This is a genomic window from Marinomonas posidonica IVIA-Po-181 (genome assembly GCF_000214215.1).
In the GTDB taxonomy this organism is placed as follows: Bacteria; Pseudomonadota; Gammaproteobacteria; order Pseudomonadales; family Marinomonadaceae; genus Marinomonas; species Marinomonas posidonica.
Genome location: NC_015559.1, coordinates 2,994,936 through 3,052,606 on the forward strand (window position 1 = coordinate 2,994,936; position 57,671 = coordinate 3,052,606).

At 44.2% G+C, this 57,671-nt stretch carries 51 protein-coding genes and 1 other RNA gene (2 of these 52 cut by a window edge); 26 read left to right on the plus strand and 26 right to left on the minus strand.

What is annotated here, in order from left to right; translation table 11 throughout:
• Both MAR181_RS13775 and pomA read right to left on the minus strand, forming a co-directional pair.
• Window positions 1-841, minus strand: the 5' portion of a protein-coding gene (locus MAR181_RS13775) for a flagellar motor protein MotB (RefSeq protein ID WP_013797207.1). Its footprint begins 149 nt before the window's first position; only the first 841 of its 990 coding nucleotides appear in the window; the start codon lies at window positions 839-841; its stop codon lies beyond the left edge, outside the window.
• Between the two features lie 27 nt (window positions 842-868).
• Entirely contained in the window at window positions 869-1,624 is a 756-nt protein-coding gene (pomA, locus tag MAR181_RS13780) for a flagellar motor protein PomA (protein WP_013797208.1), read from the minus strand.
• Window positions 1,625-1,796: 172 nt separating this feature from the next.
• Here pomA and MAR181_RS13785 point away from each other — a divergent pair, with 172 nt between their 5' ends.
• The 7 genes from MAR181_RS13785 (at window position 1,797) to MAR181_RS13815 (ending at window position 10,091) form a co-directional block, all read left to right on the plus strand.
• The gene (locus tag MAR181_RS13785) at window positions 1,797-2,039 is read left to right on the plus strand and encodes an exodeoxyribonuclease VII small subunit (RefSeq protein ID WP_013797209.1); all 243 of its coding nucleotides are present in this window, start codon (window positions 1,797-1,799) and stop codon (window positions 2,037-2,039) included.
• Window positions 2,036-2,917 carry a (2E,6E)-farnesyl diphosphate synthase gene (gene ispA / locus MAR181_RS13790; RefSeq protein WP_013797210.1) on the plus strand — a complete coding sequence of 294 codons (882 nt, stop codon included), beginning with the start codon at window positions 2,036-2,038 and terminating at the stop codon, window positions 2,915-2,917. Before MAR181_RS13785 ends, ispA begins: the two co-directional genes overlap by 4 nt.
• A 50-nt stretch (window positions 2,918-2,967) precedes the next feature.
• Entirely contained in the window at window positions 2,968-4,851 is a 1,884-nt protein-coding gene (gene dxs, locus MAR181_RS13795; protein ID WP_013797211.1) for a 1-deoxy-D-xylulose-5-phosphate synthase, read from the plus strand.
• A gap of 521 nt (window positions 4,852-5,372) precedes the next feature.
• On the plus strand, window positions 5,373-6,470 hold the full coding sequence (locus MAR181_RS13800; protein WP_245546163.1) for a putative manganese transporter: 1,098 nt from the start codon (window positions 5,373-5,375) through the stop codon (window positions 6,468-6,470).
• Window positions 6,471-6,921: 451 nt separating this feature from the next.
• A complete protein-coding gene (locus MAR181_RS13805; protein WP_013797213.1) occupies window positions 6,922-7,926 on the plus strand; it encodes an ABC transporter substrate-binding protein in 1,005 nt (334 codons plus the stop codon).
• A gap of 85 nt (window positions 7,927-8,011) precedes the next feature.
• Window positions 8,012-8,914: an ABC transporter permease gene (locus MAR181_RS13810; RefSeq protein WP_013797214.1), complete on the plus strand. Its 903-nt coding sequence runs from the start codon at window positions 8,012-8,014 to the stop codon at window positions 8,912-8,914.
• The gene (locus MAR181_RS13815) at window positions 8,904-10,091 is read left to right on the plus strand and encodes a quaternary amine ABC transporter ATP-binding protein (RefSeq protein ID WP_013797215.1); all 1,188 of its coding nucleotides are present in this window, start codon (window positions 8,904-8,906) and stop codon (window positions 10,089-10,091) included. The genes MAR181_RS13810 and MAR181_RS13815 overlap by 11 nt, the downstream gene beginning before the upstream one ends.
• Before the next feature lie 174 nt (window positions 10,092-10,265).
• On the opposite strand, the gene MAR181_RS13820 is transcribed toward MAR181_RS13815, so the two are convergent.
• From MAR181_RS13820 to prfB, 4 genes are all read right to left on the minus strand, one after another.
• Window positions 10,266-10,583, minus strand: coding sequence for a hypothetical protein (locus tag MAR181_RS13820; protein WP_013797216.1), 318 nt, complete (start codon window positions 10,581-10,583; stop codon window positions 10,266-10,268).
• 342 nt (window positions 10,584-10,925) lie between these two features.
• Window positions 10,926-11,984 carry a histidinol-phosphate transaminase gene (hisC, locus tag MAR181_RS13825; protein ID WP_013797217.1) on the minus strand — a complete coding sequence of 353 codons (1,059 nt, stop codon included), beginning with the start codon at window positions 11,982-11,984 and terminating at the stop codon, window positions 10,926-10,928.
• 110 nt (window positions 11,985-12,094) lie between these two features.
• Entirely contained in the window at window positions 12,095-13,594 is a 1,500-nt protein-coding gene (lysS, locus tag MAR181_RS13830; protein WP_013797218.1) for a lysine--tRNA ligase, read from the minus strand.
• A gap of 48 nt (window positions 13,595-13,642) precedes the next feature.
• Window positions 13,643-14,738 (minus strand): peptide chain release factor 2 gene (gene prfB / locus MAR181_RS13835; protein WP_013797219.1). Its coding sequence is split into 2 segments (ribosomal slippage): window positions 13,643-14,665 and window positions 14,667-14,738, totalling 1,095 coding nucleotides; the frame shifts between segments, so codons are not numbered across the junction.
• A 144-nt stretch (window positions 14,739-14,882) separates the two neighbouring features.
• On the opposite strand from prfB, the gene MAR181_RS13840 reads away from it, so the two are divergent.
• The 3 genes from MAR181_RS13840 (at window position 14,883) to MAR181_RS13845 (ending at window position 16,070) form a co-directional block, all read left to right on the plus strand.
• Window positions 14,883-15,182, plus strand: coding sequence for a cell division protein ZapA (locus MAR181_RS13840; protein ID WP_013797220.1), 300 nt, complete (start codon window positions 14,883-14,885; stop codon window positions 15,180-15,182).
• Between the two features lie 129 nt (window positions 15,183-15,311).
• A non-coding RNA gene (gene ssrS, locus MAR181_RS18270) (6S RNA) lies at window positions 15,312-15,489 on the plus strand.
• A gap of 5 nt (window positions 15,490-15,494) precedes the next feature.
• Complete coding sequence (locus tag MAR181_RS13845) at window positions 15,495-16,070, plus strand: 5-formyltetrahydrofolate cyclo-ligase (RefSeq protein WP_013797221.1); 576 nt, start codon at window positions 15,495-15,497, stop codon at window positions 16,068-16,070.
• A 13-nt stretch (window positions 16,071-16,083) separates the two neighbouring features.
• Here the strand turns inward: MAR181_RS13845 and traF (MAR181_RS13850) are convergent, their stop codons facing one another.
• The 8 genes from traF (MAR181_RS13850) to MAR181_RS13885 all read right to left on the minus strand — a co-directional run bounded on the left by traF (MAR181_RS13850) (window position 16,084) and on the right by MAR181_RS13885 (window position 24,719).
• A complete protein-coding gene (gene traF / locus MAR181_RS13850) occupies window positions 16,084-17,460 on the minus strand; it encodes a conjugal transfer protein TraF (RefSeq protein ID WP_144011251.1) in 1,377 nt (458 codons plus the stop codon).
• Window positions 17,461-17,534: 74 nt separating this feature from the next.
• On the minus strand, window positions 17,535-18,821 hold the full coding sequence (gene traF, locus MAR181_RS13855) for a conjugal transfer protein TraF (RefSeq protein ID WP_013797223.1): 1,287 nt from the start codon (window positions 18,819-18,821) through the stop codon (window positions 17,535-17,537).
• A gap of 325 nt (window positions 18,822-19,146) precedes the next feature.
• Window positions 19,147-19,944 (minus strand): 3-deoxy-manno-octulosonate cytidylyltransferase, encoded by a 798-nt coding sequence (gene kdsB / locus MAR181_RS13860; protein ID WP_013797224.1) that lies wholly within the window; start codon window positions 19,942-19,944, stop codon window positions 19,147-19,149.
• Window positions 19,937-20,524, minus strand: coding sequence for a KdsC family phosphatase (locus MAR181_RS13865; RefSeq protein ID WP_013797225.1), 588 nt, complete (start codon window positions 20,522-20,524; stop codon window positions 19,937-19,939). The genes kdsB and MAR181_RS13865 overlap by 8 nt, the downstream gene beginning before the upstream one ends.
• Before the next feature lie 3 nt (window positions 20,525-20,527).
• A complete protein-coding gene (gene kdsA, locus MAR181_RS13870; protein ID WP_013797226.1) occupies window positions 20,528-21,385 on the minus strand; it encodes a 3-deoxy-8-phosphooctulonate synthase in 858 nt (285 codons plus the stop codon).
• Window positions 21,386-21,421: 36 nt separating this feature from the next.
• Window positions 21,422-22,396 (minus strand): KpsF/GutQ family sugar-phosphate isomerase, encoded by a 975-nt coding sequence (locus MAR181_RS13875; RefSeq protein ID WP_013797227.1) that lies wholly within the window; start codon window positions 22,394-22,396, stop codon window positions 21,422-21,424.
• A gap of 139 nt (window positions 22,397-22,535) precedes the next feature.
• Entirely contained in the window at window positions 22,536-23,603 is a 1,068-nt protein-coding gene (locus MAR181_RS13880) for a zinc ABC transporter substrate-binding protein ZnuA (RefSeq protein ID WP_013797228.1), read from the minus strand.
• A gap of 75 nt (window positions 23,604-23,678) precedes the next feature.
• Window positions 23,679-24,719, minus strand: coding sequence for a succinylglutamate desuccinylase (locus tag MAR181_RS13885; RefSeq protein WP_013797229.1), 1,041 nt, complete (start codon window positions 24,717-24,719; stop codon window positions 23,679-23,681).
• A 682-nt stretch (window positions 24,720-25,401) separates the two neighbouring features.
• On the opposite strand from MAR181_RS13885, the gene MAR181_RS13890 reads away from it, so the two are divergent.
• The 4 genes from MAR181_RS13890 to MAR181_RS13905 all read left to right on the plus strand — a co-directional run bounded on the left by MAR181_RS13890 (window position 25,402) and on the right by MAR181_RS13905 (window position 28,421).
• Window positions 25,402-25,938 carry an NUDIX hydrolase gene (locus tag MAR181_RS13890; RefSeq protein ID WP_013797230.1) on the plus strand — a complete coding sequence of 179 codons (537 nt, stop codon included), beginning with the start codon at window positions 25,402-25,404 and terminating at the stop codon, window positions 25,936-25,938.
• Window positions 25,880-26,725, plus strand: coding sequence for a DUF2927 domain-containing protein (locus tag MAR181_RS13895; protein WP_245546164.1), 846 nt, complete (start codon window positions 25,880-25,882; stop codon window positions 26,723-26,725). The genes MAR181_RS13890 and MAR181_RS13895 overlap by 59 nt, the downstream gene beginning before the upstream one ends.
• A gap of 155 nt (window positions 26,726-26,880) precedes the next feature.
• Window positions 26,881-27,981 (plus strand): uroporphyrinogen decarboxylase, encoded by a 1,101-nt coding sequence (gene hemE, locus MAR181_RS13900; RefSeq protein ID WP_013797232.1) that lies wholly within the window; start codon window positions 26,881-26,883, stop codon window positions 27,979-27,981.
• Window positions 27,982-28,082: 101 nt separating this feature from the next.
• Complete coding sequence (locus MAR181_RS13905; RefSeq protein ID WP_013797233.1) at window positions 28,083-28,421, plus strand: P-II family nitrogen regulator; 339 nt, start codon at window positions 28,083-28,085, stop codon at window positions 28,419-28,421.
• Window positions 28,422-28,492: 71 nt separating this feature from the next.
• Here MAR181_RS13905 and MAR181_RS13910 read toward each other — a convergent pair whose 3' ends face one another.
• Window positions 28,493-29,512 (minus strand): GlxA family transcriptional regulator, encoded by a 1,020-nt coding sequence (locus MAR181_RS13910; protein ID WP_041651360.1) that lies wholly within the window; start codon window positions 29,510-29,512, stop codon window positions 28,493-28,495.
• 297 nt (window positions 29,513-29,809) lie between these two features.
• Here MAR181_RS13910 and MAR181_RS13915 point away from each other — a divergent pair, with 297 nt between their 5' ends.
• The 3 genes from MAR181_RS13915 (at window position 29,810) to sbmA (ending at window position 37,457) form a co-directional block, all read left to right on the plus strand.
• Window positions 29,810-34,627, plus strand: coding sequence for an NAD-glutamate dehydrogenase (locus MAR181_RS13915; protein WP_013797235.1), 4,818 nt, complete (start codon window positions 29,810-29,812; stop codon window positions 34,625-34,627).
• Between the two features lie 53 nt (window positions 34,628-34,680).
• Window positions 34,681-35,904, plus strand: a complete 1,224-nt coding sequence (locus MAR181_RS13920; protein WP_013797236.1) for an aspartate aminotransferase family protein — start codon at window positions 34,681-34,683, stop codon at window positions 35,902-35,904.
• A 266-nt stretch (window positions 35,905-36,170) separates the two neighbouring features.
• Window positions 36,171-37,457, plus strand: a complete 1,287-nt coding sequence (sbmA, locus tag MAR181_RS13925) for a peptide antibiotic transporter SbmA (protein ID WP_013797237.1) — start codon at window positions 36,171-36,173, stop codon at window positions 37,455-37,457.
• 91 nt (window positions 37,458-37,548) lie between these two features.
• Here the strand turns inward: sbmA and MAR181_RS13930 are convergent, their stop codons facing one another.
• The 3 genes from MAR181_RS13930 to MAR181_RS13940 all read right to left on the minus strand — a co-directional run bounded on the left by MAR181_RS13930 (window position 37,549) and on the right by MAR181_RS13940 (window position 41,829).
• The gene (locus tag MAR181_RS13930) at window positions 37,549-37,761 is read right to left on the minus strand and encodes a hypothetical protein (RefSeq protein ID WP_013797239.1); all 213 of its coding nucleotides are present in this window, start codon (window positions 37,759-37,761) and stop codon (window positions 37,549-37,551) included.
• A gap of 149 nt (window positions 37,762-37,910) precedes the next feature.
• Window positions 37,911-40,841 carry a bifunctional [glutamate--ammonia ligase]-adenylyl-L-tyrosine phosphorylase/[glutamate--ammonia-ligase] adenylyltransferase gene (gene glnE / locus MAR181_RS13935; RefSeq protein ID WP_013797240.1) on the minus strand — a complete coding sequence of 977 codons (2,931 nt, stop codon included), beginning with the start codon at window positions 40,839-40,841 and terminating at the stop codon, window positions 37,911-37,913.
• 40 nt (window positions 40,842-40,881) lie between these two features.
• Window positions 40,882-41,829 (minus strand): CYTH domain-containing protein, encoded by a 948-nt coding sequence (locus MAR181_RS13940; RefSeq protein ID WP_013797241.1) that lies wholly within the window; start codon window positions 41,827-41,829, stop codon window positions 40,882-40,884.
• A gap of 118 nt (window positions 41,830-41,947) precedes the next feature.
• On the opposite strand from MAR181_RS13940, the gene argE reads away from it, so the two are divergent.
• Both argE and argA read left to right on the plus strand, forming a co-directional pair.
• The gene (gene argE / locus MAR181_RS13945; protein ID WP_013797242.1) at window positions 41,948-43,114 is read left to right on the plus strand and encodes an acetylornithine deacetylase; all 1,167 of its coding nucleotides are present in this window, start codon (window positions 41,948-41,950) and stop codon (window positions 43,112-43,114) included.
• A complete protein-coding gene (gene argA, locus MAR181_RS13950) occupies window positions 43,114-44,436 on the plus strand; it encodes an amino-acid N-acetyltransferase (protein WP_013797243.1) in 1,323 nt (440 codons plus the stop codon). Before argE ends, argA begins: the two co-directional genes overlap by 1 nt.
• A 90-nt stretch (window positions 44,437-44,526) precedes the next feature.
• Here the strand turns inward: argA and MAR181_RS13955 are convergent, their stop codons facing one another.
• The 6 genes from MAR181_RS13955 to MAR181_RS18500 all read right to left on the minus strand — a co-directional run bounded on the left by MAR181_RS13955 (window position 44,527) and on the right by MAR181_RS18500 (window position 48,770).
• The gene (locus MAR181_RS13955; protein ID WP_013797244.1) at window positions 44,527-45,936 is read right to left on the minus strand and encodes a DegQ family serine endoprotease; all 1,410 of its coding nucleotides are present in this window, start codon (window positions 45,934-45,936) and stop codon (window positions 44,527-44,529) included.
• 61 nt (window positions 45,937-45,997) lie between these two features.
• Window positions 45,998-46,465, minus strand: a complete 468-nt coding sequence (locus MAR181_RS13960; protein ID WP_013797245.1) for a SoxR reducing system RseC family protein — start codon at window positions 46,463-46,465, stop codon at window positions 45,998-46,000.
• A complete protein-coding gene (locus MAR181_RS13965; RefSeq protein WP_013797246.1) occupies window positions 46,458-47,429 on the minus strand; it encodes a MucB/RseB C-terminal domain-containing protein in 972 nt (323 codons plus the stop codon). Before MAR181_RS13965 ends, MAR181_RS13960 begins: the two co-directional genes overlap by 8 nt.
• A 3-nt stretch (window positions 47,430-47,432) precedes the next feature.
• Window positions 47,433-48,029: a sigma-E factor negative regulatory protein gene (locus MAR181_RS13970; protein ID WP_013797247.1), complete on the minus strand. Its 597-nt coding sequence runs from the start codon at window positions 48,027-48,029 to the stop codon at window positions 47,433-47,435.
• The gene (gene rpoE / locus MAR181_RS13975) at window positions 48,026-48,643 is read right to left on the minus strand and encodes an RNA polymerase sigma factor RpoE (RefSeq protein WP_013797248.1); all 618 of its coding nucleotides are present in this window, start codon (window positions 48,641-48,643) and stop codon (window positions 48,026-48,028) included. The genes MAR181_RS13970 and rpoE overlap by 4 nt, the downstream gene beginning before the upstream one ends.
• A complete protein-coding gene (locus MAR181_RS18500; RefSeq protein ID WP_171810324.1) occupies window positions 48,627-48,770 on the minus strand; it encodes a hypothetical protein in 144 nt (47 codons plus the stop codon). The genes rpoE and MAR181_RS18500 overlap by 17 nt, the downstream gene beginning before the upstream one ends.
• A 31-nt stretch (window positions 48,771-48,801) precedes the next feature.
• On the opposite strand from MAR181_RS18500, the gene nadB reads away from it, so the two are divergent.
• On the plus strand, window positions 48,802-50,397 hold the full coding sequence (gene nadB, locus MAR181_RS13980; RefSeq protein ID WP_013797249.1) for an L-aspartate oxidase: 1,596 nt from the start codon (window positions 48,802-48,804) through the stop codon (window positions 50,395-50,397).
• Between the two features lies 1 nt (window position 50,398).
• Here the strand turns inward: nadB and MAR181_RS13985 are convergent, their stop codons facing one another.
• Together MAR181_RS13985 and MAR181_RS13990 are read right to left on the minus strand one after the other, a co-directional pair.
• A complete protein-coding gene (locus MAR181_RS13985) occupies window positions 50,399-50,833 on the minus strand; it encodes a hypothetical protein (RefSeq protein ID WP_144011252.1) in 435 nt (144 codons plus the stop codon).
• Window positions 50,811-51,080 carry an FAD assembly factor SdhE gene (locus tag MAR181_RS13990; RefSeq protein WP_013797251.1) on the minus strand — a complete coding sequence of 90 codons (270 nt, stop codon included), beginning with the start codon at window positions 51,078-51,080 and terminating at the stop codon, window positions 50,811-50,813. Before MAR181_RS13990 ends, MAR181_RS13985 begins: the two co-directional genes overlap by 23 nt.
• 356 nt (window positions 51,081-51,436) lie before the next feature.
• Here MAR181_RS13990 and MAR181_RS13995 point away from each other — a divergent pair, with 356 nt between their 5' ends.
• The 6 genes from MAR181_RS13995 to MAR181_RS14020 all read left to right on the plus strand — a co-directional run.
• Entirely contained in the window at window positions 51,437-52,756 is a 1,320-nt protein-coding gene (locus MAR181_RS13995; protein WP_013797252.1) for an ABC transporter substrate-binding protein, read from the plus strand.
• 97 nt (window positions 52,757-52,853) lie between these two features.
• A complete protein-coding gene (locus MAR181_RS14000) occupies window positions 52,854-53,714 on the plus strand; it encodes a carbohydrate ABC transporter permease (RefSeq protein ID WP_013797253.1) in 861 nt (286 codons plus the stop codon).
• Window positions 53,715-53,724: 10 nt separating this feature from the next.
• A complete protein-coding gene (locus tag MAR181_RS14005) occupies window positions 53,725-54,555 on the plus strand; it encodes a carbohydrate ABC transporter permease (RefSeq protein ID WP_013797254.1) in 831 nt (276 codons plus the stop codon).
• Between the two features lie 18 nt (window positions 54,556-54,573).
• Window positions 54,574-55,668: an ABC transporter ATP-binding protein gene (locus MAR181_RS14010; protein ID WP_013797255.1), complete on the plus strand. Its 1,095-nt coding sequence runs from the start codon at window positions 54,574-54,576 to the stop codon at window positions 55,666-55,668.
• Window position 55,669: 1 nt separating this feature from the next.
• Window positions 55,670-57,103, plus strand: coding sequence for a mannitol dehydrogenase family protein (locus MAR181_RS14015; protein WP_013797256.1), 1,434 nt, complete (start codon window positions 55,670-55,672; stop codon window positions 57,101-57,103).
• 90 nt (window positions 57,104-57,193) lie between these two features.
• Window positions 57,194-57,671, plus strand: partial view of a helix-turn-helix domain-containing protein gene (locus MAR181_RS14020; protein WP_013797257.1) — the 5' portion only. The gene runs 440 nt beyond the window's last position; the window shows 478 of its 918 coding nt (coding positions 1-478); its start codon is at window positions 57,194-57,196; its stop codon lies off the right edge, out of view.

The following is a 57,671-nucleotide window of genomic DNA, read 5'->3' on the forward strand; positions in this document are numbered from 1 at the left end:
GATTTGCCACACTGTCATTCGCAACCAAAGGCCTGGTATCTGCGAAACCGGTTACTGAGAAGCGATTCTGGCTAAGCTGCCCAGTCGCAAAAAGCTCCTCCGCTACTGAAATTGCCCGCGCTGCGGACAGCTGCCAGTTGGAACGAAATTGACGGCTTTGAATGGGTAAGTTATCTGTGTGACCTTCAACCGAAATGGTACCTTGAATCCCCACCAATACATCCCTAATCAAATCAATCACAGGGATAAAGTCATAGTTAAGTTCCGACGAACCTGACTCAAACGAGCCTTGATCTTTAATACGAATAGTGATGGTTTCTTCTTTGGTTTCGATCTCAACCGTACCCTTGGAAATTTCTTCTCTCATTACTGACGCAATCTGTTGCGCATCGCCTTCCGTCTCTTGAATTTTCTTTTCACGTTCGATGTCCGCTTGAGACTTATCAACGAAGGTTACCGGAGATGGAGAACCTGATTCTTGACGCTCTTTCAGTTCAGCCGTATCCGGCTTACAAAGCACTTCCAAGGTATTCTCAGGCGTAGTATCGACTTTTTGACGCACCTCATTAATGGGCGTCGGCTCTGGTTTCGCTGGACTGAATTCTTGGGCAATAACCGAGGTTCCCATAGGAATCGCATCGGCTTTGATTTCACGCTGAACACCAAATGCCACTTTTAATGAACCAGCAATTTGTTTGAATTTAATCACATCCATTTCTGCAAACGAAAGCAGAAGCACGAAGAAACACATCAACAAAGACATTAAGTCCGCAAAGGTCCCCATATAGGCGGGCAGGCCTTCTTCGCATTCAGGACAATCTTGTTCTTCTTGATCACTCATGTGGATAATCCGCTAACAACTTTAATTTTACTCGCGCTCAGCACGCTTACCTTCGGCAATGTAGGTTTTCAGTGCGCCATCCAAAATACGCGGATTTTGCCCTGATTGAATCGCTAACAGCGCATCCATAATCATTTGTTGACACAGCAACTCTTCATCAGCACGTGTCATCAATTTAGCCTGAATCGGTAAGCACACCATGTTGGCCAACATAGCGCCATAAAGAGTGGTTAAGAGGGCAACCGCCATAGCCGGTCCAATGGCTTTTGGATCATCCATATTGGCCAGCATCTGTACCAAACCAACAAGAGTACCAATCATGCCCATGGCCGGACCAACATCACCAAACGCCTTAAATACTTTGGCCCCTTTAGTATGTCGGTAGTAGGACTGGTTCATTTCTTTACTGAGCTGACTTTTGACCACGTTACCATCATGACCATCCACTAGCATTTGAATGCCTTTAGATAAAAAGGGATGACTCACCTCTTTACCTTCTAGCGACAGCAATCCCCCCTTTCGAGCTTCATCTGCTAAGCCATACACTTCGTCGATCAAGGTATCTAGTGGCACGCTTTTAAACATAAAGGCCTTAGCCGCGACCTTACCTGCACCTAGAAATTGTGCAAGTGGATATTGCATTAGCACCACAAAGGTTGAGCCAACCAACACAATCAAGGTTGATGCTACATCGATGAACATTCCGGCTGAACCACCAACAAAAATGGCGGCAATAACAACTGCAAAGGAACCAACTAGTCCTATTAACGTTGCGATATCCACATACGTCTCCTAACAAAAAGCGTTTTTCTCACTGAAACATCTGATGATTCTATACGAAAGACTGACCCATCATCGCAACTTCTTGCATGATTTTTGTAATTTTCATCAATTCTCACTCGAACAGTAAGCTTTTTTCTGTTAAAAAACGTAGGTTTTATCAAGAGTAACTAACATGTCACGTAAAAACAGTGTCCGTCACTTCGAAGAAAACCTTGGCGAATTAGATACCCTAGTCGCTCAACTGGAGTCTAACCAACTTTCTCTAGAAGAAGCTCTAAAAGCTTTCGAGAAAGGTGTTAAACTAAGTCAAGAATGTCAATCCGTTCTCACCCAAGCCGAACAAAAAGTTCAAATACTGCTTGAAAAGCAAGATGGTGAGCATTTAGAACCTTTTGACCCGGAATCTAATTCGTGACCCTAGACGATTTTTCACAATTTGCCCGCCGTCGAGTTGATCATTACCTCACGCAAAATTTAGATCAATATGTGCCTGCCAATCATCTTCAAGAAGCCATGGCATACAGTCTTTTCAATGGCGGTAAACGTGTCCGCCCTATGTTGACCTATGCGACAGCCAGCTTATTTGATGACATTAACGAACTCACAGACGCTTGTGCAGCTGCCATCGAATCTATTCATGCTTATTCACTCATTCACGATGACTTACCAGCAATGGATGACGATGATTTGCGTCGTGGCAAACCAACCTGCCACATTCAATACAATGAAGCCACAGCCATTCTGGCTGGTGACGCGCTCCAAACATTTGCCTTCGAACTACTAAGTCAATCACACCATACCAACGCTAGCTTGAAACTTCAATTAATTCAAGAGCTTATTCATGCATCAGGTCGTCATGGTATGGTAACAGGCCAAATGATTGACTTGACCAATGTCGGTCATGACATTAACCAACAGGCACTCCAACAAATGCATCAACATAAAACTGGCGCATTAATTCGTGCCAGTGTGCGAATGGGCGCCATCAGTGTGGGCATGTTGGACAGAAATAACCTGACGCAACTCGATCGTTATGCCAATGCCATTGGCCTAGCTTTCCAAGTACAAGATGACATCATTGACATCACCAGTGATACCAATACCCTTGGTAAGAACCAATTTTCTGACGAAGCGGCGAACAAACCGACTTATCCAAAGTTGCTTGGTCTTGAAGGTGCTCAGGAGTTTGCACAAACGCTTCACCAACAGGCAATTGATGCTATTAAGCCATTTGGTGACCCTGCGCAACCATTAGTTGAGCTTGCTAACTATATTATTGGTCGCAACCACTGATATACTTACCCGCCTTTTTAGATTAATACTATGTGACCAAACCTGTGCCCATGTTTGAAGAAATACCTACAGCGCGACCTGCTACGCCATTACTAGACCAAGTCAATACACCTGAAGACTTGCGCGCCTTTAATAAAGAGCAATTGCCTAGCCTTGTCCGCGAATTACGAGAATTTATGCTGTACAGTGTCGGTCAAACAGGCGGACACTTTGGCGCTGGATTAGGGGTTGTTGAACTCACCGTTGCCCTTCACTACATCTATAACACTCCTGAAGATCGCATTGTTTGGGATGTTGGCCACCAAGCTTATCCTCATAAAATCCTTACAGGACGACGTGAAGCCCTACTAAAAATTCGCCAAGAAGATGGCATTTCAGGTTTCCCAAAACGAGAAGAAAGTCCGTTTGATAACTTTGGTGTGGGTCATTCCAGTACTTCAATCGGCGCGGCACTAGGAATGGCCCTAGCCGCACGACAGTTTAACACTGGCCGCAAATCGGTCGCCGTAATTGGTGATGGTGCTATGTCAGCTGGTATGGCTTTTGAAGCCCTCAATCATGCAGGTCATGTTAAAGCTGATATGCTGGTCATTCTAAATGACAATGAAATGTCCATTTCCAAACCGGTTGGCGCTTTGTCGAGTTACTTTGCCAGAATTTGGGCCAGTAAAACCTATGACAGTATTCGTAAAGGCGGCCAGAAAGTCTTTTCAGGTCTACCTTCTGCATTAGAATTGGCTCGTAAAGCCGAAGAACACATGAAAGGCATGGTCTCACCAGGCATGATGTTCGAAGAGTTAGGCTTTAATTACATAGGACCAATTGATGGTCATGACATTGAGCATCTACTCACGACCATTGCCAACCTCAAAGATCGTGAAGGCCCACAATTTCTTCATGTGATCACTAAAAAAGGCAAAGGCTTTGAACCAGCAGAAGGCGATCCTATTGGCTATCACGCCATTAATAAAGTTGAGCCTGATCCAGTCCCAGCCAAACCGCAGAATAAGCAGCCTAAATATTGTAATATTTTTGGACAATGGGTATGTGACGCTGCTGAGCAAGACGCTAGATTAGCGGCCATCACACCGGCAATGAAAGAAGGCTCTGATCTTATCGAGTTTGCCGAACGTTTTCCGGATCGTTACTTTGATGTGGCCATCGCTGAACAACATGCGGTGACACTGGCCGCCGGTATGGCATGCGATGGCATCAAACCTGTGGTCGCAATTTACTCAACTTTTTTACAACGTGGTTATGACCAATTAATTCATGATGTGGCATTACAGAATCTTGATGTCTTGTTTGCCATAGATCGCGCTGGACTAGTCGGAGAAGACGGTCCTACCCACGCGGGCGTTTATGATTTGAGCTATTTACGCTGCATCCCCAATATGGTGGTAATGGCACCTTCCGATGAAGACGAATGTCGTAAGATGCTACAGACAGGCTACATTTACCAAGGCCCAGCGGCAGTTCGTTATCCTCGAGGTAATGGTCCTGGCATAACGATCGACAAAACACTTTCAAGCCTTGAGATAGGCAAATCCAGATCTTTACGAGAAGGCCACTCTGGCATTGTGATTTGCAGCTTTGGCCGACCAACCTATGATGCCCTGCAAGCTGCTGATGCACTGGATGCCAGTTTGCTCGACATGCGCTTTGTCAAACCGTTAGATGAGCAAGCCTTATTAGAAAACAAAGGCGCTAAACTGATTGTGACAGTAGAAGAAAACGCCATTATGGGTGGTGCTGGCTCTGCGGTCAGTGAATTCCTTATAGCAAATAACATTCTAGTGCCCACATTACACCTTGGTCTTCCTGACCAATATGAAGAGCATGCCAGTCATAACGCTATGCTGAAACGTGTTGGACTCGATTCACAAGGCATTTTAAGCAGCATCCAAGAAAAACTAAAAAGCCTTTACGGATAATTCATGACTTTCGTTTTTCCTCCGGCCTCTTCATAAGGCCGGATTGCTCAAGCATTTTGCATCACAAACTGACAGCTAAGCTGTGACGGCTTCGCTGCAGAACCACGAAAGATGTGATAAAAATTCATCACATCTTTCCACTTCCACTCTTCTCAGCGAAACGCTTATTTTCACCTTTACGCTGAACATCAGACCCCTTGCCATCACATGTAAACCAATAGTTTAAAACCAAATTCATAATGGTTTAAAGTATCGTTACTGCAAACTCTAGGCAAGAGGACTTGTTCGCACCTTCCCTAGCTTATGAGCTCTACTTTGCTATGCATAACTGGCCTTCAATCACAGACACCTTAAATAGTTTCGCGAAGAAATAACTTGAATTATTCTACATATGAATGATAATTATTTCTATTATCATAATTAAATAGGCCTGTGACTTGCTTTCAAATCAAATGACCCTCAATCGCGCTGCACAAGCGATACACATCAATAAGCGAGGTTTCATACCACTTGCAGTCCTAATGCTCTGGCTCATTCCCAGCCTACAAAACATGGTTACTAGCGTATTATCGGATGCTTTTTTGCAAGTCTCTGCTTTTGTCGCCGCGACGCTGGCACTGTACTACGGCTTAAGTCATCACTTAGACACCTCAGGCCTACAACGGTGGATGAGTCATAAGCGCTATAGAGAAGTGATTTTTGCTGGTGTGATGGGAGTTTTACCCGGCTGTGGTGGCGCAATTGTCATTATCACCCAGTATACACAAGGCAAAATTGGCTTCGGCGCGGTAGTTGCGGTACTAACCAGCACCATGGGAGACGCTGCTTTTTTATTAATTAGTCAACGGCCTGAAGACGCTATGATCGTCTTGCCAATTAGCATTTTGGTGGGAATAGCATCGGGATTGTTCACCTCTTGGTTTTTACCCAGCCCTCAACTTGAAACACCTCAACACACAATAGAACCAATGAAACAGCTCAAGATACCCAGTAAATTTGATATTTGGGTCAGCCGCATTAATATTGCTTTTTGGTGCCTACTGATTGTACCTGTGAGTATTGTCGCCTTGCTAATGGCTATGCAATACGATGTTAATCAGTTACTTGGATTACCAGATCAATTAATCGAGACTCTGGGCGCAATTGCAGGCTTTGCCTGTTTGCTTCTATGGGCACTGTCGGCAAAAAGTGATCGCTTTTCTGAATTAGCAAAAGAAAATGATAACATCTTGCCCAAGCACTGGATTCGCAAAGTAGCACAAGATACTCAGTTTGTTACCAGCTGGGTCGTGGTGGCTTTTCTTTGCTTTGAACTAGTGTTGCTCGCAACTGGTGACGGCTTACTTGATGCCTTACAACAATGGGGAGCCAGCAGTATTCTCATTGCTACTGCCATAGGTCTATTACCTGGTTGTGGCCCCCAAATTATGGTCACAAGTCTGTATTTACAAGGAGCGATACCTCTATCTGCACAGCTGGCAAACGCTATCAGCAATGATGGTGACGCTCTTTTTCCTGCGATTGCTCTTGCTCCAAAAGCGGCCATGCTAGCCACTCTGTATTCCACAATACCCGCCTTAATAACAGGTTACGCATACTATTGGTTAGTGGAGATATAAACTCTATCAAGGATCATATTAACCTGAACTTTGGAGCTCGTAATACGGTGGAAAATGATCATTCTCGGCTTTGTGGCCAGCCACCCCTCTTACGCCACATCCTAAAGCTTGCGGCCTTCACATTCGCTCTCATCACGCCCAAAAACCATGCCTTAAATGCCAACTCATCAAACTGATAATACAAATACCTCTCGGATTAAGAGGACAGTAAAACATCTGAAAACACCGAGACAAAACAATTTACACCTCTAATCTAGGCATGCATTTTTAAAATCAATAAGGTAGCTTTTTCGTTTAAAGAGTAATCAAACTAAGCGTTTTAGATACATTAAGTCACAACTAAAACCGCTAAACATTTGATATATAATGATTAGAGATGTAAATTAATAGTCAGTTCCCTATAAAAACAAACTAAAAAGATTGATAGAAATCATCACTAAAGGACACTATTATGAAAAGTAAATTACTGCTTTCTGTCGCCCTTACCCTAGGTGCTTCAAGCGCATTCGCAGCTCATCATGAATGCGGCAAAGTAACCATTGCTGACATGAACTGGAGCTCAGCTTCGTTGATTGCCAACATTGATAAATTCATTCTAACCAATGGCTTTGGTTGTGATGCAGAATTGGTACCTGGCGATACAATGCCAACTGGTACGTCAATGATTGAAAAAGGCCAACCAGACATCGCACCTGAACTTTGGACAAACTCTTTCAATGCCGTATTGAACCAAGGTGTTGATGAAGGTCGTTTAAAACTGGCCGGCAAATCTCTATCTGACGGAGGTGAAGAAGGCTTCTGGGTTCCAGCTTACATGGTAGAAGAAGACCCTGAACTTGCCACTATCGAAGGGGTAATCAAACACGTAAAAGAATTTCCACATCCTGAAGACAACAGCGTCTCGGGATTCTACGGTTGCCCTGCAGGCTGGGGCTGCCAGATTTCCAGTGCCAATTTATTCCGTGCAATGAAACTGGACGAAGCAGGATTTGAATTGATTGATCCAGGTTCTGGTGCGGGTCTAGCCGGCTCAATCGCCAAAGCTTATGAACGTAAAGCACCTTGGTTTGGCTACTATTGGGCGCCAACAGCCGTGCTGGGTAAGTACAAAATGGTTAAAGTAGACTTTGGTTCAGGCGTTAACAAAGACGAATTCATAAATTGCATTTCAGTAGCCGACTGTTTAGAGCCAACCGTGTCTATGTACCCACCTTCTCCGGTCTATACTATCACCACGGATAAGTTTGCTAACAAATCGCCAGAAGCTTATGACTACCTAGGCAAACGCTCTTTCACCAACGAGCAAATGAATGGCTTGCTTGCTTGGATCGAAGAAAACCAAGCGGATGGACAATATGCCGCTGAAAACTTTATGTTTGAATATGAGGATGTCTGGTCTAAATGGGTCAGCAAGGATGTTAAAAACAAACTTATGGACGCACTAGATAACTTATAAGTTTGCGGTATCACAATCACATCACGAGCAGGCCGACTCCTTGCTCGTGATTTTTTCCTATCCGATATGACCGAAAGAAAATACTATGGCTGATCAATCTTGGCTCACTGAATTTCCCGATATGAGCCGCAGAGAACTTCTGGGAATACGAAAAACACTTGATGGTGCATACCGTGATTTTTCACGCGCCTATGGTGATCAAATCGAAGCTTTCTTCGACCCTCTACTGAGTTTCCTAGTGTGGTTTGAAAACTTGCTATTAAATACACCTTGGTGGTTAGTTTTGGGGGTTTTAGCTGGCTTAGTCTATTTCATGAGCCGCTCTTGGAAACTTTGTGTTGGTGTCTCACTTTCCTTATTAGCCATTGGCTATTTTGGCATGTGGGATAACACCATGCGAACCCTCAGTATTATTACCGTTTGTACTTTCTTGGCAATCATCATAGGTATCCCGGTGGGAATTATGATGGCGCGCTCAAATCGAACGCAATCTATCATCACCCCCTTCTTAGACATAATGCAGACTATGCCAGCCTTCGTCTATTTGATTCCTGTCGTGATGCTATTGGGTATCGGCAAAATTCCCGGCGTCATTGCCGTGGTAATTTACGCTATTCCACCCGTTATCCGCTTAACCAATTTAGGCATACGCTTAGTACCGCATGAAACATTAGAAGCGGCAACAGCATATGGTGCAACGCCAAAACAACGTTTGTTTGGAGTACAGCTACCACTGGCCATGCCAACCATTATGGCCGGCATCAACCAAACCATTATGATGGCGCTCGCTATGGTCGTTATCGCTTCGATGATTGGCGTAAAAGGTCTCGGGCAGCCTGTTTTAAAATCCATCACGAATCAATATTTCACACTAGGCTTATTGAATGGGTTGGCCATTGTCGCTCTCGCCATCATGTTTGACCGCGTCTCTCAAAGCTATGCAAAACGCACACAGAAACACCTTGGAGGCGACCAAAATGGACAATAATTCAACACCACTTATTGAAATTGAATCTCTCACTCAAATTTTTGGTAACACGCCTGAAAAGGTATTGCCAAAAGTAAACAAGGGTATGTGCAAAAGTGATGTGCTCGCTGAAACGGGTCACACAGTTGGTTTACGCGACATTAATCTATCGGTTAATCGTGGTGAGATTTTTGTCATCATGGGACTATCAGGATCTGGCAAATCCACCTTAATTCGCCATTTTAACCGCTTGATCGACCCAACAGCCGGAAAGATAAAGGTGGAAGGCGACGACATTCTTACCCTAAGTCCAAAAGAATTAATTGAATTTCGTCGTCATAAAATGTCCATGGTCTTCCAACATTTTGGCTTGATGCCTCACCACTGTGTCCTCGACAATGTCGGTTATGGCCTATCGATCCAAGGGGAGAAGCCTAACGTTTGGAAAAACAAAGCCAAAGAATGGCTCGAAGTCGTAGGCCTAGAAGGCTATGAAGATCAATATCCTTCCCAATTATCTGGTGGTCAGCAACAGCGAGTCGGTTTAGCAAGAGCTCTGTGTACAGACGCTGAAATACTTTTAATGGACGAAGCTTTTTCAGCACTTGATCCACTGATCCGCTATGAAATGCAGACTCAGTTGATTGAACTGCAAGGCAAACTGCAAAAAACCATCATTTTCATCACCCATGATCTAGATGAAGCATTACGATTAGGTGATCGCATTGCTGTTCTGAAAGACGGTGAAATGGTTCAAGTCGGTACACCTGAAGACATAATTCTAAATCCAGTAGATGATTATGTAAGAGACTTTGCCAAAGACGTAAACCGCGCCAAGGCATTAAAAGTAAAACACATTATGGATAGAAGCAAAGACAGAATCATAGATTGCGATTCCGCAGAAGACCTAAGCGAGGCTTTCAACAAGCATGACACCTTAATCTGGACAAAAAACAGTCAACTACAAGGTGTAGTAAGTAAAAACCGCTTAGCGGCTTACCAAGCAGATCAAATCGATTCGCCTCTTTTACATCAAACCAGTGTAAAAAAGAAAGACTACTTACAAACCGTATTACCATTCGCGCTGTTAACAGACCATCATTTGTTGCCAGTGCTCGACAATGATAATCAAGTCATTGGCAGCCTTTCAAATAATGCCCTTGCAGAGGTATTAAGTCCAAGCTTTGACGCGGCTTGAACTTGGGGACAAGCTTTCACTAAAAAAGGCGGTATCGATTACCGCCTTTTTATTATTAGGGTCAATGAAGTTAAAAAAAAAAGCACAAGGTATTCGCATAAAGCGTTCACCATTATTGTGATTAGCTTAGATTAATACCAATTACACGATCTATTAGCATGACCAAATACATACTTACATTATGCGCTGCGTACTCTTTTGATAACCCTGTCTAGATAACCGCCAAACAATGCCTGCCAAGAGTAATACTGAATGAAAACCAACCAACAATAGATAGGCATCACCAAATCGTGTATCCGCGGCAGCTAGACTCGAGCTTAAAAAAGAGGCATTGATAATATTAATACCAAAGGTAATGGCCGATATAGTGGGGTGAGACCGAAACGCCACTGCAGCCATTAGACTGCTCAACATAGCGATAAGAATCCCACCCATTGGTAAAAAGATGGAAAGCGTCCCAGAAATCAGCGCCAAAAAAGATAAAGTACTCATAGTTATTCGTCCCTATATCTTACTTCTGCTTCTCATTATATTAATGTTCGTACTTAATATTCTTAATCAAGATCATTTAATTTGTCAGAAAAGCTTGATTATCTAACACTTAAAAATCCCTTAATTCAAACTGTTCAAAATTTATACTAGCGCTATAAATTAATATTTGCAACTTTAATTCATATATAAATCTTAAAAGCAATATACAGATACATTAAATTACTAAGTTTTCTACGTTGCCTTACATTATTTCATAAAACCTATAAACACATTAAACGAGTGATTCAATAACTATCGGGGGTAGAGGCATCCATATTTCCCTCCCACTAAACTAAAATGAATTTAGAGCGCCGTTAATACTGCCACCAATGCCTGCATTTCTTCATCGGTACCAATAGTAATACGCAAATAATTAGCAATACGTGGCTTATTGCCAAAATAGCGCACCAATATGCCCTGCTCTTTTAATCTTATATACACTTCTTCCGCTGACTTTTCTGGATGAGTTACAAAAACAAAGTTGGTTGCCGAAGGTAATAATTCATAACCCAAATTAGTGAGCGCTTTCACTGTCGCTTCCCGAGTTTTAATGGTTTTATCGCAAATATTCTTTAAATAAGCGGCATCTTCTACAGCAACGGTCGCCCCCACAAGCGCAATGCGATCGATAGGATAGGAATTAAAAGAGTTCTTCAACCTCTCCAAACCTTCAATTAAATCTGGGTGTCCAAAAGCATAGCCAACACGGATACCTGCCAAAGCTCGCGACTTAGACAAGGTTTGCACAACCAATAAATTCGGATATTGGTTGACCAAGGTCACCGCACTTTGTGCTCCGAAGTCCACATAGGCTTCGTCCACCAGCACAACAACCTCTGGATTGGACTGCAAAATGACTTCAATGTCCGCAAGAGGTAAGGCCTTTCCGGTTGGCGCATTAGGATTCGTCACAACCACACCCGATACGTCTAAGTTCTGATAATCCTCAGCGGCAATATCAAATTCCTCCGTCAAAGGAATGAGCTCAGGGGTAATGCCGTAGAGAGCAGCGTACACCTTATAAAAGCTGTAAGTGATGTCCGCAAAAGCCAAAGGCTTACCATTGCTAAAATAGCCCATGAAAGCCAACGCCAGTACTTCATCAGAGCCATTGCCGACAAACACCTGATTGGTATTCAATTGATATTGACTAGCCAAAGCCGTTTTCAGAGTCATAGCATTAGGATCAGGATACAAACGTAGACTTTCCGAGACTTCTGCCGCCATCGCTTGCAATGCTTTTGGAGAAGGCGAATAAGGGCTTTCGTTAGTATTGAGCTTGATGTATTGCTTATCTTGAGGTTGCTCGCCTGGCACATAAGGATCAAGCGATGCAATTTTATCGGTCCAAAAACGACTCATGGAATGCTCCGTGGTATTTCATCAAAAATAGAGTGTAAAAACAAAATAAGGCCTCAATTGAGGCCTTATACATACAAAACGATTTGTCAGTGACAATATCCGGCCTAGGATCAGTCCTGAGGCTTCATATGAGGGAACAAAAGCACATCGCGAATCGAAGGTGCATCTGTGAATAGCATCACCAAACGGTCGATACCAATCCCCTCACCTGCGGTTGGCGGCAAGCCGTATTCCAATGCGTTAATATAGTCGGCATCATAATGCATGGCTTCGTCGTCACCAGCATCTTTTTCAGCCACTTGACGCTTGAAGCGTTCTGCCTGGTCTTCTGGATCATTTAACTCCGAGAAGCCATTCGCAATTTCACGACCACCGACAAAGAATTCAAAGCGATCAGTAATAAAATCGTTATCGTCATTACGGCGTGCCAATGGCGATACTTCGGCTGGGTATTCTGTAATAAAGGTCGGTTGATCCAACTTATGCTCAGCAGTTTCTTCAAAGATTTCAGTCCAAAGCTTACCCAAGCCCCAAATCGGCTTAACATCAATTTTCAAGCTCTTTGCGACCGCTGTGGCTTTTTCTAAGGTGCTAAGGTCATCTTCTGTCAGTTCTGGGTTGTAATGTAAGATTGACTCCAACATCGTCATGCGAACAAACGGCGCGCCAAAGTCATATTCAGAACCTTGATAAGTAACCGTCGTGGTGTCCAGCACCTTCTCAGCAACGTCACGCAACATGGCTTCAGTCAGATCCATCAAATCTTTGTAATCCGCGTAGGCTTGGTAGAATTCGATCATAGTGAATTCTGGGTTATGTCGAGTTGATGTGCCTTCATTACGGAAGTTACGGTTGATCTCAAAAACACGTTCAAAACCACCGACAACCAAGCGCTTTAAGTAAAGCTCAGGCGCGATACGCAAATACATGCTCATGTCCATAGCATTGTGATGCGTGACGAATGGACGCGCGGTTGCTCCACCAGGAATGGTCTGCAACATAGGTGTTTCGACTTCCATGAATCGACGATCTTCTAAGAAGCGACGAATCGTAGAAATGATTTTAGAGCGAATCTGGAAAGTATCACGAGACTCTTCATTTACAATCAAGTCTACGTAACGCTGACGGTAGCGCATTTCCATATCTGACAAACCATGGTGCTTATCTGGAAGAGGGCGCAAGGATTTCGTCAATAATTGCGCTTCTTGCATATCAATGTACAAGTCACCTTTGCCAGACTTATGAACGGGCCCAGTGATTCCAATGATGTCACCTAGATCCCAAGTTTTTTGTTCGGCTAGCAGTTCAGGACTCAGCGCTTTGCGATTAATGTAAGCCTGAATCTGGCCTGACATGTCTTGTAGCAACATAAAAGCACCACGGTTACGTACGATACGCCCCGCAATGCTGACTTTGTGATCTTTCTCTTCAAGTTCCGCTTTTTCTAACTCACCAAATTCTGCTTGTAAATCCGCGGCATACGCATCACGACGAAATTGATTTGGAAAAGCATTACGTTGCTCACGAATCGCTGCTAATTTGCCACGACGCTCCGCCACAAGACGGTTATCTTCTGATTGTAAACTTGTTTCTGTATTGTCGTTTGCCATGATATTGGTATCTACTCTTTAATCTTTTCTAAAATAAGGAATGGCGCTTTACAGGCCTTGTTTTAAACTTGCGACGATAAATTGGTCTAAATTACCGTCCAACACTGCTCCTGTATTGGAGCTTTCTACGCCAGTCCGCAAATCTTTTATACGAGAAGAGTCCAGTACGTAAGAACGAATCTGACTCCCCCAGCCAATATCTGACTTGCTGTCTTCCACGGCTTGTGCTGCTTCTGTTCGCTTCATCATTTCCAATTCATATAACTTGGCACGCAGCTGTTTCATCGCAAAATCACGGTTAGCATGCTGTGAACGCTGGTTCTGACACTGAACAACGATACCACTCGGTAAGTGCGTAATACGCACCGCAGAGTCAGTTGTATTAACGTGCTGACCACCTGCTCCCGAAGAACGATACGTATCGGTACGCAAATCCGCAGGATTAATGTCAATCTCGACGTTGTCATCGATCTCAGGAGAAACAAAGACAGAAGCAAACGAGGTATGGCGACGATTGCCTGAATCAAATGGCGATTTACGCACCAAACGATGCACCCCAGTTTCGGTTCTCAACCAGCCAAAGGCATACTCACCTTCAAAACGAATGGTAGCCGATTTAATACCCGCCACTTCACCTGCTGACACTTCCACCAAGTCGACCTTAAAGCCTTTATCCTCACCCCAACGCAAATACATGCGCAATAAGATATTGGCCCAGTCTTGCGCCTCAGTACCACCAGAGCCAGACTGAATATCTAAGAAGGCACTGTTTTCGTCCATCTCTTTCGAGAACATACGACGGAATTCCAGTTTCGCCAGCAAGCCTTCCAACTCATCAAGTTCAAGCTGAACCGCTTCGACAGAGTCTTCATCGTTTTCTTCGACGGCGATATCAAGTAACTCTTTGGCATCAGCTAGACCGTTGTCCATACCGTCTAAGGTATCAACAACCGCTTCGAGTGCTGAACGCTCTTTACCTAGTTTTTGGGCATAATCTGGATCGTTCCAGACATTAGAGTCTTCCAATTCTCGGTTTACTTCTTCTAAGCGCTCTTTCTTTGAATCGTAGTCAAAGATACCCCCGAAGGGTAAGAGCACGTTCTGATAGATCTTTTATTTGCGAAAGTATCGGGTTTATTTCCATATTGGCGTCAATTTGCTATAAACAGTGTGGATAAAATTAATTCGGAATTGTAACGAATTTACTCGCAGCATAAAATGCCATTCGCTACTCAATGATGGAAAAACTGACCATTTTTTGTGGGCCTTGCTATCAAATGGAGTCTATATGGATAAGCCAACCGTTTCAGTCGCAATACTGGGGCAAACTTACAACATACATTGTCCTAAAGGACATGAAGCTGAATTGAAAGAATCAGCGGAATATTTGGATACCCAAATGCGTGAGATTAAAGCCAGCGGTAAAATCGTTGGACTAGAAAAAATTGCCGTCCTCGCGGCATTGAATATTACTCACGATATGCTTTCAGGACGAAAATTTGCTCGTTCTAACGAACAACAACTGCGAGAATTGACGTCTCAGCTAGACGCCGCACTGACACATGATACAAAACAGGCTAACGAATAAACACGCTCTTGTTCAATCTGTAGACGATTTAACAAGATGTAAGGAATAAAAACAAATTTTCTTCATACAGACAAGAAAATGAACAGGTTTCATCAGTGATTTTTAGCTGCAGTTACTCTATACTTCACTCGTTTCCTGGGTTGTACGTAGCGGCTTAACGCCCTTGAGCCTATGAGTAATACCCCGGAAAAGGCCTGTTGGTTTGGTGTGCATGTCCGTGCGTCGGAAAGCCTAAAGAGTCACAGCTTTTTCCACCTTGAACCACTGGGTTCAAGGCCAATAGTCGAAACGGCAACTTGGGAAACCCTTTTCATGACACACCCACAACTCGATCGTCAAAGCCTACGAAAAACCTTACGTCATGCCAGACGTCAGCTCTCTGAACAAGAGCAACAACAAGCAGCAGAGCAACTACTTGAACAAACACTTCACTCTCAATGGCTAGAGAATGTAGATCATGTCGCCCTGTATCTAGCTAACGATGGTGAAATATCCCCACACCTTATCAGCCAATATTGCTGGCAACACAAAATCAAAACCTACTTACCTGTTGTTAAAGGCGAGACGCTTCGCTTTGCGCTTTATGACCACACGACACAATGGCATAACAATCAATTTGGCATTGCCGAACCCATAACCGAAAAACACCATGCCCAAGGCTCTCTCGACATTGTCTTTATGCCTTTGGTTGGCTTCGATCAATATGGTGGGAGATTAGGGATGGGAGGCGGTTTCTATGATAAAAGCTTTGCTAACAAGGGCGTCAAACAAAACCCATTATTAATTGGTTTAGCACATGATTGCCAGCAAGTTGAACAGCTTCCAATAGAACCTTGGGATGTTCCGTTGCAAGCCATACTCAGCCCAAGTCAGATTATTCAATTCTGATTAATCACACTGTCTAAAACGCAAAACCATAAGCAAGAGACAGGTATAAGCTTCGTGGAATGCTTTCTCCACTTACTTTTTCCAGGCTATAAGCTAAATCAAAATCCAACCGACGGAATAATGTCGTTCCCATTGTCATGTAACTCAACTTACTACCTGATTCATTTTTCCTATAACCCAAACGAATTCCAGGAAAAAAAAGATTGCCGCTAAAATAAGACAAGGACACGGTATTCCACTGATGTCTATCTCCTACTGGATCAGCTACAGAATTCACATCATGTGATGCCGCAAGGGACCAATTCTGATTAGTCGACATAATTGCCGCATCTACTGTCAACTGAGCTTTCATTTTATAGGTTTCATTAAGACTGAGCTGACCATTATTTGACAGCCTCCCAATAGCATTACAGTTAGATAAGGAAGACCCTGATAAGCCTTCACAATTTCCAATTTCGTCAAAATCGAACTCTGGCTCATTAAGGCTTTTAACCGTGGCTCCTAACTGATAATTTTTTGCTGTCCAGATCGCTCCCAAGTCTATACTTACATTGGATTGGGCGTTTTTCCGACTCATAAAGAAATCATCAAAAGAATCAGAACTATCTTCATCACTACTTACCAGAACGACCTCTTGCCCCAATCCCATACTATGAAAATTCAATTTTCCACCCAAAATTAGAGCACCACTAACAGGTCGACCTAGCGCTTGACTATAACCAATACCAAAACGATAGTCCGTTACTTTCTTCACATGAACAGCAGTGTCAGTAGCAAGATCCACTTCCTCACCAGACACTGCAAGGCCAATATCATCAGCCAATATCCCAACACGATTAACAAAGGAAGCATCAGCGTCTATTGTAAAAGCTCCGCGGTTGTTGGTTTTATAAATAATGGGGGTAAACGGAGCATGCACAGAACCAGAAAATTTAACGTAAGCGGACTCACCAATATTACTCAAAACACGGTTCGCCTGCGCAATAGCTCTAGACACTTCATTGTCACTATTAAGAAGAGCTTCTGCAATTTCAGCATCCGTTGAACTGCTACTCAAACCTAAGGCTGATAGCTCAGAAGCACTCAAACTCGTAAAAGCGTCACTATAATCTTCGTCAAACACCTCTTCTAAATCTTCAACTTGGTCCTCAAGGTCTTTTACATCCCCCATTTCAAAGCCTAAATTCAATGGCCCTAAAAAGCCTGCACGAAAACTTGAGATATTTGTCATCAAATAGGGCGCTGCAGGATTATATGAAGACGTTATCAATGACTGGCGGTTAGCATAACTTCCCAGTACCGTATTCGTTCCAGTTGGATATGAAGCTATTACTCCTGTACTAATTATCCCCATAAACAACAATAGATAACGCATTAACAAATCATCCACTTATAAGTTTTTACTTTGAAAAAAAAACCGAGAGCCTAAAAGGCTATCGGCTTTTTTTGAAAAAACTTTACTGTTTAGAATGCAGTATCATAGCCTAATGCAAAATAAACACCGCGTGGTATTTCATCACCGTCTTCGTCTTCTACCGTTTCCAACGCAACAGCGACATCCAAATTCAAACGCTTCAGAATAGTCAGACCAGCCGTTGCATAACTCAGCTCTGTTCCAGCCATATTCTGGCGGTAACCTACTCGTAATCCAGGTAAGAAGTGGGAATCACCATAGTAGGACAAAGAAGCCGCTGCCCATTGATACTCATCCCCGACAGCATCTTCAACAGAGTTAGTATCGTAAGACATACCTAAGCTAATTTGCTTACCTGAAGTTGATACAGCAAAATCCACCGTGGTTTGCATTTCCATCACATATTTACTACCAGAAACATCAAGCTTTCCCGCATTAGACAAACTCTGCGCTGAACTACAACTAGAAGAACTACATGACGTATCAATCGACACACCATCAAATTCTGGCTCATTAACATTGGCTAATGTTAAACCTAACTGGTAATTATGCGATACCCAAACGGCCCCAAGATCAATACCCACCCCAGACGATTCAACAGCATCATCGTCTATAGAATCCGAAATTGCATCGTCTGCATCAACATCGTCGTCATCTAAAGAAACCAGAGCCTGACCGAGTGAAATATTGTGTAGAGTCGCTTTCACCCCACCCACTAACATACCATGAGAATTTTCCCACACAGATTGGCTATAACCCAATCCGATACCCAAATCCACTGCAGTTTGGGCTTGAAATGATGCATCCGTCTCTATTTCAAAAGTAGATGTATTTGCTGTTACATCACTCGATAATACATTGGCTTTTGCTACTGCTGATACACTAGCATCCAACATAAATGCGCCATTATTTTTTGTTTTGTAAATGACCGGCATTAATGGCACTTGAATGCTCGCGGCAGTTTTGACATAAGCGGTCTCAGCAATATCATCAAGAATGTCTTCAATGTCATCAGTCGCACTATTGACCTGATTCACACTGGTATAAGTTGCATCTAGAATGTCTTCTATTTCTTCTGTACGATCATCCAAATCGCTGACATCACCCATTTCCACACCGATACTCAGTGGGCCTAGGATACCAAAACGAAAATTGTCATCATCTTGTTCATTCACCATCAAAAATGGTGCCGCCGGGTTTGCCAATGCCGTCGCCAAGGCTCGCTTGTTAGGTGAGCCGCTTAAAGTGAAGCTAGAACCAATGGGCTGGTTAACTGGCATGGCCGCCATAGCGGCGGTGCTTAATAAGCTCGTGGTAAGAACAAGAAACTTTTTCATAATCGAACCCTTTCTATATCAAATAAGTAACACAGACTAGACGGACATTAGTAAGAAAGTATTACATTTTAAGGAAATGTGAAGCAATATTTTACACTTTCTATACAAAAAGAGCATTTTTTAAGCAAATCCACTAAGAAATACATATAAGTTATGCAATCAGAAAATGACAAGGTGCTTCCTTCAAGAGACAAATAAATTATAGAAGGAATTGGCTTTGTTAATTTAAGACGGTCCGTCAAAAACATGCTGCGATTAGACGACACCGTCAAGAAGATTAGTAAAGGGAACTCTTAAGGTCGATCCCTTCGACCGATTTAGAGGTTTAAAGGGAGAGTTGATGACGTAATTTTTCCAAATCTTCCGGCGTATCCACACCATGAGAAGGCAGACTGTCAGCAATAGCGACTTGCACCTTGATTCCCTGATGCAAAAAGCGCAGCTGTTCTAATTTTTCCCAACGCTCAAGGGGTGACATGGGCAGTTCAGCGTATTTATTTAATAAGCTCGCTCGATACACATACAAGCCAATGTGACGTAAGACGGGTAAGTCGGCAGGTAAAAAACCACTATGATCGTGATCATTAGCCAAACCGTCTCGGTCCCAAGGGATAGGTGCGCGACTAAAATACAATGCCCGTTGCTGATCATCACAAACCACTTTCACCACATTCGGATTAAGATAATCTTGCATATCATCAATGGCGCACGCTACGGTCGCCATTTCGGCTTCAACATCTTGATGCAATGCTTGCACACTGGCATGAATCAAGGCGACTGGCAGGAAAGGCTCATCTCCCTGCACATTGACAATGATCTCATCACCAGACCAAGCCATTTTTTTAGCAACTTCCGCCAAGCGCTCCGTACCGTTCTCATGATCATCACGGGTCATCACAACGTTCGCTCCGAACTCTTGTGCGGCACAATAAATATCCTTGTGATCGGTCGCCACAGTCACAGACTGGGCACCTGCTTGTCGTGACAGCTCATGTACCCATTGCAACACAGGCTTTCCACCAAGGTCCGCCATAAGCTTTTGCGGAAATCGCTGGGAGGCATAGCGAGCTGGAATCACGATGTGAAAGGCTGGTAACCGTGTGTGTAACATTGAATCAGACATGACGTTCAAACTCCGGTTGCTTTGCCAGTTCATAGGCTTCTTCTAATGGCATACGGGACGCCAAAATCAGATCCGCCACCTCCCTTGCCACTCCCTGTCCTGCCGACTTGGATAAAATCAACGGACAATGGCGTAACAACAAAGTATGTGCATCAGCAGGACACATAGCCAGACCAACACTCGGCATCACCTGTAAATCAATCACATCGTCACCCACATAGGCGATTTGAGAGGCGGGCATTGGCAACTTTGTGGTTAAGTCAGCAAAGGCCGCAGCCTTGTTATGACAACCAGGGTAGAAATGCTCAACGTTTAACTCTTTCATACGTTGATGCAATGCAGGAGAATCTTTTGCCGTAATCACCGCCACGCTCACTCCCCATTTAGGCAAGAGTTTCATCGCGACGCCGTCTTTGACGTTAAAACGCTTAATGGTCTCGCCCTGCTCTGTGTAAAGCAAGCCACCATCGGTCAACACGCCATCCACGTCGAACACCACCAACTTTAAGCTCTGCAGTTGATGCAATAACTGTGGTTGTTCTGACAACATAGGATAGGAAGCAAGGAACGCAGCATCCATAAGTTAGGCTCTCGTGTCCAATTCATCAAAGGTTTTTACCAATTCATCAAGCTGTTTCATTTGCTTTAAGAAAGGCGCCAATTTACCAAGAGGTAGCGCACAAGGGCCATCACATTTGGCCGAATCCGGTGCCGGGTGAGTTTCTAAGAACAAGCTCGACAAACCAAGCGACATACCTGCACGCGCTAACTCTGTGACTTGCGCACGACGACCATCCGCTGAGTCTTCGCGACCACCAGGACGTTGTAGGGAGTGAGTCACATCGAACATCACTGGATAGTCAAACTTCTTCATTTCACCAAAGCCCAACATGTCTACCACTAGGTTGTTATACCCCATCATGGTGCCACGTTCGCACAACATAAGTTGATCATTTCCGGCTTCTTCACATTTTTTCAAAATGTGCTTCATTTCATGAGGTGCCAAAAATTGCGCCTTCTTAATATTAATCACGGCACCGGTTTTGGCCATTTCCACTACTAAGTCTGTTTGACGAGAAAGAAAAGCTGGTAACTGAATCACATCTGCCACTTCCGCCACAGGTGCACACTGATACGCTTCGTGTACGTCAGTAATGACAGGCACATTAAAGGTCTCTTTGATTTCTTGCAAAATCTTTAACCCTTCTTCCATACCTGGCCCACGAAAAGAATTAATAGAAGAACGGTTTGCTTTATCAAAAGAGCCTTTAAACACATAAGGAATGCCAAGCGCTTCTGTCACTTTTACATGCTCTTCCGCAACCTGCATCGCCAAATCACGAGATTCCAAAACATTAACGCCACTGAACAACACAAATGGCAAATGATTTGCAACTTCAACCTGCTGGCCAATTTTAATAATTTTTGATTCTTGAGACATAACAACTCCTGTTAAATTCTGGTTCGTCACTCGCTGTTAGCGATCGTAAATTTCTAAAATGCCGGATACTTTTTGGTCATCATTCACCACCACCAAAAGGGTTATTTTATCTCTCAGCATTTGCTCTTCCGCTTCGACAATCATGACATTTTCATTAATGGTCTTAGGATTTAAAGTCATAAGATCAGCGATGTTTTTGTGCATCATACCGTCACTGTCTTTTAACATGGCACGACGTAAGTCACCGTCAGTAAAGATGCCCAGTAACGTATCTTCTTGCTGCACCAACACCACCCCTTTTCGACCTTGAGTCATGACGGAAATAGCGTCTTTCAAATTGGTACTCGGTGAACAAACAGGCAAGCCTTGTTTGTGCATGATGTCTTTTACTCTTGTCAGCAATTTACGACCTAAACTGCCTCCGGGGTGAAAACGTGCGAAGTCATGTGGTTGAAAAGCGCGGCATTCCATTAAAGCCACCGCCAAAGCATCGCCCATGGCGGTGGTCATCGTTGTAGAGGTAGTCGGTGCTAAGTTATTTGGGCAAGTTTCACGGTCAACCGAAATGTCTAAAACACAATCACAGTGCTTAGCTAACGTGGAATCCATATTGCCAACCAAAGCGATACTTGGATTGCCAAAACTCTGCAAAGAAGGAAGTAGTCGCATCAGCTCTTCGGTTTCACCGGAATAACTGATCAATATCAACGTATCTTCCGCTTGAATCATCCCTAAATCCCCGTGAAATGCTTCACCTGGGTGTAAAAAGAAACTCGGTGTTCCCGTAGAGGCTAAAGTAGCAGCAATTTTTTTACCAATCAGCCCCGACTTCCCCATACCACAAATAATCGTTCGGCCTTTGCTGTCTAATATCATTCGCACAGCTTTGGCAAACTCCTCTGTCACTTGACTGGCAAGATTGGCAAGGGCTTGAGCTTGAGTTGAAAGGGTTCGCTGAGCACTGGCGATCAATGCATCCGTATCCGTATTCAAAGACGTTGGGGCACTCATATTTTCTCTCTGCTAAATCAGACGGCTAAAAAAGTGGTGTCATTATACAGAGCGGGAGGGAGGTCGCATACAAAAAGAGTGCTCGATCTGAGCACTCTTTCTATTTCACACTATTTCTGCAAGACCTACAAAAATGGCTTTACCCTAAGCAGCTCAGGAACTGATCACTTAGAGAATCTAGAAAACGATAGTAAGCATTCGAATCCAACTTAATCTTGCCACCAAGTGGGTCAAGCGGTGCCGTATTAACATTTGATCCTTCTAACAAGGCTTTGACAATCGCAGGGCTAAATTGTGGCTCACTGAACACACACTGGACCTTATGTTCTTCAATTTCATGACGCAGCTCGGCCACTTTTTTTGCCCCGGGCTTGCGTTCAGGACTGACCGTAATTTCACCGGCATGTTGCAAACCATAGTGTCTTTCAAAGTAGCTATAACCATCATGAAAAACAATGTACGGCACTGTGTTGACCTTGTTCAACGCGGCACGAATTTGCGCATCTTTAGCGGTTAAACCCTGCTCAAACTTTGCCAAGTTAGCTTGATAATAAACAGCATTTTGACCATCGATTTCGGATAAACGTTTGGTCACAACTTGCGCTAATATTTTGGCATTATCTGGTGATAACCAAACATGAGGATCCACACCACTGTGGTCGTGACCTTCATGTCCCTCATGATGCTCATCATCATGATCATGGTCTTCGTGATCGTCATGATCATCGTGATGCTTGTCATGATCATGGCCTTCGTGGTCATCATGGTCGTCGTGATGCTTGTCATGGTCGTGATCGTCGTGATCATCGTGATGCTTATCATGGTCATGACCTTCGTGGTCGTCGTGACTTTCGTGATCGTCATGGTTTTCTGCGAAGTTATGCAGCTTCATACCGTTTAAGGCTAACCACTCAATCGAAGAAGCTTCCTTACCAGCATTCTCTAATGGTTTCTCTAAAAAGCGCTCTAATGACTCTCCCACCCAAACCACCGTGTCGGCATTGGCGATTTTTCTTAAATCTGAAGGACGCAGAGCAAAATCATGAGGAGAGGCAGAATTGGAAACAATCTGTTCAATATCAGCTCGATCACCTGTAATGGCTGCTACCACCATAGAGACAGGTTTAATACTGGTTACAATAACCGGTTTCGCCAACGCCAACGGCGATAGAGCCGTCACACCCAAAGTCAGTAAAAGCTTATTCATTCGTTAAACACCTCAAATAACGTTATAACGTAACAATACGATATTCGATACCTGTATTCAAGATGCATTCTCAGCTTATTGAAAATTAAACGCAGACATAGGCTTTGAGCGCACGACTAAGCCAGCACGCTGCCCAACAGGTAATTTGGTATTTGGAAACACAATGGCATCCCCTGTTTGCTTAACGATATAACGCTGTTCAAGCGATTCCGCCAGACAAAAATATTGCTTGAAAGGGGTAAAATTTTCCAATTCGTCCGCTATATTCAATCGATAGCTGTCATGATCCTTGATCAAACTGTCGAGCACTTCGTATAAGCTCAATGCCGACAAACGACCTTGAGCTAACACCCCTGTTACCAGCAACACAACCAAAGACTGCTTCATGAGCGCGAAGGAGGACAAATCATTTTCACCAAACACACGAACCTTGCCCAATTCTATGGTGAAAGCCTGCGCGCTATGCTGTGCAAAGCTGTGATAAGAAAAAGTGGTCGTTGGCTGATGAGAAAACAACACAGCTTCAATGCCACAAGCCGCCAAAAAAGCCAACTGCTGTTGCTGATAGGTCTCCTCTGGCACAAATGGGTGTACGGCAAACTTTTCATAAATCGAACCACGTATGGCTGTATGGAGGTCATAATGTAATCTTTGCGCACCAACGCCCTCAACCGCTTCAAAAAAAGTCTTAACCGATGACTCTAACTGTTGCGCCCGTTGTATTTCGTACCCTTGCTGTGATTGCCATGAACCACAGAACAAACGATTTAAATTCACATCGCAGAACAAACGATTTAAATTCACATCGCAGAAACGCTGAGCTTTTACCGCCGATCGAGGATTACCAATGATAAACAACAGACGAATGCCTAAGACTAAGTCCCCCACTAAAATAGACTTAACCAAGCCATTCACTAATTCGATCGGACCAGTTTCATTGCCATGAATGCCAACGGATAATACTAGACTGACCTTGCTTTGCTGTTTTTCGGGTTCTAGGCACAGGATACCAGCTCCTTCGATACGAGCATGGCCAGAAGGAAAAACAAAATCAAAAACGTCATTTCGTTCGGGATACGCTAAGGTATAAGCCAAAAAATCATTGTTCGCTATCATACAGCTCCCATTTTACTCATCTTCTCACTCTCTATCTTTATCGACATGCGCCACTCACTCAATGCCTTTCTAACGAAACACATCTCTTACCAGGTACTTTACAGCCCCCATATACAAGAACATGATACGGATAAATCACCAAAATGAGCATCGCACATCAGTGTTCGCCGAAAATACATAATATTAAGTCGCATTTATTAAACATGACTTCCATAAAGCCCATTTCATCACATCAGAACCCTAGGGAAAGTGCGAATAAGTCTTCTGAACGTCAGTCTTATCAGAGAAACGGCCTATCAAGGCAAGAGTGAGCAGGAAGGTTAATACCTTTCAATCACTCTTAACACAGAGAGGCCGTTTCTCTGAAAGACCTGAAGGGCGTGGGCTAAGCTCTCTTTATTCTTTGTTAAGCTTGTTGCCAATATACTGATATTGGACGGCGAAACTTGCCTCGAATAAAAAAGAGTTATTCCCACGCTGACCCCTATATGGATGTAGGGGATTAGAGCAACGCATAACCACAAGGATGTGGTGTAGTAGGGCAACGCAGGAGTGGTTGCCGAGGAGCACGTTGCCGTAGCCAGTGAACTTGTTCGTACTTTCCCTAGCTAAGGCTTTTCTTTCCACACAAATGCCGATACCCTTTCGCTTTCTATCCGTTCCGCCTATCAATGAGTAATTTATGCCAGTGAATGACGAAGTCATTATTTTAGTCGACCAACACAATCACATCATTGGCGACGTGCCGCGCCGACTAATGAACTTTGGCAAAGATCACCACCGTGTCACTTACATTTTAGTCTTCACTGAAAATGGCAATTTACTCGTGCAAAAACGTACTGATGATAAAGCCTTTTGCCCTAGCTTTTATGGCGTGACCACAGGTGGCGTAGTGGCCAAAGGTGAGTCCTATATTGAATCCGCACACCGTGAATTAGAAGAAGAATTAGGCTTTGATGCACCACTGCAAAGCCAAGGCGTTTTTTTCACTCAAGGAAAAGGCTTCAAAATTTGGGGAAAGATCTATACTTGTCACTATCATCCCGAAACACATGGCCCCTTAACACTGCAACCAAAAGAAGTGGCGTCGATTCATGAAATGAGTATTCAGACTATTTTAGATAACCCTGATCATTTGGATTTCACACCGGATTCTTTCGATGCATTACGACACTATGCCAACAAACTTACTAGCGCCCAGCCAGATGATCCAAATTAACCTTAATGTGATACGTTGTTTAATCCTTATCTTCGCCATACTTAGCAGTGCCGTCAGTGTTGCCAAAGAACGATGGCAGGACGATTCTTATATTGAAGACAGCTTCATTAAAATTGCCCTACAAAGGGAATACAAAGAAACCAACTACCCTAAGATCATTCGCTGGAAAAAACCCATTCGTTTGTATTTTGAAAGCGATGCTGGTGACGCTAAACTACAAAAAGAATTATTGAGCGTACATGCTCAGCATCTGGCGTACATTACAGGTCTGTCCATTGATTTCACTCAACATACATCGGACGCCAACATCTTTGTCATTTTTACCAAGTATGACCAACTTGAAGATAAGGTAAGGCAATACATTGGTGACCCAGAGAACATACGTGCGGCGTTAGATGAAGCCATCTGTCTCGGCAATTTTCGCCGCAATAGTCACTATGAAATAACTCGTGGCGCTATTATCATCCCGGTAGATTACGCTCGTCGTAAAGCTCGTTTTTTAGATTGCATTGTCGAGGAAATCACTCAATTACTGGGCCTTCCTAATGATTCAAACGATGTATTCCCTTCCGTTTTTAACGATGTCAGTGTCGATACTTATTTAAGTCCACTCGATTACATTTTGCTGAAAGCACTTTACTCTCGCCACATTAAGCCCGGCATGAATGTCACACAGACTCGCAAACTTTTCCCAGACGTACTGAAAGAGTTACACTCGAATGGCGACATCAACAATGCCGCACAACGTGTTCAGCAATACAGTTTAAAACGCTACCTTGGCGATTGAGTTATGTCACCGTTAGTTGCAGCCATTAAATCCTGCTATAAATCAATGCTATTGGCCTTTTCCTTAAAAGCCGTTATAAATTCTACTTATTTACTCTGAATTCTTGATCAATTTAGGTAAAATGCGCCAAATCACTATTCACACTGGAGAGCTTAATGTTTCCTGAACTCAAAAATGACCGCTTCCTGCGCGCCCTACTCAAACAGCCAGTGGACACCACGCCTGTTTGGATGATGAGACAAGCTGGACGCTACTTGCCTGAATACCGAGCAAGCCGAGCCACCGCAGGAGACTTTTTGAGTCTATGTAAAAATGACGCATTTGCTTGTGAGGTCACCTTACAGCCACTAAAACGTTACGATTTAGATGCGGCTATTTTGTTTTCAGACATTCTAACCATCCCGGATGCGATGGGTCTGGGCTTGTACTTTGAAGCTGGTGAAGGACCAAAATTCAAACACATCATGCGTACTCAAGCCGACATTGATGCCTTACCAGTTACGACAGAAGGTGACTTAGATTATGTCATGAAAGCCGTAACCACCATTCGCCATGCATTAAATGGACAGGTGCCGCTGATCGGTTTTTCAGGTAGCCCCTGGACATTGGCCACCTACATGGTTGAAGGGGGTTCTAGTAAAGACTTCCGTCACATTAAAGCGATGATGTATCAATCCCCAAAAACTCTGCATACGTTATTGCATAAGCTGGCTCAATCCGTCACTCACTACCTAAATGGCCAGATCAAAGCCGGTGCTCAAGCGATACAAATTTTCGACACTTGGGGCGGTGTGCTCAGTGGTCCTATGTATCAACAATTTTCCTTGCTGTACATGAAGCAAATCATGGACGGACTCATTCGTGAACACAAGGGTCAGAAAATCCCTGTCATTTTGTTTACTAAAAATGGCGGCCAATGGCTTGAAAACATCGCCGCAACAGGTCCTGATGCCCTAGGATTGGATTGGACAACAGACATAGGGGAAGCCAGAGCAAGAGTTGGCAAACAAGTCGCATTACAAGGCAACATCGACCCATGCGTACTGTATGCTGATCAGGACGTCATTGAACGCGAAGTAGAAGCGGTACTTTCAAGCTTTGGCCATGGTAGCGGTCACGTGTTTAATCTAGGCCATGGCATTCATCAATTTGTGAACCCAGATCATCCCAAATACCTAATTGATGCAGTGCATAATCTTGGCCGCCAATACCATGAAGCCAAATACGATGACCTAGATGCCATGAACGGGCTTTAATCTGTTTGAAATACAGGGTATATCCGTCGAGATTGTGGCGACTTTGGCAAGAGAGTGTTATTTTTATGCAATGAACGCTTTATCAGAATGGAGAGAAAATAATGAAATTAATCACAGCCATTGTTAAGCCCTTTAAACTAGACGAAGTTCGCGAGGCGCTTTCTGAAATTGGCATTAACGGCATCACAGTGACGGAAGTAAAAGGATTTGGTCGCCAACGTGGTCATACTGAACTGTACCGCGGTGCTGAGTATGTGGTGGACTTCCTGCCTAAAGTCAAATTAGAGCTTGCGGTGGAAACCGACCAAGTTGAACGTGCTCTTGAAGTCATTCAAAACAGTGCTAATACTGGTAAAATTGGCGATGGTAAAATATTTGTTACGGCTTTAGAACAAATCATTCGTATCCGTACGGGTGAAACAGGTGCGGAAGCCATTTAAAGCAATACACATCAGTCTATCAAATCGCCCGTTTTCATTTTAAGACGGGCTTTTTTTGAGCCTTTGTTTTTTCAACGCTTCCAGAGTTGGCGTTTCTTCCGATTATTTGGCACCACTTCTGCTACCATGCTACCTTGCCTACTGCGCTCATCTCTTGGGGTCATACCAAAAAAATTTTTGTAGGTGGTACTAAAATGTGGCGCAGAACCAAAGCCACAATCCTGCCCTATTTCTGTGATCGACTTATCCGTGTTAAGCAAACGCTGTTTTGCTTGCTGCAACCTTAATTCCAAATAATAGCGTGATGGCACCACTTCCAGATGCGTTTTAAAGAGTCGCTCTAAGTGACGACGCGAAATGCCTAAGTGATAAGCAATGTCTTCAGAAGACAAAGGTTCTTCAATATTCGCCTCCATCAACTGTACCGCTTCCACTAACTTTGGTTGGCCACTACCAATGCGCGCCTGTAATGGAATTCGTTGTGGATCATCATGCGCACGAATACGCTCACAGACAAATTGCTCGGAAATATTACTCGCCAACAACATGCCATGTTGCTTACCAATCAAAAACAACATCATGTCCATGGCAGCCGTACCGCCACTACAAGTATATCGATCCTGATCAACTTCAAATAAATGATCCGACACTTTGGTTTGCGGAAATTCATCTCGTAAGTTGGCAATGCTCCACCAATGGATAGTGGCACGATACCCATCCAACAAGCCGGTTTTCGCTAAAAGGTAGCTACCGGTACAGATCCCACCCAAAGAAATCCTTTTATCGGCTTGTTTTTTAATCCAATTTTCTAAAGTCTTATTTTCGTTTTTTGTCACTGGTGATGCGCCGCAGACAAAAATCGCATCCAAACCACTTGGAGCATCACTCGTCAGGTAATCCGCTAAGCTTATAACCCCTGTATTAGAAGGCACTTCACGACTTTCATGACTAATTGTACAAAAAGAATAGAGCTCTTTTCCGGTCACCCAGTTCGCCATATGCAAAGTTTCAATGGCAGACGAAAAACCCAACATAGAATAGTTAGGCAGGAGTAAAAAACCATATTTTTGTGGTTTTTTACTCGCCTGCATGATTTCTCTTGATGCGAATTCGCTCTTGTACAAAATATTATCCTGTGAACTATGGGCTAAAAAGGGGTTTATTTCGTTTAAAATGGATAACAGAGGCTTTTTTCATATTATGACGGAGTTTTACGGAAGAGCAAACCGATTATAAAAAAAGAATGTCGCAATTAGAAAACTAGATAACTATTAAAGAGGTTAAATTTTTATAATAATCATAAACAGAGTCCGAAAACAAAACTTCCATTAAGTCACTTTTACAACTAGTTTTAAAAAGACCCAACACTCATGAGGGATTGAGTTCACATGACTGACCATAAAAAAAACGAATTAATTGAACGCGTTGAGTTAGAAATTAACGACCACTTTGGTAGTGCCGATGCGAATGATTTGATTCAATTAACCCGCCTATACTTCCAGGACTCTTTAACGGAAGACTTGGCAAACGAAAGCATTGAAAACCTTTACGGCACCATTGTGTGTTTGTGGGATTTCCTAAAACAAAAAACTCCACAAAAACCAAAAGTACGTGTTTACAATCCCAACTATGAAGAGCACAGCTGGCAATCAACACATACTGTGATTGAAATTTTAGCGGAAGACATGCCTTTCCTTGTTTCCTCTTTCAATATGGCACTGGTTCGTCTTGGACACACTATTCACCTTACCGCTCACCCAGCCATTCCTGTGGAACGTAATAAAAAGGGTGAACTTCAAAGCATAAATCCTACTTCGAAACACTTTGAAGCCTTAATCCGTTTTGAAATCGACCGCCTATCTGACGCGAATTTATTAGATCAGATTAAAGATGAAATTATTAAGAGCTTAGCCGACGTTAGCAAAACCGTAACTGATTGGCCTCAAATGAAAGCGCACATGAACGAGGTCATCCGCGAATCGGAGCAACTCCCTCACTTAAAAGGCAATAAAGAACATCAAGAAATCCTCGATTTCCTGCGTTGGGTAGAAAACAATCATTTTACCTTTATCGGTTTCCGCGCTTATGACCTAACCAAAGAAGGGAATGAAACACACCTAAAACTAGTGGAAGGTTCAGGTTTAGGTACTTTCCGTGATGCAAATGATAAGAAAGTGAAGCGTGACATTGTACTACAAGACAATCTGGCTAGTTTGGCTGTCGACAGCAGTAACATTCTTATCTTGACAAAATCGACCGCCATTTCAACAGTCCATCGTCCTGTTCATCTTGACTATCTTGGCATTAAACGTTTTGATAAAAATGGCAAGGTAATTGGCGAATGGCGCTTCTTTGGCCTGTATTCGTCTGCCGCTTACATCGCTCGTCTTCAAGACATTCCACTGCTGCGCAAAAAACTCGATGTTATTGTCGAGAAAGCCAACGTTGATCCAAACAGTCACAAGGGCAAAAATCTTAAACACATTCTGAACAGCTACCCTCGAGATGAGATGCTGCAAGCCCCTGTTGAAGAGTTATTCGGCACCATTGAAAGCATCTTAGCCATTCAAGAACGCCGTCAGCTTCGCGTTTTCTTACGCAAAGACATTTATGGCCGCTTCTTAAATGCACTGGTTTACGTTCCGAGAGATCGCTACAACACGGAACTGCGCATTAAGATGCAAGACATTTTGATGAACGCTTGTAATGGCACCAGCTCAGAATTCAATGTGCAGTTCTCTCAATTGGTATTGGCTCGAGTCAACTTTACCATTCAGATTGCCGATCCTAAGCAGAGCCCAACCATTGATGCCGAAGACATCCAACGCAAAATGCAGGATGCCATGAGCTCATGGGAAGACAAACTCTTGTCCGCTCTCCATAAAAGCAATGGTGAGGAAAGTGGCAATCAGCTTTACACTGAATACGTACCTTATTTACCCGCCGCATACCGTGAAGATTTCTCGCCTAATGCGGCTGTTCTAGACATTGAGCGCTTATCTCAATTAGCAGACGAAGGCGACATTTCCACGCACATTTATCGTCAAGTTGGCCAAGCTAAGAACAATTACTTCTTTAAAGTCTATGGTACTGGCACGACTCTCATTTTGTCGGATGTCTTGCCAATTCTGGAGTGCATGGGCTTGCGGGTACTTGAGGCCCGACCTTACGAACTGGATCAAAACGGTGACGGCACTGCCAATACCTGGGTCGTTGAATTTGCGATCAGTGTTGACGCCGACGTCAACCTTGAGAAAAACACGCAACGCGAAGCATTCCAAGATGCCTTCAATCAGATATTCGTTCGTCGAGTAGAAAACGATCGCTTCAATGCCTTGGTATTAAACGCCTCACTCACTTGGCGTCAAGTTACCATGCTGCGTGCGCTCACCAAATACCTGATGCAATTACAGTTGCCTTTCTCTTTGCAATATATGCAGCAAACCTTAGAGAAAAACGCCACCATTGCTCGTCTTTTGGTACAGCTTTTCGAACAACGCTTTGATCCTAGCCAAACGACAAAACGCGATGACAAGGTTCAAAAACTATTAGAAAAAATTGATCTCGAGTTGGACCAAGTGGCTAATCTCGATGAAGACCGCATTTTGAAACACTACTTGTCGGTTATTCAAGCCATGCTAAGAACCAACTTCTATCAGCATAACGAGCAAGGCGAAATCAAAGATTATGTGTCTTTCAAGTTAGACCCTTCTCAAATTCCTGCCGTACCACTGCCTCGACCAAAGTTCGAGATCTTTGTCTACGCGCCATGGGTGGAAGGGGTTCACATGCGTGGCGGTAAAGTCGCCCGTGGTGGTTTGCGCTGGTCAGACCGTATGGAAGATTTCCGTACGGAAGTTCTTGGCCTAGTAAAAGCACAAATGGTCAAAAATGCAGTGATTGTACCCGCTGGTGCGAAAGGCGGCTTTGTCGCTAAACAGCTGAAGAAAAACGCTTCTCGAGAAGAAGTACAAGCAGAAGTCGTACATTGCTACACCACTTTCATTAGTGGTTTGCTCGACATCACGGACAACTTGGTACAAAACCAAGTCGTTCCGCCAAGCTTGGTTCAACGCTATGACGAGGATGACCCATATTTAGTGGTCGCAGCGGATAAAGGTACCGCCACCTTCTCAGACTTGGCCAACAGCATCTCTGAGAAATACGGTTTCTGGTTAGGTGACGCCTTCGCATCAGGTGGTTCAAACGGTTATGACCACAAGAAAATGGGCATCACAGCTCGTGGCGCTTGGGAATCGGTTAAACGTCAATTCAAAGAAATCGGCATTGATTGTCAAACAACCAACTTTACCGCTGTGGGAGTTGGCGATATGGCTGGTGACGTATTTGGTAACGGCATGCTGTTATCCGAACACACTTGCTTAATTGCAGCGTTCAACCATCTACACATCTTCATTGACCCAACGCCAGATGCGGCCAGCTCTTTTGCTGAACGCGATCGCTTGTTCAAGCTTCCGCGCTCTTCATGGGAAGATTACAACAAGGAACTCATCTCTAAAGGGGGTGGTATCTTTAGCCGAACCGCTAAATCCATCCCGATCAATGCGGATATTCGTAAAGCCCTAGGCATTGAAGGCAATGTCAAATCCATGGCGCCTACGGATCTCATTAATACCATACTGAAGGCCCCTGTTGATTTGTTATGGAACGGTGGTATCGGCACCTATGTGAAAGCCGAATCCGAATCTCATGCGGATGCGGGCGATAGCGCCAACAATGGCTTGCGTGTCAACGGTAGGGAGCTGCGCTGTAACATAGTGGGTGAAGGTGGCAACCTTGGCTTAACGCAATTGGGCCGTATTGAATTCGCTCAAAAAGGTGGGTTAATTAGTACCGACGCCATTGACAATTCTGCCGGTGTTGACAGCTCAGACCATGAAGTGAACATTAAGATTCTACTCAATCGAGTGGTTGAAAATGGCGATATGACAGAGAAGCAACGTAACACCTTGCTCGCTAAAATGACCGACGAAGTGGGTGATCTAGTATTACGCCATAACCGTGGCCAAAGTCATGTATTGTCATTAATTAACTCACGTGCGCCAGAGAAACTTACTGACCATTGGCGTTTGATTCAATCGCTGGTACGCGAAGGTCGTTTAAATCGTGAAATCGAATTCTTGCCTACCGACGGTCAAATTCGTAAACGTCTTAACAAAGGCCAAGGCTTAACCCGACCAGAAATTTCAGTATTGCTGGCTTACTCTAAAATCAAACTGTCTGAGCAATTGGTCGAAGACGGCATTGGGGAAGACGCGGATTTGATGACTCAAATCAATCAATATTTCCCAACCGAACTGACCAAACGCTTTGGCGACCAGATGGCTTCTCACCCACTGGCTCAAGAGATTATTGCAGGCCATGTCACTAACAACCTGGGGAACCGCATGGGGGCTTCTTTTAGCACCTACATGCAGGAAGAAACCAGTGCCTCTGCTCTCAATGTGGTTCGTGCCTACATGGCAGCAGAAAACATTTTTGGCATTCCAGCCCTTTGGAAGGCCATTAACGGCTTAGACTTTGTGGTTCCTAATGCGGTTCTAAACGGTCTATTGATCCGCATTCAAGGCTTGTTAGAACGTGCCACCTTGTGGCTACTGCGCAACACTCGCGAAAGCTTGTCAATTCAACGTTTAATTGCTAGTTATAAACCCGGTATCGATGTCATCAGTGCCAACATCCAAGCCATTCTGACAGAACCGAGTCAAGCACACTTGACCAACATCAAGGCGGAATTGACGAAAGAAGGCATTCCTGAAGAAATGGCGGAAACATTGTCATCTATGAATTACCTATTCTATGGTTTGGACATCATACGAGTTGCCAGCAATACCGAAAGTGAAGTCCTAGATGTGGCACAGACTTACTTTGCTCTTGAAATGGACTTAGAGCTGCATTGGTTACGTCAACGTGCTGCGCAATTACCAGCTGAAGATATGTGGCAACGTCGAGCAAAAGCAGGGCTAGGCGATGAAGTAGATAATAGCCTAAGAACTCTTACCCAAGAGGTTATTCAATCCAACCCTGATATTAAAGCGCTCGACCAAAGACTGACCAGCTGGAAAGAGTCTAACCACGATAGTATCAAACACTATCGTACGACGTTCAGCGAAATTAAAGTTGAAAGCGAATTAACCCTAACGATGGTGACAGTTGCTATTCGTGAGTTAAGAAATCTGATATAAACCAATAGGTGGCCGTCAATGCGGCCACCTATTTTTTTCATGAGGACATAAACGTGACACAAGAAATAACGAGAGCAACCTTTGATGAAGTAATGGTTCCTAATTACGCACCTTCGGCAATTATTCCAGTGCGTGGTGAAGGCTCTCGCGTATGGGACAAAGAAGACAAAGAATACATTGATTTTGCAGGCGGCATTGCCGTCACAGCATTAGGTCATTCCAATCCAACTCTAGTCGACGTCATGCGTGAGCAAGCAGGGAAAATCTGGCATTTATCTAATGTGATGACAAACGAACCAGCTTTGCGACTAGCGAAAAAATTGACGGAAAAAACCTTTGCTGACCGTGTTTTCTTCGCCAACAGTGGCGCGGAAGCAAATGAAGCGGCGTTTAAACTGGCTCGTCGCTATGCTTACGATCATTTTGGTCCAGAAAAGCATGAAATTGTCGCTTTTTACAAATCTTTCCATGGCCGCACCCTATTTACCGTTTCGGTTGGCGGGCAAGCGAAATACAAAGAAGGTTTTGAGCCAACACCTGCTGGCATCAAACATTGTGATTACAATAACATCGAACAACTTAAAGCCATTATCAGTGACAAAACCTGTGCGGTAGTAATGGAGCCCATTCTAGGCGAGGGTGGCATCATCCCTGCTGACCTTGAATTCGCCAAGCAAGTACGTGAGCTTTGTGATCAGAACAACGCATTGCTGGTTTTTGATGAAGTGCAATCTGGTGTCGGTCGTACAGGCACCTTGTTTGCCTACGAGCAAACTGGCGTCACACCAGACATCATGACTTCGGCAAAATCCCTTGGTAATGGCTTCCCTGTTGGCGCTATGTTAGCCACAGATGCTGTTGCAAAAAGCTTTACGTTTGGTACCCACGGCAGTACTTATGGTGGTAACCCAATGGCCTGTGCCATTGCAGAAGCCGTTGTTGACATTATTGACACGCCTGAAGTACTTGAAGGTGTGAAAAAGCGTCATGATTTATTCGTAGCAGGCTTAAACGCGATTGATCAGAAATACCATGTGTTTAAAGAAATTCGTGGTATGGGGCTATTAATCGGTGCTGAAGTTGTGGACCAATACGCAGGCAATGCAGGTAAATTCTTAGCGGCAGCCGCTGAAGAAGGTTTGTTCGTTCTGGTTGCTGGCCCTGACGTATTACGATTCGCACCGTCACTTATTATCCCAGAGCAAGACATTGCGGAAGGTTTAGCACGTCTAGAGAAAGCCATTGCCACTGTGGTGGAGCAAACTCAAGCAGCCTAATCACATAGCGCACATTAAATAAGATTCCAAGTCGGGCCTCGTGCCCGATTTTTTATATTAACCTCTATCAGAACAAAACTTTTTATCGTCCAGTCAATCATAATACCAATTAAATCAATGAGTACTATTATCGCCTTTTTTGCTGATTCCTTAATCCAAGATGAATTGTGCTTCTCAGCGGACTAGTTTAAGCTCGTTTGAATACGTTAGGACTTGTTGGGCTAGGATGGCTTCAATACTCACCACAGACATAGAGAAACTAATACGTGTTCCATTCTTTTTTTCCAAAACCCAAACTGTTCTTTTTAAGTTTTGTTGTCTGGGCGCTTGTTGGTGTCCTTAGCTGGTATTTAGTCATGCAAGACCTAGGAAGCTATTTAAGCTTAGGTAATTTAATCGGCCTAACCTTTCCAGAAACCCTAGCTTCAGGTGCCGATCCGGCAGCTCAAACTGCTTTCCAAGAAGCCTCCAAAAGCGCCGAAACCTTTTGGCTCTATCAATACATACTGATTTGCTATGGTGTTTTCATCGCAGCTTGGATGATATTTGGTGGTAATAAGTGGGCAAAATGGTCTGTTCTTGGCTCAGGCATTATCATTTTTGCGACATGGTTCAGCGTTCAGCTCAATGTCATGTTTAACGAATTTTATGGCGTTTTTTACAACCTTATTCAGAAAGCCCTATCTGCTCCGAACTCCATTACATTAAATGACTATTACTCCCAGCTAAGCACTTTTTTAGGGCTTGCAGCAGTCTATATCACCATTGTTGTTTTAAAGAATTTTTTCGTTAGCCATTATATTTTCCGCTGGCGCACCTCGATGACCGAATACTATTCATCAAAATGGCAGCAAGTTCGTCATATTGAAGGGGCATCACAACGTATCCAAGAAGACACCATGCGCTTTGCGAGTATTATGGAAGGGTTGGGTGTCAGACTGATTGGTTCGGTTATGACACTGTTGGCTTTCCTGCCTGTTTTATGGGCCTTGTCTGGTCATATAAAAACGCTACCTATTATTGGCGAAGTTTCTCAATCACTTGTCTTCATCGCACTCTTTTGGTCTATTATCGGCACCGTTTTACTCGCTCTCGCTGGGATTAAATTACCTGGTCTAGAGTTCAACAACCAAAAAGTAGAAGCAGCTTATCGTAAAGAATTGGTTTATGGGGAGGACAATGAAAACAGAGCCGAACCCATCACACTGGCGGAACTGTTCAGCAATGTACGTAAAAACTACTTCACTCTTTACTTCCACTACTTGTATTTCAACGTTGTGCGTTACGGTTATTTACAAGCAGGCGTATTAGTTCCACTCATTGCACTGGGGCCTTCTATTGTTGCAGGTGTGATCACCTTTGGTATTTTCCAGCAGATTAACAATGCCTTTAACCAAGTAGAAAGCTCCTTCCAATTCTTGGTCAACTCATGGACAACCATTGTTGAATTGCTGTCTATCTATAAGCGTCTAAAATCTTTTGAAGCCATGATAGATAATAAACCAATAACAAATGAAGACAGTCAATTTGCTGATAACTCAACGCTAATGTAAAAACGACTCATTAGGCACAAAAAAGCCCCAGTAAGTTTGACTTGCTGGGGCTTTTTTAAATGATCGACTAAGGCTTTGGTACTCGCTACCATCACACATTAATGTTGATGTTCTGCCCTAGGTTATCTGTTGTCGTATGCGAGCCACTGCTTGCTGCTGGCGTCGTTGGCTCTGTTGCACGCTCTAACAACTGCAAATTTTGCTGAGCTTCCTGCTGCTGCGCGGCTTTTGCTAAACTCGCCTGATACACTTCTCTCGCATAGTCCATCGCAGGTCCACCACTAACACCGTTAACTTCTGCCATGCTTCCTCCTTTCTCCCGCCTTTAGCGTTGAGATAGATGTTTATAAAACCTCTAACCAAGATCTGCTCAAAAAACAGTCAGTAGCAAAAGTATAGTGGATAACAATTGAATTTACGAACCGTTTTTCAGTTTCTCTCTTTTGAATGCCGCTAAATCTGCTCATTATCCACAAACGTTTCCCACAACCCATTGATCAAGCTTTGGTTTGCTTGTAAATCTTCAGACTGCACAACTCGGCCTTGCTTCTGTAAAGCTTGACGATGAGTCCGAGATCGAAACAGAGTATAAGTCTCAATCATACCCGCCACTTTATCTGCAGGCAGCAGACCAAGCTCTGATAACGCCTCCAGTTGTCGAACATTGTCTGAATAAGCCATGAGTTCTGGGTGTTGGCAAGACCAAGCCAAGACAAAATATTGCACCATGAATTCAATATCAATAATGCCACCAGCGCCCTGCTTTAAATCAAAGCCTTTCTCTTTACTTCCCGTATCCAAATGCGAGCGCATTTTTTCACGCATTTTGATGACTTCGGCTCTTAGTACTGATCGATCACGAACGGTCGCTATGATGCCTTTTCGACACTCTTCGAATCGGTTCAATAACGCGGGATCACCGGCTAAGCCTCGTGCTCGAGTTAACGCTTGATGCTCCCACACCCACGCCTCTTTTTGCTGATAATCTTTAAAGGCCTCTAAGCTCGATACCAATAGACCTGAATTACCAGACGGACGCAACCTCATGTCCACCTCATACAAACGACCAGCGGCGGTAAAACTGGTAATCATATGAATAAGCCTTTGCCCTAAGCGTGTATAGAATGTCAGGTTATCAATACTACGCGTACCATCAGTACTGCCATTACTCTGAGCATCATGAATAAAGACTAAGTCCAAATCTGAATCATAACCTAGCTCCCAACCACCAGATTTGCCATAGCCTATGATGGCCAATTGAGGCTCATGGAATGCCTCACCATAACTCACAGGATAGCCATGTTTTTTGGTTAAATAGAACCAAGACTGCTTTAACACTTGCTCTAATAGCACCTCCGCCAACCAGGTTAAGTGATCACTCACTTTCATAACCGGTAAGATGCCAGTGATATCACAAGCCGCTACTCGCAGAATAATAGAGCGTCTAAAACGACGCATCGCATCCATCTGCGCTTCTTCATCGTCTTCCGGCAAACGCAATAAAATTTGCTTTAATTCATCTTCCAACATGCCTTTATCAGGCGGTGAAAATAACGTATTGGCATCCAATAATTCATCTAATAATGCTGGCGTTGTGGAGATCGCCTCAGTAAACCAAGCACTTTCCCGACACAGGCGAATCAAATGCGTTAATGCAGTCTGGTTTTCACACAGCAGAACCAAATACGCAGTTCTGCGAAGCACGGCCTCCAAGATAGGAAACACCCTTTCTAACACCAAATCTGGGTTATCTTCCTCTTCAAGCCGACTCATCAATGCCGCTAAAAAGAGTGCCAAACGTTCTTGCCCAATGGGCTGCATAAACACTAGAGTACGCGAACTCAATAGCTGAGAAATTCGCGGCACAACCAGGTCCACTTGCTGCCATGAAATGTCAGCAATGGCGTCTCGAATCGCCTCACCATCTTCAGGCATTTTTAATAAAATTCGCCATGCTTCTTGCTGCTCTTTACCTTGATCCGTTTCCTCATCATCTTCGATCAAATCAACAAAGTAATCATGAACTTGATGACGAGCAGACCACAAAGCGTCAGTTAGGGCTTGCCAACTCTGAAAACCAACCATAATGGCCAATCGCAAACGGGCTGAATCATCCTCAGGTAAGAGCTGCGTTTGCTCGTCTTTGATTGCCTGTAAGGCATGCTCAGTTCGCCTTAACAACAAATAAGCCTGCTGTAACTGTGTTGTTTCTTGCTGGCTTAAATACTCTTGTTGCGCCAAATAAGGCAAAACTTCTAACAAGGCTGGTGTTTGTAGACCTTGATCTCGCCCACCATGCAAAATTTGTAAGGCCTGAGCGATGAACTCGACTTCTCGGATTCCGCCTTGACCAAGCTTGATATTGTGCTCAATCCCCTTACGTCGAACTTCTTTAGCGATCATACGCTTTAGATCCCGCAACGCGCCAATGGCACCAAAATCTAAATACTTACGATAGACAAAAGGCTTTCTTAAGGCTTCAAACGCCATCACATCTTGTTCACTGCCAGCCATAACACGCGCTTTGATCATGGCATATCGTTCCCAATCACGACCTTGGTCTTGGTAGTAGTTTTCCAATGAATCTAAATTCAAGACTAAAGCACCAGACTGACCAAATGGTCTCAACCGCATATCGACGCGGAACACAAAGCCTTCGGATGTAACTTGATCAAGGTGTTGAATGAGTTTTTGACCCAACTTGGTGAAATATTCTTGATGAGAAAGACTTTTTTTTCCGCCTTGAGTATCACCATGTTCACGGAAGGCAAAAATCAGATCAATATCAGAAGATAGATTCAGCTCATTTCCGCCAAGCTTTCCCATCCCAATCACAATCATAGATTGGATTTTACCTGTGCTATCGAATGCCTGACCATATAAATTAGCGTACTTCTGCTGACTCCAAAGCAAACTGGCATTCACACACACATCCGCTAACTTGCTTAAATGAGCCGTTAGTACGGGTAAGGCTATTTTTTGCTGTAAATCCAGTGCAATCAGCCGCACCATCCACCACTGACGATAAAGTCGCAAAGCTCGTAAAAACTGAGTCTCATCCAAACGGGACAATTTGCCTGTCTCTTCAACTAGATTTTTTTGAAGAAAAGAGGTTTCACCAGCAATAAGCGCATCTATAGTCGGTGCAATAGGTAAACTTGATAATGCCAAAACATCATCCAACCAAGCGGGATAACGCATAAACATTTTGTGTAAAAAATCACTCAATAGCCAAAGCGGCTCAAGCTTGGCAATCTGTGCCGGATCTAAACCGTCTAAACCACTTCTCGAACGCGCCTCTTGCAATTGCTCTAACAGCAATGATCGGTTTTCTAAAGACTCACAATAAAACGCATAGCTGGGATTATCAGAAGGTATAAACAAGGCCCAATCCTTACTGTTTTTATCACTTTAATCACACATATTAGTGGCTTTGTTGATTGAGCCACTGACCAATTTTTAGCATTAGAGAGCCAATGGATTTTAGCCCTCCCAATAATTCAAGCACCTTGTCTTCATCCGCTTTATACAACTCACCCAACGCATTATCCAACTCGACTAAAGCTTGATCTAAATGCGTAGGCAAACAAGGTCGTAATTGACCTATTGTGTGTCTAAAAGGCTGCAACAATACTTCATCCTGCATAAAGAACATGGCCTCCCAATAGACCAGCCACACCTCATACCAATAGGCTGCTAACGCCATACGACTGACCGAAGCAATCGGCCTCTGAGGAAATTCAATCTGACCATGCTTAAGCCGAACACCTTTCTGCGCTTTGGAAACCACACTCACTTGGATAGGAACACGCTCCGCAATGCGTAAAGCAAATTCATACAGCGCCGCTTCAGGGCCACTTTTTAGTTCAAGTTCCAGCTCACAAATGCTGTCCTCCCCATAGGGTGAGGTGACTTTTCCTTGATCACAGACCACTTCCATCTTGGTGTCACCTTGCTGGATATTCCAAACTTGGCGCTGAAAATCGGTACGATAGGCTTGTTGTAAATGGCGACTCCACGACATGTCCTGCAAAACATCAGGAAGCGGTACGTCTTTTAACAAAGACAAATCCAAATAATCGTTTTCCAGTTGCCACTCCCATTCACCTCTGGCATGCATGCCTATTCGGCTTGTGCCTCGCGTTTTTACCGTTTGGATAAATTGATCGTTGACGGCACGAATACGCAATGCCATGCCCCCCAACATCAATTGGCCATCCTCGGTATCATAATAGGCATTCATTAAGTTAAGAGTTGGCTGGCGGGATACAGTATCATCGTCAGACAGAGCACAAATTTCATCAAGAAAATCGCTCGCAGACTTGAGATACTCAGACTGAAGCATTAACTTAAGTTCTAGCTCGGTAGCCATAATTTACAAACCTCTAATGTCTTTACCAAACAACAGCAAAGAAAAACATAACCAAGCAAGTGTAACAGAAGCCCCAGCGTAGTAATATTGGCTAATTATTTGGATTTAAGGAAGGCCTATGCCAGCTCTACCGTCACTCATTAATATGATGACTCAACTGATCGCGTCTCCTTCTATCAGTTGCAGCCAAGCCCATTGGGATCAATCCAATAAGGGCGTCATAGAACTGCTGGAAACCTGGCTCAGCTCACAAGGTTTTCAGTGTGAAGTCATGTCCCTGCCAGGGCAACCGAACAAGTTCAACTTGATTGCGACCATAGGACAAGGCCCCGGTGGCTTAGTACTCTCTGGGCACACCGATACCGTTCCGTATGATGAAGGTCGCTGGCAATCCGATCCTTTTACACTACAAGAACGAGATCAAAAGCTTTATGGCCTTGGCTCCTGTGATATGAAAGGCTTCTTTGCCATTGTATTAGACACCATTCGAGAAATGTCACTTTGCGAGTTGACTGAACCTCTGATCATACTCGCCACGGCCGACGAAGAAAGTTCGATGGCTGGCGCTCGAGCGCTGGTTCAACAAAATAAGCTCAATGCCCGCTACGCTTTAATTGGTGAACCCACTTCATTAACGCCTATTTATGCCCATAAAGGCATTATGATGGAACGGATTAAAGTGACAGGGCAAGCGGGACATTCTTCTAATCCGGCGCTTGGTAATAATGCCCTTGATGCCATGCATAATGTCATGTCTGAGCTTATGACCTTTCGTAATGAACTCAAGCGCGATTACCAAGATGCAAACTTCATCATAGATTACCCAACCATGAACTTTGGCTGTATTCATGGGGGAGACAACCCAAACCGTATTTGTGGGCGTTGTGAGTTAGAGTTTGACCTTAGAGCGTTACCAGGTATGAGCAATCAGTCTTTGATGGCAGAAATTGCTCTGCGCCTACCAGGTATCGAAGAAAAAACCGGCACACAAATTCAACTAAATAGTTTGTTTCCGGATGTGCCCTCTTTTTATACGCCGATTGAATCCGCTATTATTAAAGCTTGTGAAACACTCACTGAGCGCCCAGCCGAAACGGTCGCATTTGCTACCGAAGGCCCTTTCCTCAATCAAATGGGCATGGAAACCTTGGTGCTTGGTCCTGGTTCGATCGACCAAGCTCACCAGCCCAATGAATTTATGGCGCTGGATCAAATACAACCTATGCAAAAGGTAATACGTGGTTTAATTGAGCGTTTTTGCCTTCAATCTAATGAGTCTAATTAATGAGAAGCAGCGTGCCTGAAGAACTCAATTACGTGGACTGGTTCCGCCATTCCTCTCCTTATATTAATGCCCACCGAGGCAAAACTTTTGTTATCCTCATTCCAGGTGAAGCCGTAGAGTGCACGCACTTTTCAAGCATTATCCATGACTTGGCATTGCTTGATTCGCTTGGTATTCGCTTGGTGCTCGTGCAAGGTGCGCGACCACAGATCAACCGTGTGCTGTCAAATCATCACTCATCAACCCCATTAGACAGCGATTATCGGGTCACACCTCAAAGCCAACTTCTGGATGTGATTCAAGCGTCTTCTGCGGTTCGAGTCCAACTGGAAGCACAATTATCCATGGGGCTATCTAATACTCCAATGGATGGTGCTCGTCTCAAAGTCTGTAGCGGAAACTATGTCATCGGACGCCCACTTGGCGTTGTTGATGGTGTGGATTATGGCCACACAGGCGAAGTTCGCCGAATCGATACTGAGGCGATTTTCCGTTTATTAGAAGATGACAACATGGTGCTCTTGCCGCATTTAGGCTTTTCACCCACTGGCGAAGTGTTCAACCTCAAAAGCGAAGACGTGGCGACGCAGGCCGCCATCCAATTAAAAGCCGATAAATTGATTATTTATACGGATGAAGAAGGTGTCTTCAATCAAGCGGGTGAACTCTACTCAGAGCTGTTGGCAAAAGACGCCGAAGCCATCTTAAAAGATCACTCTTTACAACAGCTGACGCAAAACGCTTTGGAAGCCTGTGTGCAGTCGGTTCGTCACGGCGTGCCACGTGCGCACCTCATTTCCTATCACGAAAACGGAGGTCTGCTCAGAGAACTCTTCACTCGTGAAGGTGCGGGCACCATGATAGACGAAGACAGTTACGAGCAATTACGTCCCGCCCATATTGATGACGTTGGCGGCATGATGGCCCTACTGGCACCATTGGAAGAAAAAGGCGCTTTAGTGAGGCGCTCACGAGACTTGTTGGAAAATGAAATCGACCGCTTTATTGTCATCGAACGTGATGGTGCCATTGTGGCTTGTGCCGCCTTGTATCCTTTTGAGCAAGAGCACGCTGGTGAACTAGCTTGCTTAGCCGTATCTCCTAATTATCGAGGTTCCAACCGAGGTGAACGCTTACTAAAAGGCATTGAACAAGCGGCAAAGGAGCAACATTTAAAGACATTATTCTTGCTCACGACACGCACGGCCCATTGGTTTATTGAGCGTGGTTTTAGTGAAACCACATTGGCCAGCTTACCCATGCAAAAACAGACGCTTTATAATTATCAGAGAAACTCAAAAATCTTCTCGAAACAATTGTAAAGTTTAATATCTGGATGCGAAGAAAACAGCATTCAAAATCATAAAAAAGGCGACCATTTGGTCGCCCTTTTTATTTTCTATAGCACCCTGTTATTCAACTATTTTGAACGGAATAAACATGGGATAGCCCTGACGAATCACCCGCATAGGCACCGAACGCCCCGTTGGTATGTCTTTAGCAATCTTAGTAAAGCCCGACACACTGTCAATACGTTGGCCATTTAACATGGTAATCACGTCACCTTGCTGCAGGCCATTACGAGCCGCAGTACCACCGAGCACTTGCTCAATCATCACACCGTGGTCAATATTGTAGCTTTTCGCCATGTCAGCAGGCACTTCACCTACAATCATACCTAAGCGATTCTGATCTTGTTGTGACTGAGCAATGACTTTAGGATCCGCTGGGCGACCCTCTAGCGTAATCTCAATGGTTTGCTCTTTACCATCTCGGTAAACTTGTGCCGCTACCTCTTTACCTGCTTTCATACCGCCGACAACATAAGGCAACTCACCAGAATGCTCAATCTCTTCACCATTAAAGCGCATGATGATGTCACCTGATTGTAAGCCCGCTTTCTCAGCCGGTGAATCCGGTAATACACGACTGATTAAAGCGCCTTTTGGACGATCAAGACCAAAAGATTCAGCAAGATCATTGCTCACATCTTGAATCAGCACGCCCAACCAAGCACGAGATACTTTACCGTCTTTTTTCAATTGCTCGACCACAGACATGGCAACTTTCGATGGAATGGCAAAGGATACCCCCATGAACCCACCTGAACGAGTGTAAATCTGTGAGTTAATACCCACTACTTCACCATCCAAGTTAAACAGAGGGCCTCCAGAATTTCCTGGATTAATCGCAACATCTGTTTGGATGAAAGGAACATAATTATCAGACGGCAAATTACGACCCGTAGCACTGACAATCCCAGCCGTTACTGTGTAATCAAAGCCAAATGGTGAACCGATCGCTAACACCCATTGTCCCGGCTTTAGCTTATCTGAGTCGGCCATTTTAACGATCGGCAGATCGTCTGCTTCAATTTTTAACAAGGCCAAATCCGTTCGTGGATCCGTTCCTACCAAGGTCGCCTGGTACTCTCTGCGATCACTTAAACGCACATGAATCACATCGGCACCATCAATCACATGATTATTGGTTAACACATAACCATCATGAGAAATAATAAAACCCGAACCAAGAGAGCTACGCTGCCCTTGCTGTGGCGGACTTTGCTGACCAAAAGGCTGCTGCCCAAAGAAGTGCTTGAAGAACTCATTCAACTCTTCATTATTAGGGCTATATTGACGACCACCATCATTGGCCGTTTTCGTGGTCACCGTTTGTTCCGTACTGATGTTCACGACTGCGGGGGAAGCATCATCCACTAACTCTGTAAAGTCAGGCAATGACGCCGCGTGAGTTAACATGGAAGTCATCATAACCGTGCTGACGACTAACACACTAACGTGTTTAAGCAATCTGTTCATTAATTGGTCTCCTTAAAACGTACCAAATTCATTACAGTGCCAGGTGAAGAAGGTTTTACAGTTAAGGCGAAAACAGCAAAGGGCTGGCTTCATCCTGAACCGATTCAATTCTTAAAACTTTTGGGTAAAAATCTTGATTATTAGCAGAGCGGTTCGCTTTGTGTCTGGCAAACCACAACCCACCGACAAAGCCCAACAAACTTAGCAACACAGACAGATCATTTGACTCAGTCCATAAGGAAGGCAGTATTGCGCCGGACACCATACCAAGCAAGGGAATTAAATACATCCACACAGAAGCCTGCAACAGAGTATCTTCTGGAATGCCAATGACCACTCGCTGGCCAACCTCGACTGATAATGGATCAACCGCCTTCATGCGCATGCGATTGGCTGGCGATACTTGCGCAATAGCATGATGGCCACAACCATGACGAGCACGACAGCTAGTACAGCTGCTGGTACGAATGGTTTCGACCTCAGCAAAGCCAGCTTCAACCGACATCACGGTTCCTGTTTCTTCAATCATTTTCTAGCCTTGGCATAAATACCGTCATCAGTTTTTCGATCGTGGCGCCTGGTACTTCACCCATTATGGTCAATAAATACAACTGATCCTTCACTTTAAAACTGCTTACACCGGCCATGGTGGCCCCCATGCCCATAATGGAAATGGGTTTAACAGACATACTAGGTTCGACAAATACCGACACCGTCGCCATGCCATCAGACAGCAACAGCATACTGGTTCCATGGTTCAACGCTCTTGCTTCAGGCCAAACTAAATGAAACCCTTCTGGCAACCATTCAAATCGCCACAGATTCTTAACGCGCTGCGGTAAGACTTGCGTTTGCTTTTTAGCGTGTGTTCCCTTGTTGGGGACAAAATCTTCCTGTTTCAAGTCCGGTGTGAAGTTAACTGAGGTAAACTGAACACGCTCTAACAGCTGACCATCTGGTTTAAACACATCGTGTTTTAACAAAAAATGGTTTTCTTTATCTAACCAAAACGCATGACCATAACGGTACTCATCTCTTGGCAACAAGCTGACAATAATGGCTTGCCGCCCTGCAATTCGATGCTGACCTTGATTCACTGTCAACTGATAACCTTGCGCTAATCGCTCTTCATCGACTTTCTTCAAGCTTTTAAAGGGAGCTTTAAAAGGCGAATAGCGATTGTTCATCTGATCATCGGGATAGACACAAGTGATTTTGTCATCAATTCGAACGACTTCAACCTTATCACCGTCTAAATCCACTAAACTTTCATATTCCATACCTTCCGTGACAATATGGCGTATGCGCATGCCGTTCATATTGGACGCTTCGGAATGCACAAACACACCATCATAATTGAGATAGTGAAATGACTGAGTCATTTGACGCAACAATTCAACTGCATTTAGCGTTGGTACGGCAGCAATGCTCCATTGAGCGAAGCAAAGTAAGCACAAGCTTAAACATCTAATCACAACCGGAAAGCGTTTCATACGTTACTCTTGCACAGGATAATTAACCACGCGCGCCATCGGAATCATGCCCTGGCCTACAGTCATAGTAGCTTGTTCTGCGTGTTGACGAAGGTACTGTTGTAGCTTCACATTATCTAACGGTAACCTTTGCTGATTTAATTCCGCCAAGGGTGTCACAGGTTGAGCGGCTTTAACTGGTATGACCTCAGCCGTTAATGGCACTTGCGAGGCATCTGGTTTGAGCAATAGGTTACCACCTAACACCACGACAAAGGCAACACTCGCCGCCATCGCGATACCAGAAAACATCATTTTCCAATTAACATTCGACTTAGGCAACGACACCTCCTGAGCAACCGGCTCAGGTGCCTCTCGCTCTTCGCCGTCTGCTTCTAGGGTGTGATGTATGCGCATCAATAGACTGTCTTGTAAGCCAACGGCTACTTGATCATCTTTGTGAAGGTGTTGTTGAATCGCATGAAACCCTTCCAATTGCCGAGCCAACACATCCGTATCTTGAGCCAACAAGGCTGCAATATCTTGCTCAGTGGCTTCCCCATCAAACATGGCAGACAAACTGGCCATCGTCTCCGGTGAATGTGTGTTTTGTGATGTCATGACGACTCTCCTGCATCCAAAAAAGGACGAATGTGTTTTTCGACGGCTTCTCGTGCTCGAAAGATACGAGACCGCACCGTTCCAACAGGGCACTCCATGATCAATGAAATATCTTCGTAGCTCAGGCCATCAAACTCCCTTAGGGTCAATGCACTACGCAACTCCTCAGGTAGCATTTCAATAGCATGATAAATGGCTTTCTCAAGTCGATTGCTGTTCAACTTGGCTTCTGGCGTGGCAATATCAGACAAAGATTCATAGGTGTTAAACACCTCTTCATTATCCAGCTCAACATCCGACTCAGGAGGTCGACGCGAACGACTTACCAAATGATTCTTCGCGGTATTGACAGCAATTCGGTATAGCCAAGTATAAAATGCACTTTCACCACGAAAACTATTAATTGACCGATAAGCCTTGATGAAACTTTCCTGAGCCACGTCTAAGACTTCGCTCTTATCTTGGATATAGCGCCCAATTAACCCCACCACCTTGTATTGGTACTTCACCACCAGCAAATCAAATGCTCGCTTGTCACCCTGTTGTACTTTTTCAACTAACGTCTGATCAGAAGACGTTTCGTGCTGCATAGGCACCTCATGTTTCAACGTCATTACCTTGTGCCTTTGCTCGGTATTGATTAGAGACAACAAACGGCACAGCAAGTTCCCATAAAAACGACAAAGAATCATGAATTTGCATGACTCGGAAGTATTCATTTAATAGCAAGAATAGTAACATTAATTTTTTCGTCAATAATCAGAATTACATTATGAGTCGACAATACCAACATGACATCGTCATCATTGGCGCTGGCGCAGCGGGTTTAACACTGGCCCTAGAGCTGGCGGATCAATATCGCGTGGCCATTCTAACCAAAGCCGACATCCGAGAAGGTTCTACCCTTTATGCTCAAGGTGGCGTCGCGGCGGTATTATCAGATAAAGACACCATAGATTCTCATATTAATGACACCATCGATGCTGGCGTAGAATTGGGCGACCCTGAAGCCATTCGTTTTACCGTTGAACACTCTAAAGCCAGCATTGACTGGCTCATCGACCAAGGCGTACCTTTTACTCGATACGGAGAAAGTGACGAATATCATCTAACAAAGGAAGGTGGACACAGCCATAGACGCATCATTCACAGTGCCGATGCTACTGGACTGGCGATCTCAAAAACTCTGATTAAAAATGCCAGCAACCATCCAAACATTGAATTTTTCCCAGATCGCGTTGCAGTCGACATCATCACAACACAAAAACTTGGTTTGCCTGGCCCCAACCGCTCTGTTGGAGTGTATGCCTTAAACCTAGACGATGACACGATTGAGGTCTTCCAAGGGCAATTTATTTCCCTAGCTTGTGGCGGTAGCAGTAAGGTTTATCTGTATACCAGCAACCCAGATACAGCATCGGGAGATGGCATTGCAATGGCATGGCGAGCAGGTTGTCGAGTTGCGAACATGGAATTCAACCAATTTCATCCTACTTGTCTATATGATGCTAAAGCCAAAACCTTTTTAATCTCAGAAGCCGTACGTGGTGAAGGTGGTAAGCTATTGCTGCCTGATGGCTCGCGCTTTATGTCTAAATTTGATCCACGAGCTGAGCTTGCCCCTCGTGACATTGTGGCCCGCGCCATTGACCATGAAATGAAGCGCCTTGGTATTCCCCATGTGCTGTTAGACATTTCCCACAAAGACCAGGACTTTATCAAGGAACACTTCCCCACCATCTACAAACACTGTTTGGAATACGGCCATGATATGACCAAAGGCCCCATTCCTGTGGTTCCAGCCGCCCATTATACCTGTGGTGGCGTTGTGGTAGATCGAAACAGCGCGACCGATATAAACAATCTCTATGCCATTGGCGAAACCGCTTACACAGGTTTGCATGGCGCCAATCGACTGGCCAGTAACTCGCTACTTGAGTGCATCGTCTTTGCTCGTTCAGCCGCCAGCCATATTGCGGCTCACACCACTCCCTTACCAAGCATTGTGATTCCAGATTGGGATGAAAGCCAGGTAACCAATTCAGATGAAGATGTGGTGATTACCCACAACTGGCAAGAATTGCGACGTTTTATGTGGGATTATGTGGGCATTGTTCGCACCAATAAACGTTTGCTTAGAGCCAAACACAGAGTGGACTTATTAAGGTCTGAAATTCAAGAGTTCTATGCCAACTATAAGGTATCGAATGATCTACTAGAGCTACGTAATCTGGCCGTGGTTGCCGATCTTATTATCCAATCGGCCATGTCACGAAAAGAAAGCCGTGGACTGCACTTTACATTGGATTATCCGGCAAAAATGTCACAAAGTAAGCCAACCATTCTAACCCCAACACACTCGTGCTGATTTAACGTTTGGCGCCGCGCGATAACATGTCTTGCGCGGCAAAAGACCGCAATAGAGCGTAATCTTCAAGCCCAAGTTGATCGCGATATATCAAACAAAATTGTGGCCACACACTGTACCAAATAGTATCGTCAGACACCTTTCTTGCAATGAGCTGAACAGCATTAGCACGAACAAAATCAAGTCGTATTAGGTCATTATTATGTTGCCGTAAATACGCCCCGTCAGAATCAATCCCAATGTGACTTCTCGGCTGACGCCAAGCTAACCCAAGCGAGACTAAAACAATCACACTGTATAGGATAGAAAAAGTGACTTGCCAGACGTCTGGCCACCAATAGAAAGGCAATAATATAAAGCAGGATGCGCTAGCGCTAGTCCACAAACCAACGCTAACCCAAGAGAAGTTCAGCTTAGTGGCAGTCAGGCTGAACACGGGTAACAATAATATCCACGATACGAGCCAAATCAGGATCTTCTGGCACTTCTTTTTGCATAAACCAAGGGAAGATTTCTTGGTCTTCACACTCAATCAGTTTTTGAAAACGCTGTTTGTCCTCATCGTCCAGTGTAAGGTAAATTTCATCTAAAAATGGTTCCAATAAAACATCCAACTCCAACATGCCACGACGACAATGCCATTTTAGCTTTTTGAAGCTTAAAGAATCTGCGGTTTCAGTCATCAAATAACCTCTCATTAACAATGCCGTCATTATAGCCATTGCCCTTGTCAGATTGCTATTGCTGCCCACAAAAAAGCAAAGCCGACTTAACACATTTCTGACCTCAGTCAGTAAAGCACCCAGCGCTAATGACTTACCTAGAGTTACACGACCTCACAAACAGTATTATATTGACTAATTTTCCACTTAAATGAATCAAACTAAACAAAATAGTACCAAAAATGAGTTTTTATGTATTAACAGGTCAATTATAAATTGAACTATATTTTATCCACTTGCTGATCATTCATTGATCAATAAACAAGTAACTAGGTAAGAATATAAAAACAAAAGTCACTCCAACAGGAGAAACCTATATGCAACGCCTTACGAAAAAGACTCTTTCTTGTGCGGTATCTGTCGCGGCCTGCCTAACCGCAGCCAGCGCTTTCGCAGAGACCCAAATCACGGTAGCCACCGTTAACAATGGCCATATGATTGAAATGCAAAAATTGACCCCTGAATTCGAAAAAGCCAACCCTGGCATTAAAGTCAAATGGGTTACTTTGGAAGAAGGTGTCCTTCGCCAAAATGTCACTCAAGACATTGCCAATAAAAGTGGTTTATACGATGTCATGACCATAGGTATGTATGAAGCACCAATCTGGGGTGAGCGTGGCTGGTTAAGAGAAATCGATACCAGTGGCAATTACGATGTGAATGACATCCTACCTTCCATTCGTGGTGGTTTATCCTACGACAACACCTTGTACGCAGCACCTTTCTATGGTGAGAGTTCCATGGTGATGTACCGTAAAGATCTAGTAAAAGCCGCAGGTATGGAAATCAATGACCGAGACAGCTGGACACACATCCGTGATGTCGCTGCTGCGGTTCATGATCCAGACAATGGCGTTTACGGCATCTGTTTACGTGGTAAAGCGGGCTGGGGTGACAACATGGCTCTAATGACGACCATTGCAAACTCTTTTGGTGCTCGCTGGTTTGATGAGAACTGGAAGCCTCAACTTGAAAGCGCGGAATGGAAAAAAGCCGTCAGTTTCTACGTGGATACCTTGAGCAAATATGGCCCTCCAGGTTCCAGCAGCAACAGCTTTAATGAAAACCTAGCCTTGTTTAACGAAGGTAAATGCGGCATGTGGATTGACGCCACCATTGCAGCGTCCTTCGTAACCGATCCGAAACAAAGTAAAGTGCATGACAAAGTTGGCTTTGCGCAATCGCCATATGCCGTCAGCCAAAAAGGCGCTAACTGGTTATGGGCATGGGCGTTAGGTATTCCAGCGGCCACCAAACACTCAGTCGAAGCCCAAAAATTTGTACGTTGGGCAACGTCTAAACAGTACATTAACCTAGTGGGTAAAACTAACGGCTGGGCAGCGGTGCCAACCGGTACTCGTACCAGTACTTATGAAAACGCGAAATTCCAGAAAGCAGCCGTCTTTGCTGAAGCCGAATTAAAAGCCATTAACTCTGCCAATCCAAATGACAGCACTATGAAACCCTCTCCTTACGTCGGTGTGCAGTTCGCTGCCATCCCTGAGTTCCAAGCCATTGGCACAACCGCAGGACAAATGGTTTCAGGGGCATTGTCTGGCACTATGAGCGTTGAACAAGCATTGCAATCCGCTAACCGATCGGCAGACCGTCAAATGCGTCAAGCAGGTTACTACTAGTCCTCTAAGGCAAAAAGATAGGGCATTATGCCCTATCTTTTCTTTTCGTTTTGCCCATTAAAGACATCATTTAACGCTTATAATAAGAGATCACACTATGAAGCGCTCAATCACTCGCTTATTAATGGCGCCTTCTGTCATCCTGCTATTGATCTGGATGATCGTTCCTTTGTCCATGACCATTTATTTCTCAACCATTCGTTACAACTTGTTGTATCCGGGTCAGAATAATTTTGTCGGCTGGATGAACTTTGAATTTTTCTTAACTGATCCTGGTTTTTTCCCGGCTGTCGCCAATACCCTAATTCTACTGGCTTCGGTATTAATCATTACCGTTGTTCTAGGTGTGTTGTTATCCGCCTTGATTGATCGCCCCTTTTGGGGACAAGGTATTGTCCGCGTTTTGCTTATTTCACCTTTCTTCATCATGCCAACGGTAAATGCCTTAATTTGGAAAAATATGATGATGAACCCGGTATACGGTATCTTCGCTTGGATTTCTGAAAGCTTAGGTTTGGAGCCAATAGACTGGCTGTCATCACTCCCTCTTGCTTCCATTATCATCATGGTCAGTTGGCAGTGGCTGCCCTTCGCCATTTTAGTGTTTGTCACAGCATTACAATCTCAAGACACAGAACAAAAAGAAGCCGCTCAGATGGATGGCGCAACGGGGTGGCATATTTTTCGTTATCTCACCCTGCCTCATTTGGCACGTCCTATTACCGTTGTGGTGATGATTGAAACGATTTTTTTGTTGGCCATCTTTGCCGAAATTTTCGTCTCTACTGGCGGAGGCCCAGGTTACGACAGTACCAACTTGGCTTACCTCATTTATAACCAAGCCTTATTGCAATACGACGTGGGGGTTGCTTCAGCGGGTGGTTTATTCGCGGTTATTCTCGCCAATATAGTTGCCTTTTTCTTAATTCGTGCCGTTGGCAAAAACTTAACGGTGTGAGGAAATAATCATGAAACTGACTCAACAACGTAAATTACGAACCACCCTAACAGGCTTGTTTGCTTGGACCATTGCCTTGATCCTGTTCTTTCCTATTTTCTGGATGTTCATCACCTCCTTTAAAACAGAGCTGCAGGCCATTTCGGTTCCACCGTCGCTATTTTTCGAGCCAACGCTGGAGAACTTCAGCATAGTACAAGAACGCAGTGACTATGTTCACCACGCCTTGAACTCGGTCATAACAGCTTTCGGTTCAACTCTAATAGCCTTAGCGATTGCCATTCCAGCAGCGTATTCCATGGCCTTTTTCCCCAGCAAGAGAACCAAAGACATTTTGCTGTGGATGCTCTCCACCAAAATGCTGCCAGCGGTAGGGGTGTTAGTACCAATCTACATATTAAGTCGTGACTATGGACTGCTCGATTCCCGTACGGGCTTGGTCATTATCTTTACCCTGATGAATCTGCCTATCGTGGTGTGGATGCTGTTCTCGTACTTTAAAGATTTACCCAAAGAGATCCTTGAAGCCGCTCGTATGGATGGCGCAACACCATGGGATGAAATGGTAAAAGTCGTCATGCCTTTGTCCATCGGCGCCATTTCATCAACGGGCTTACTTTCCATCGTTTTGTGCTGGAACGAAGCATTTTGGTCATTGAACTTAACCGCTTCAGAAGCCGCGCCATTAACCGCTATGATTGCCTCTTACTCAAGCCCTGAAGGTCTTTTCTGGGCGAAATTGTCGGCGGCATCGACATTAGCTTGTGCTCCGATCGTAATCTTCGGTTGGTTCTGTCAAAAACAATTGGTCCAAGGCCTTACATTCGGCGCCGTAAAATAATAATTAGGAAGATTTCTTATGAGTTACTTAGCGATTACAGATCTACAAAAACATTACGACGATTACCACGCCATTCGCGGTATTAACCTTACGATTGAAGAAGGCGAGTTTATTGTCTTCGTTGGTCCATCAGGTTGCGGCAAATCCACTCTTTTAAGAACCATTGCTGGGCTAGAAACCTGCTCAAGCGGCTCGATTGATCTGGACGGAAAAGACATTACGGAATTAGCCTCCTCAAAACGTGACCTTGCTATGGTATTTCAGTCTTACGCGCTTTATCCACATATGACGGTTGCAGATAACTTATCTTTTGCCCTGCGTCTTGCAAAAGCACCAGATGCTGAAATTAAAGAAAAAGTTCAAGCGGCGTCTAAATCCCTTCAGTTAGACGCCTTGCTAGAACGTAAACCAAAAGAGTTGTCTGGTGGTCAGCGTCAACGAGTCGCGATTGGTCGTGCAATTGTTCGCCAACCAAAGGTCTTCTTATTTGATGAACCATTGTCTAACTTGGACGCGGCTTTGCGAGTACAAATGCGACTTGAGTTAGCACGCCTTCATAAGAAATTGGGCACCACCATGATTTACGTCACCCACGATCAAGTGGAAGCCATGACACTGGCGGACCGTGTGGTGATCTTGAATGCGGGTCAAATTGAACAAGTTGGCACCCCTCTTGAGCTATATCGCCAGCCTAATAGTCGTTTTGTGGCAGAGTTCATTGGCACCCCTAAAATGAATCTGATTCCTCTTGATCAAGCGGTTAAACAAGCCTCAGAAGTCGAATTGACCCTACTGGGTAAGTCAATTGCTTTTCCGACCAACCGCCTAACGGCAGAGCTGTCCAACCAAACCATTATGGGCATTCGTCCAGAGCACATGCACTTGGTTGATCAAGCGGCGGACTTAACCGGTAAAGTCGAGCTAGTCGAACACCTTGGTTCTGAAGCCTATGCTCACATTCAGCTGTCTTCTGGGCAAACCATCATAGTAAAAGTCTCCGCTCGTATTGATTTAGCCGATGGCCAGCAAGTTCATATCCAAATCGAAGTTGATGAAATGATTTTGTTGAACGACCAAGACCGAGTGATTTCTGCCAGTGCCGAAGGTGAATGATATGACAAATTTTCTTCAAGCCAGCCAGAATCAAGAACGGCTGAACTGCCAGACTTATCAAAAGACTGATATCAAAGCTGGCGTAATTCATCTTGGCGTTGGGGCATTTCACCGAGCACACCAAGCGGTCTTTTTTGATCGCTTACTGGGGCAAACGTCTCATGCTCACTGGGGCATCATTGGTGTCAATATTCGACCACAAGACAGCCATTTGTTTGAACAACTGATGGCGCAAGATGGTGAATACGTTCTTAAAACGATCAGCGCCGCGGGTAAAACTGAATATAACCACATTCGTTCACTGGTACGTCAAATTGACGGTGCCAAAACGCCAGAACAAGTCGATGACGCCATGATGGACCCTAGTATCCAGTTAGTAACAAGCACAGTAACCGAAGGGGGTTACTACTTGGATGAAAATCATCAATTGATGCTAGACCATCCAGCCATTAAAGCGGATTTGTCTGGTGAAAGACAAACACTGTATGCTTTTTTATATTCTGGATTAAAGCGCCGCAGTCAATCCTCCGCGGGAAACATTACCTTATTATGCTGTGATAACTTACGTCATAACGGTCGGTTGCTTAAAAACGGTCTGATGCAGTTTGTACAGGCCATGCAAGATACTCAACTGGCGACCTGGCTGGAGAAAAATGTCTCTTTCCCATGCTCGATGGTTGATCGCATTACTCCTAAACCCAACGCACGCCATATGGACGACGTTAATACACGCTTTGGCTTAAACGATGCGATGACCGTAATGGGGGAAGACTTCATTCAATGGGTTGTAGAAGACAATTTCGCGGGCCAAAAACCGCCATTGGAAACCGTTGGTGTGCAATTGGTGGAAAACGTTGAACCCTTTGAAGAAGCAAAAATTAGAATTCTCAATGCGGGCCATACTTGCATCACCTATCAAGCAGCCCTAAAAGGCTTCATCTACTTTGATCAAGCGATGAAAGATGCACAACTCAAGCAATACTTTAACGACTTCATTGAGCAGGATGTTATTCCGGCAATCGGTGAGTCTGTGGTGGATTTACCCTCCTACGCTAAGACCATTGCCGAACGGTTTAGCAATGACAACATAGGCGATACCATCGAAAGAATTTGCAGCGATGGGTATGCTAAATTCCCTGTTTTTGTGTTCCCAACCTTGTTGGCCAACTACCAAAATGGTCACACGCCAAGTCAAACATTAAAGGGCATTGCCAGCTGGTATTGTTTTTTACAAGCAGTTGAGCAGGGACAAATTGTCTTCCAATACCACGATCCGAGCATCGCCGAATTGAGTCGTTTTAGTAATGACCAACAGGGCATAGATGCTTTTGTCAGTCAGCCATTTTTATGGGGGGAAATCATTGATACATATCCACAGTTTAAAACAGATTTAACAAAAGCCATTATGGACTTTAGCAAATCTCTCATCAGGTAAGTGGACACCGTCTGATCTAATCGTTTGTACATAAGATTAGACGGTCGTTATAATAAAACACGGTGAGAATACATACAGCAGGATAATAACATGTCAAATACTGCCCAACGTCTAACCCCAGAATATGAGATTGTCGAAGATAACGGCACCATTCGCTATCAAGAACATGGTTATCCAAGTGACTTGATTCGCTGGCATGCCCATGATGATTATGAACTGCATTATATTGTGGCGACGTCTGGCAAGGTATTTATTGGCGATTATATTGGTAACTATTCGGCCGGCCAGCTGATCTTAACGGGGCCAAGATTACCGCACAATTGGATATGCCAAAACGACCAAACCGCAGTAGAGTTACGCGATATGATCATCCGCTTTGATCATGAATCCTTTTCACTCGGCATGAAAACCATCCCGGAATTAGCCGAAGTATTACCTTTACTCGCCAAAGCCAAATCCGGCATAGAATTTTTGAATATTGACCATCACTATATTCGTCAAACCTTTGAAGCGGTCCGTGCGTCCAGTGGATTAACTCGCCTCACGCTTGCTTTACCACTGCTCCAAC

Bases quoted from the DNA above. Each gene is read 5' to 3' on its own strand.
- MAR181_RS14010 (WP_013797255.1), top strand. From the start codon at position 54,574: ATGAGTTACTTAGCGATTACAGATCTACAAAAACATTACGACGATTAC.
- MAR181_RS13930 (WP_013797239.1), bottom strand. From the start codon at position 37,761: ATGGCAGAAGTTAACGGTGTTAGTGGTGGACCTGCGATGGACTATGCG.
- rpoE (WP_013797248.1), bottom strand. From the start codon at position 48,643: ATGACGTTGAAACATGAGGTGCCTATGCAGCACGAAACGTCTTCTGAT.
- MAR181_RS13890 (WP_013797230.1), top strand. From the start codon at position 25,402: ATGCCAGTGAATGACGAAGTCATTATTTTAGTCGACCAACACAATCAC.
- argA (WP_013797243.1), top strand. From the start codon at position 43,114: ATGAGAAGCAGCGTGCCTGAAGAACTCAATTACGTGGACTGGTTCCGC.
- MAR181_RS13905 (WP_013797233.1), top strand. From the start codon at position 28,083: ATGAAATTAATCACAGCCATTGTTAAGCCCTTTAAACTAGACGAAGTT.
- MAR181_RS13810 (WP_013797214.1), top strand. From the start codon at position 8,012: ATGGCTGATCAATCTTGGCTCACTGAATTTCCCGATATGAGCCGCAGA.
- nadB (WP_013797249.1), top strand. From the start codon at position 48,802: ATGAGTCGACAATACCAACATGACATCGTCATCATTGGCGCTGGCGCA.
- MAR181_RS13915 (WP_013797235.1), top strand. From the start codon at position 29,810: ATGACTGACCATAAAAAAAACGAATTAATTGAACGCGTTGAGTTAGAA.
- hemE (WP_013797232.1), top strand. From the start codon at position 26,881: ATGTTTCCTGAACTCAAAAATGACCGCTTCCTGCGCGCCCTACTCAAA.
- MAR181_RS13895 (WP_245546164.1), top strand. From the start codon at position 25,880: ATGCATTACGACACTATGCCAACAAACTTACTAGCGCCCAGCCAGATG.
- MAR181_RS13970 (WP_013797247.1), bottom strand. From the start codon at position 48,029: ATGACATCACAAAACACACATTCACCGGAGACGATGGCCAGTTTGTCT.
- MAR181_RS13785 (WP_013797209.1), top strand. From the start codon at position 1,797: ATGTCACGTAAAAACAGTGTCCGTCACTTCGAAGAAAACCTTGGCGAA.
- MAR181_RS13990 (WP_013797251.1), bottom strand. From the start codon at position 51,080: ATGACTGAAACCGCAGATTCTTTAAGCTTCAAAAAGCTAAAATGGCAT.
- MAR181_RS13910 (WP_041651360.1), bottom strand. From the start codon at position 29,512: ATGCAGGCGAGTAAAAAACCACAAAAATATGGTTTTTTACTCCTGCCT.
- MAR181_RS13820 (WP_013797216.1), bottom strand. From the start codon at position 10,583: ATGAGTACTTTATCTTTTTTGGCGCTGATTTCTGGGACGCTTTCCATC.
- MAR181_RS13845 (WP_013797221.1), top strand. From the start codon at position 15,495: ATGACACACCCACAACTCGATCGTCAAAGCCTACGAAAAACCTTACGT.
- MAR181_RS13865 (WP_013797225.1), bottom strand. From the start codon at position 20,524: ATGGATGCTGCGTTCCTTGCTTCCTATCCTATGTTGTCAGAACAACCA.
- MAR181_RS13940 (WP_013797241.1), bottom strand. From the start codon at position 41,829: ATGGCTACCGAGCTAGAACTTAAGTTAATGCTTCAGTCTGAGTATCTC.
- dxs (WP_013797211.1), top strand. From the start codon at position 2,968: ATGTTTGAAGAAATACCTACAGCGCGACCTGCTACGCCATTACTAGAC.
- MAR181_RS13800 (WP_245546163.1), top strand. From the start codon at position 5,373: ATGCTCTGGCTCATTCCCAGCCTACAAAACATGGTTACTAGCGTATTA.
- MAR181_RS14005 (WP_013797254.1), top strand. From the start codon at position 53,725: ATGAAACTGACTCAACAACGTAAATTACGAACCACCCTAACAGGCTTG.
- MAR181_RS13875 (WP_013797227.1), bottom strand. From the start codon at position 22,396: ATGAGTGCCCCAACGTCTTTGAATACGGATACGGATGCATTGATCGCC.
- MAR181_RS13955 (WP_013797244.1), bottom strand. From the start codon at position 45,936: ATGAACAGATTGCTTAAACACGTTAGTGTGTTAGTCGTCAGCACGGTT.
- MAR181_RS13995 (WP_013797252.1), top strand. From the start codon at position 51,437: ATGCAACGCCTTACGAAAAAGACTCTTTCTTGTGCGGTATCTGTCGCG.
- MAR181_RS13815 (WP_013797215.1), top strand. From the start codon at position 8,904: ATGGACAATAATTCAACACCACTTATTGAAATTGAATCTCTCACTCAA.
- MAR181_RS13805 (WP_013797213.1), top strand. From the start codon at position 6,922: ATGAAAAGTAAATTACTGCTTTCTGTCGCCCTTACCCTAGGTGCTTCA.
- kdsA (WP_013797226.1), bottom strand. From the start codon at position 21,385: ATGTCTCAAGAATCAAAAATTATTAAAATTGGCCAGCAGGTTGAAGTT.
- lysS (WP_013797218.1), bottom strand. From the start codon at position 13,594: ATGGCAAACGACAATACAGAAACAAGTTTACAATCAGAAGATAACCGT.
- MAR181_RS13880 (WP_013797228.1), bottom strand. From the start codon at position 23,603: ATGAATAAGCTTTTACTGACTTTGGGTGTGACGGCTCTATCGCCGTTG.
- MAR181_RS13840 (WP_013797220.1), top strand. From the start codon at position 14,883: ATGGATAAGCCAACCGTTTCAGTCGCAATACTGGGGCAAACTTACAAC.
- MAR181_RS13885 (WP_013797229.1), bottom strand. From the start codon at position 24,719: ATGATAGCGAACAATGATTTTTTGGCTTATACCTTAGCGTATCCCGAA.
- MAR181_RS14015 (WP_013797256.1), top strand. From the start codon at position 55,670: ATGACAAATTTTCTTCAAGCCAGCCAGAATCAAGAACGGCTGAACTGC.
- MAR181_RS14000 (WP_013797253.1), top strand. From the start codon at position 52,854: ATGAAGCGCTCAATCACTCGCTTATTAATGGCGCCTTCTGTCATCCTG.
- MAR181_RS18500 (WP_171810324.1), bottom strand. From the start codon at position 48,770: ATGTTACTATTCTTGCTATTAAATGAATACTTCCGAGTCATGCAAATT.
- kdsB (WP_013797224.1), bottom strand. From the start codon at position 19,944: ATGTCTGATTCAATGTTACACACACGGTTACCAGCCTTTCACATCGTG.
- traF (WP_013797223.1), bottom strand. From the start codon at position 18,821: ATGAAAAAGTTTCTTGTTCTTACCACGAGCTTATTAAGCACCGCCGCT.
- argE (WP_013797242.1), top strand. From the start codon at position 41,948: ATGCCAGCTCTACCGTCACTCATTAATATGATGACTCAACTGATCGCG.
- MAR181_RS13960 (WP_013797245.1), bottom strand. From the start codon at position 46,465: ATGATTGAAGAAACAGGAACCGTGATGTCGGTTGAAGCTGGCTTTGCT.
- hisC (WP_013797217.1), bottom strand. From the start codon at position 11,984: ATGAGTCGTTTTTGGACCGATAAAATTGCATCGCTTGATCCTTATGTG.
- MAR181_RS13965 (WP_013797246.1), bottom strand. From the start codon at position 47,429: ATGAAACGCTTTCCGGTTGTGATTAGATGTTTAAGCTTGTGCTTACTT.